Annotated in this window: 37 protein-coding genes and 2 tRNA genes (2 of these 39 running past the window's edge); 21 read left to right on the top strand and 18 right to left on the bottom strand. The window is 70.4% G+C overall.

From position 1 onward, the window contains the following. Window positions 1–2,074: the start of an SDR family NAD(P)-dependent oxidoreductase gene (locus ACGFX9_RS35150; protein WP_393482798.1), read on the bottom strand. It extends 3,422 nt beyond the left edge of the window; only the first 2,074 of its 5,496 coding nucleotides appear in the window; it begins with the start codon at window positions 2,072–2,074; its stop codon lies beyond the left edge, outside the window. Window positions 2,075–2,326: 252 nt separating this feature from the next. Between ACGFX9_RS35150 and ACGFX9_RS35155 the strand changes: the two genes are divergently transcribed. Then, entirely contained in the window at window positions 2,327–7,897 is a 5,571-nt protein-coding gene (locus tag ACGFX9_RS35155) for an SDR family NAD(P)-dependent oxidoreductase (protein ID WP_393482801.1), read from the top strand. A 15-nt stretch (window positions 7,898–7,912) separates the two neighbouring features. After that, window positions 7,913–8,986, top strand: coding sequence for a helix-turn-helix domain-containing protein (locus ACGFX9_RS35160; protein ID WP_393482804.1), 1,074 nt, complete (start codon window positions 7,913–7,915; stop codon window positions 8,984–8,986). Window positions 8,987–9,012: 26 nt separating this feature from the next. Here ACGFX9_RS35160 and ACGFX9_RS35165 read toward each other — a convergent pair whose 3' ends face one another. Next, window positions 9,013–12,801, bottom strand: a complete 3,789-nt coding sequence (locus ACGFX9_RS35165; protein WP_393482806.1) for an SDR family NAD(P)-dependent oxidoreductase — start codon at window positions 12,799–12,801, stop codon at window positions 9,013–9,015. Further along, window positions 12,798–17,579, bottom strand: a complete 4,782-nt coding sequence (locus ACGFX9_RS35170) for an SDR family NAD(P)-dependent oxidoreductase (RefSeq protein WP_393482808.1) — start codon at window positions 17,577–17,579, stop codon at window positions 12,798–12,800. Before ACGFX9_RS35170 ends, ACGFX9_RS35165 begins: the two co-directional genes overlap by 4 nt. Window positions 17,580–17,766: 187 nt before the next feature. Between ACGFX9_RS35170 and ACGFX9_RS35175 the strand changes: the two genes are divergently transcribed. Genes ACGFX9_RS35175 through ACGFX9_RS35195 form a run of 5 tightly spaced genes read left to right on the top strand, consistent with a single transcriptional unit; the run spans window position 17,767 to window position 22,072 of the window. Beyond that, a complete protein-coding gene (locus ACGFX9_RS35175; protein ID WP_393482811.1) occupies window positions 17,767–18,621 on the top strand; it encodes a 3-hydroxyacyl-CoA dehydrogenase family protein in 855 nt (284 codons plus the stop codon). Between the two features lie 2 nt (window positions 18,622–18,623). Continuing rightward, window positions 18,624–18,893 carry an acyl carrier protein gene (locus ACGFX9_RS35180; protein WP_393482813.1) on the top strand — a complete coding sequence of 90 codons (270 nt, stop codon included), beginning with the start codon at window positions 18,624–18,626 and terminating at the stop codon, window positions 18,891–18,893. Then, on the top strand, window positions 18,890–20,056 hold the full coding sequence (locus ACGFX9_RS35185; protein ID WP_393482816.1) for an acyl-CoA dehydrogenase family protein: 1,167 nt from the start codon (window positions 18,890–18,892) through the stop codon (window positions 20,054–20,056). The genes ACGFX9_RS35180 and ACGFX9_RS35185 overlap by 4 nt, the downstream gene beginning before the upstream one ends. A gap of 4 nt (window positions 20,057–20,060) precedes the next feature. Beyond that, complete coding sequence (locus ACGFX9_RS35190) at window positions 20,061–21,158, top strand: HAD-IIIC family phosphatase (RefSeq protein WP_393482819.1); 1,098 nt, start codon at window positions 20,061–20,063, stop codon at window positions 21,156–21,158. After that, on the top strand, window positions 21,155–22,072 hold the full coding sequence (locus ACGFX9_RS35195) for an LLM class flavin-dependent oxidoreductase (RefSeq protein ID WP_393482821.1): 918 nt from the start codon (window positions 21,155–21,157) through the stop codon (window positions 22,070–22,072). Before ACGFX9_RS35190 ends, ACGFX9_RS35195 begins: the two co-directional genes overlap by 4 nt. Before the next feature lie 64 nt (window positions 22,073–22,136). Here ACGFX9_RS35195 and ACGFX9_RS35200 read toward each other — a convergent pair whose 3' ends face one another. Together ACGFX9_RS35200 and ACGFX9_RS35205 are read right to left on the bottom strand one after the other, a co-directional pair. After that, window positions 22,137–27,200 carry an amino acid adenylation domain-containing protein gene (locus tag ACGFX9_RS35200; protein WP_393482825.1) on the bottom strand — a complete coding sequence of 1,688 codons (5,064 nt, stop codon included), beginning with the start codon at window positions 27,198–27,200 and terminating at the stop codon, window positions 22,137–22,139. Window positions 27,201–27,255: 55 nt separating this feature from the next. Beyond that, window positions 27,256–29,514: a lantibiotic dehydratase gene (locus tag ACGFX9_RS35205; protein WP_393482828.1), complete on the bottom strand. Its 2,259-nt coding sequence runs from the start codon at window positions 29,512–29,514 to the stop codon at window positions 27,256–27,258. A 188-nt stretch (window positions 29,515–29,702) separates the two neighbouring features. Between ACGFX9_RS35205 and ACGFX9_RS35210 the strand changes: the two genes are divergently transcribed. The 3 genes from ACGFX9_RS35210 (at window position 29,703) to ACGFX9_RS35220 (ending at window position 33,369) form a co-directional block, all read left to right on the top strand. After that, window positions 29,703–30,356: a DNA-binding response regulator gene (locus ACGFX9_RS35210; RefSeq protein WP_393482831.1), complete on the top strand. Its 654-nt coding sequence runs from the start codon at window positions 29,703–29,705 to the stop codon at window positions 30,354–30,356. 278 nt (window positions 30,357–30,634) lie between these two features. After that, window positions 30,635–32,005, top strand: a complete 1,371-nt coding sequence (locus ACGFX9_RS35215) for a condensation domain-containing protein (RefSeq protein ID WP_393482834.1) — start codon at window positions 30,635–30,637, stop codon at window positions 32,003–32,005. Further along, the gene (locus ACGFX9_RS35220; RefSeq protein ID WP_393482837.1) at window positions 32,002–33,369 is read left to right on the top strand and encodes a hypothetical protein; all 1,368 of its coding nucleotides are present in this window, start codon (window positions 32,002–32,004) and stop codon (window positions 33,367–33,369) included. The genes ACGFX9_RS35215 and ACGFX9_RS35220 overlap by 4 nt, the downstream gene beginning before the upstream one ends. Before the next feature lie 46 nt (window positions 33,370–33,415). On the opposite strand, the gene ACGFX9_RS35225 is transcribed toward ACGFX9_RS35220, so the two are convergent. Together ACGFX9_RS35225 and ACGFX9_RS35230 are read right to left on the bottom strand one after the other, a co-directional pair. Continuing rightward, window positions 33,416–33,784, bottom strand: a complete 369-nt coding sequence (locus ACGFX9_RS35225; RefSeq protein WP_393482840.1) for a hypothetical protein — start codon at window positions 33,782–33,784, stop codon at window positions 33,416–33,418. A 209-nt stretch (window positions 33,785–33,993) separates the two neighbouring features. Further along, window positions 33,994–34,066: transfer RNA gene (locus ACGFX9_RS35230), tRNA-Ala, on the bottom strand. Window positions 34,067–34,248: 182 nt separating this feature from the next. On the opposite strand from ACGFX9_RS35230, the gene ACGFX9_RS35235 reads away from it, so the two are divergent. Together ACGFX9_RS35235 and ACGFX9_RS35240 are read left to right on the top strand one after the other, a co-directional pair. Continuing rightward, the gene (locus tag ACGFX9_RS35235; protein WP_160506124.1) at window positions 34,249–34,797 is read left to right on the top strand and encodes a DNA-binding protein; all 549 of its coding nucleotides are present in this window, start codon (window positions 34,249–34,251) and stop codon (window positions 34,795–34,797) included. A gap of 49 nt (window positions 34,798–34,846) precedes the next feature. After that, window positions 34,847–36,343 carry a protein kinase gene (locus ACGFX9_RS35240; protein WP_393482843.1) on the top strand — a complete coding sequence of 499 codons (1,497 nt, stop codon included), beginning with the start codon at window positions 34,847–34,849 and terminating at the stop codon, window positions 36,341–36,343. A 1-nt stretch (window position 36,344) separates the two neighbouring features. Here the strand turns inward: ACGFX9_RS35240 and ACGFX9_RS35245 are convergent, their stop codons facing one another. Both ACGFX9_RS35245 and ACGFX9_RS35250 read right to left on the bottom strand, forming a co-directional pair. Next, a complete protein-coding gene (locus ACGFX9_RS35245) occupies window positions 36,345–37,589 on the bottom strand; it encodes a hypothetical protein (protein WP_393482846.1) in 1,245 nt (414 codons plus the stop codon). A 233-nt stretch (window positions 37,590–37,822) separates the two neighbouring features. After that, on the bottom strand, window positions 37,823–37,951 hold the full coding sequence (locus ACGFX9_RS35250; protein ID WP_003999697.1) for a DLW-39 family protein: 129 nt from the start codon (window positions 37,949–37,951) through the stop codon (window positions 37,823–37,825). Between the two features lie 336 nt (window positions 37,952–38,287). Between ACGFX9_RS35250 and ACGFX9_RS35255 the strand changes: the two genes are divergently transcribed. Then, a complete protein-coding gene (locus ACGFX9_RS35255) occupies window positions 38,288–38,617 on the top strand; it encodes a DUF6344 domain-containing protein (protein WP_393482849.1) in 330 nt (109 codons plus the stop codon). A gap of 497 nt (window positions 38,618–39,114) precedes the next feature. Here the strand turns inward: ACGFX9_RS35255 and ACGFX9_RS35260 are convergent. The 9 genes from ACGFX9_RS35260 to dnaA form a co-directional block, all read right to left on the bottom strand. Beyond that, window positions 39,115–39,191, bottom strand: a tRNA-Ile gene (locus ACGFX9_RS35260). Between the two features lie 129 nt (window positions 39,192–39,320). Continuing rightward, window positions 39,321–40,049 (bottom strand): DUF3566 domain-containing protein, encoded by a 729-nt coding sequence (locus tag ACGFX9_RS35265; RefSeq protein ID WP_393482852.1) that lies wholly within the window; start codon window positions 40,047–40,049, stop codon window positions 39,321–39,323. Window positions 40,050–40,067: 18 nt separating this feature from the next. After that, on the bottom strand, window positions 40,068–42,668 hold the full coding sequence (gene gyrA / locus ACGFX9_RS35270) for a DNA gyrase subunit A (protein ID WP_393482855.1): 2,601 nt from the start codon (window positions 42,666–42,668) through the stop codon (window positions 40,068–40,070). Window positions 42,669–42,710: 42 nt separating this feature from the next. Then, complete coding sequence (gyrB, locus tag ACGFX9_RS35275) at window positions 42,711–44,780, bottom strand: DNA topoisomerase (ATP-hydrolyzing) subunit B (protein WP_393482858.1); 2,070 nt, start codon at window positions 44,778–44,780, stop codon at window positions 42,711–42,713. Window positions 44,781–45,045: 265 nt separating this feature from the next. After that, complete coding sequence (locus ACGFX9_RS35280) at window positions 45,046–45,651, bottom strand: DUF721 domain-containing protein (protein WP_393482861.1); 606 nt, start codon at window positions 45,649–45,651, stop codon at window positions 45,046–45,048. After that, window positions 45,648–46,769 carry a DNA replication/repair protein RecF gene (gene recF, locus ACGFX9_RS35285; protein ID WP_393482864.1) on the bottom strand — a complete coding sequence of 374 codons (1,122 nt, stop codon included), beginning with the start codon at window positions 46,767–46,769 and terminating at the stop codon, window positions 45,648–45,650. The genes ACGFX9_RS35280 and recF overlap by 4 nt, the downstream gene beginning before the upstream one ends. Window positions 46,770–46,842: 73 nt before the next feature. Continuing rightward, window positions 46,843–47,727 (bottom strand): phosphogluconate dehydrogenase (NAD(+)-dependent, decarboxylating), encoded by an 885-nt coding sequence (gnd, locus tag ACGFX9_RS35290; RefSeq protein ID WP_393482868.1) that lies wholly within the window; start codon window positions 47,725–47,727, stop codon window positions 46,843–46,845. Window positions 47,728–47,816: 89 nt separating this feature from the next. Then, window positions 47,817–48,947 carry a DNA polymerase III subunit beta gene (gene dnaN, locus ACGFX9_RS35295; RefSeq protein WP_393482871.1) on the bottom strand — a complete coding sequence of 377 codons (1,131 nt, stop codon included), beginning with the start codon at window positions 48,945–48,947 and terminating at the stop codon, window positions 47,817–47,819. 851 nt (window positions 48,948–49,798) lie between these two features. Next, complete coding sequence (dnaA, locus tag ACGFX9_RS35300) at window positions 49,799–51,697, bottom strand: chromosomal replication initiator protein DnaA (protein ID WP_393482874.1); 1,899 nt, start codon at window positions 51,695–51,697, stop codon at window positions 49,799–49,801. Window positions 51,698–52,064: 367 nt separating this feature from the next. Between dnaA and rpmH the strand changes: the two genes are divergently transcribed. The 8 genes from rpmH to ACGFX9_RS35340 form a co-directional block, all read left to right on the top strand. Further along, complete coding sequence (gene rpmH, locus ACGFX9_RS35305; protein ID WP_100597229.1) at window positions 52,065–52,202, top strand: 50S ribosomal protein L34; 138 nt, start codon at window positions 52,065–52,067, stop codon at window positions 52,200–52,202. Between the two features lie 21 nt (window positions 52,203–52,223). Further along, on the top strand, window positions 52,224–52,595 hold the full coding sequence (gene rnpA, locus ACGFX9_RS35310) for a ribonuclease P protein component (RefSeq protein ID WP_393482877.1): 372 nt from the start codon (window positions 52,224–52,226) through the stop codon (window positions 52,593–52,595). Continuing rightward, the gene (yidD, locus tag ACGFX9_RS35315) at window positions 52,592–52,951 is read left to right on the top strand and encodes a membrane protein insertion efficiency factor YidD (RefSeq protein WP_393482880.1); all 360 of its coding nucleotides are present in this window, start codon (window positions 52,592–52,594) and stop codon (window positions 52,949–52,951) included. Before rnpA ends, yidD begins: the two co-directional genes overlap by 4 nt. Before the next feature lie 3 nt (window positions 52,952–52,954). Next, window positions 52,955–54,247, top strand: coding sequence for a membrane protein insertase YidC (gene yidC / locus ACGFX9_RS35320; RefSeq protein WP_393482883.1), 1,293 nt, complete (start codon window positions 52,955–52,957; stop codon window positions 54,245–54,247). A 14-nt stretch (window positions 54,248–54,261) separates the two neighbouring features. Further along, window positions 54,262–54,783, top strand: coding sequence for a protein jag (locus ACGFX9_RS35325; protein ID WP_393482886.1), 522 nt, complete (start codon window positions 54,262–54,264; stop codon window positions 54,781–54,783). Window positions 54,784–54,882: 99 nt separating this feature from the next. Continuing rightward, a complete protein-coding gene (gene rsmG, locus ACGFX9_RS35330; protein WP_393482889.1) occupies window positions 54,883–55,599 on the top strand; it encodes a 16S rRNA (guanine(527)-N(7))-methyltransferase RsmG in 717 nt (238 codons plus the stop codon). 285 nt (window positions 55,600–55,884) lie between these two features. Then, window positions 55,885–56,961: a ParA family protein gene (locus ACGFX9_RS35335; RefSeq protein WP_393482955.1), complete on the top strand. Its 1,077-nt coding sequence runs from the start codon at window positions 55,885–55,887 to the stop codon at window positions 56,959–56,961. Further along, window positions 56,958–57,671 carry the 5' portion of a ParB/RepB/Spo0J family partition protein gene (locus ACGFX9_RS35340; protein WP_393482892.1) on the top strand. The gene runs 399 nt beyond the window's last position, so the window shows 714 of its 1,113 coding nt (coding positions 1–714); the start codon lies at window positions 56,958–56,960; its stop codon lies off the right edge, out of view. Before ACGFX9_RS35335 ends, ACGFX9_RS35340 begins: the two co-directional genes overlap by 4 nt.

Raw genomic sequence — 57,671 nt, forward strand, 5'->3', positions numbered from 1 at the left:
TGACCGCGGCGATCTCCACCGTGCCGGGCAGCAGGTCTCTGACCTGCCCCTCCGGTGCGGCGACGGCGATCATCCCGCCGGGCTCCATCGCGTTCATCAGGCGGCCCCGCGTGGCGACGGCGGCGAGCGCGTCGGCGAGGGTGAAGACGCCCGCGAGGTGCGCCGCGACGTACTCACCGACCGAGTGCCCGATCATCGCCGCGGGCCGGACCCCCGCGGCCTCCAGCAACTTGGCCTGCGCGTAGGAGACGGCGAACAGCGCCGGCTGGCTGTACCGGGTCTCGCGGAGCAGCGCCGCCGCCTCCCCCTCGTCCCCGTCCGTCGGGTACAGAAGGTCGCGCAGGTCGTGGTCGAGCCGGGGGCGGAGCAGGTCGGCGCACGTATCGAGCGCCGACTGGAAGACCGGCTCGGTCGTGTAGAGATCGCGTCCCATGCCGACGTACTGCGCACCCTGGCCGGGGAACATCATCACCGGCTGGCGGGCGGTCGCGGCGGCCGGGGCGGTGATCTGTCTGCTCGAACGGATGGCCTGGAGCGCCGCCGCGGCCGCGGCTGTGGAGTCGGCCACCACCGCCCGCCGTTGCGGATGGGCGGTCCTTCCGTTCTGCAGGGTGAAGGCCACGTCCGCGGGCGCGGCCCCGGGGTGCTCGCCGAGGAAGGCACCGTACCTGCGGGCCGCTTCCTCCGCCGCCGCGGCCGTGCGCGCGGAGACGGGCAGTGTGAACCAGCGGCGCCGCCCGGGGGAGACGGGTACGGGCGGGGCGGGTGCCTCCTCGATCACCACATGGGCGTTGGTCCCGCCGATCCCGAACGAGCTGACGCCCGCGCGGCGGGGGTCCTCTCCCGCCTTCCAGGGGGTGAGTTCGGTGGGGACGTAGAAGGGGCTGGACTCCAGCTGCAGGCTCGGGTTGGGCGTCTCGAAGTTGATGTTCGGCGGAATGGCCTCGTGCTGCAGGGCCATGCAGACCTTGATCAGGCCCGCGACCCCGGCCGCCGGGCCGAGATGGCCGACATTGGCCTTGACGGAGCCGATCAGGCAGCTCCGGAGGCCACCCGCTCCCGCGGCACGGAACGCCTGGGTGAGCCCCGCGACCTCGATCGGATCGCCCACCAGGGTCCCGGTCGCGTGGGCCTCGACGAAGCCGATGGTGTCCGGGTGCACCTCGGCGACGGCCAGCGCCTCGGCGACGAGCTGGATCTGTCCCTGGACGCCCGGGGCCGTGAAGCCCGCGCGGTCGCCGCCGTCGTTGTTGACGGCGGACCCCCTGATCACGCCGTAGATGTGGTCGCGGTCGCGCATCGCGTCGTCGAGCCGCTTCAGCACGACGGTCCCCGAACCCGTCCCGAACATGGTCCCGTCGGCGGCGGCGTCGAACGGCCTGATGTGCCCGCTGCGCGAGTAGATGTCGCCCTCGGACCACGTGTAGCCGGTGGCGTAGGGGAGTTCGACCTCGACCCCGCCTGCCAGGGCGTAGTCGCATTCGCCGTCGCGCAGGGACTGGGCCGCCAGGTGGACGGCGACCAGCGCGGTGGAGCACGCGGTCTGGATGTTGATGCTCGGGCCGCGCAGGCCGAGCCGGTAGGAGACCGTGGTGGCGAGGTAGTCGGGGCTGTTGCTGACCTCGATGGCCATGTTGCCCACGGCGGCCTTCATCGCGGCGTTGCGGGCCACGTTCCGTTCGCCGTAGTAATTGTTCGCCATCCCCCCGAAGACGCCCACCTGGCCCTTGATGCGGGTGACGTCGTAACCGCTGTCCTCGATGGCGGCGTGGCAGGTCTCCAGGAACAGCCGCCCCTGCGGGTCGCGCACCTCGGCCTCACGCGGCGTGTAGCCGAAGAATCGTGCGTCGAACCCCGCCACGTCGTCGACGAGGGGTGCGGCGTTGACGAAACGCGGATGCCGGAACTCACGGGGTTCGACCCCGGCCGCGAGCAGGTCGTCCTCGGAGAGACGGGTGATCGACTCGGTACCGGCGGCGAGGTTCGCCCAGAACTCCTCCGGGGTGTTCGCCCCTGGAAAGCGGCAAGCCATTCCCACGATCGCGATGTGGTCCGCTCGTGGCTCTTCCGCCATGTGTTCCCCCTGCACCGCTGTGTCAACTGGGCCTGCTGGGTGGCTCAGCCTAGAAGTGGCGCCTGGGCCGAACAACGTCACATTTGTCTGACCCTCAGGCCGTACGTCGGGGGGTCCCCTTTCCCCTGGTCGGCGGCCGCCGGCACCGGGCGGGCGGGCGTCCAAACGCCGTCACTCAAATCTGACGTGGTTCGCGATCACGTCCAGGAAGTAGGTTCAGCCACCCCAGCCGAGCTTCGTAGGGGGAAGTACATGAGTGAGGCACACCCAGGCGGACAGCCGGCGGTGCGGCGCATCGCGGTCATCGGACTCGCCGGCCGGTTCCCCGGTGCCCAGGACGTCGACCAGCTGTGGACGAATCTGGTGGACGGCGTGGAGTCCCTCACGGAGCTCACCGACGAGCAACTGCGCCGCAGCGACATCTCCGAAGAGTCCATCGCCAGCCCGCACTACATACGACGGCGCCCGCTGATGGATGACGTCGAGGGCTTCGACGCCGGCTTCTTCGGCTACCGCCCGCGTGAGGCCGACATCACCGACCCGCAGCAGCGGGTCTTCCTAGAGGTCTGCCACACGGCGCTCCAGCACGCCGGGTACGACCCCGCACGCCACGAGGGCGCGATCGGCGTATACGGGGGCAGCGGCCCAGTGGCGTACCACTTCAGGAACGTCTACGAGAACAGCCGGGTCCGTGCCGCGGTCGGCGACATGGCCATCGAGACCAACAACAACCTCGACTACCTCGCCACCCACGTCGCGCACGCCCTCGGCCTCGAGGGCCCGGCCGTCTCCATGGTCACCGCGTGCTCCACATCGCTCGTCGCCATCCACTCCGCGTGCCAGGCACTGGCGAGCGGCGACTGCGACATGGCCGTCGCCGGGGGTGTCAACATCCTCCTCCCCTACTACGGCGGGCAGAAGTGGGCGGAGAACAGCATCTACGCCCTCGACGGCCATGTGCGGGTCTTCGACGCCGAGGCGGCCGGGACGAACTTCGGCACCGGCGCCGGAGCCGTCGTCCTCAAGCGGTACGAGGACGCCGTCGCCGACGGCGACCACATCGAGGCCGTGCTGATCGGCACCGCCGTCAACAACGACGGGGCGCGCAGGAACGGCTTCGCCGCGCCGAGCCACGACGGTCAGGCCGAGGTCATCACCCAGGCGCTCGCCGCCGCGGGCGGCCTCTCCCCCGACACCATCGGCTACGTCGAGGCGCACGGCACGGCGACCGCCGTCGGCGACCCCATCGAGGTCTCGGCACTGTCGACCGCCTACCGCCGGGCGGGCGCGACACGGAACCAGGCGTGCCCCATCGGGTCCCTCAAGGCCAACATCGGGCACCTGGGCCCCGCGGCAGGAGTGGCGGGACTGATCAAGACGGTGCTGTCGATGCAGCACGACGTGATCCCGCCCGCCATCAACTTCACGACCCCCAACCCCCGCATCGGCTTCCCCGAGACGCCGTTCTACGTCAACGCCGAACTCTCCCCCTGGCCCGAGCGCGGCAACCCGAAGCGGGCGGGAGTGAGTTCCTTCGGCATCGGCGGCACCAACGCGCACGTCATCGTGGAGGAGGCGCCCCGGCCCCACCCCCGGGCGGCGGAGCGCGACTTGACCCCGCAGGTCCTGCCGCTGTCGGCGAGGACGGAGACGGCCCTGGCCACTCTCCGCACCGAGCTGGCCGCTCATCTGCGCGACCATCCCGAACTCGCCCTCGAAGACGTCGCCCACACCCTGCAGACGGGCCGCAGGGAGATGACGCACCGGGCAGCCTTCGCCTGTCGGGACACCGAGAGGGCGATCGCCGCTCTGGAGCGGGAGAACCACCCCCGCGCACAATCCGCGCAGCACGCGAGGCCTGCCTTCCTCTTCCCCGGACAGGGAAGCCAGCAGGTCGGCATGGCGGCCGGACTGTACGAGGCGGAACCGCTGTTCCGCGCGATCGTCGATGAGTGCGCCGAGATCCTGCGCGAGCACCTCGGCCAGGACCTTCGCCCCCTGCTGTGCGGTACGGGCGAGGAAGGCACCGCCGAGGACGCGGCCGAGCGGCTGAACCGGACCGAACTCGCCCAACCCGCCCTGTTCGTCACCGAATACGCGCTGGCCCGGCTGTGGATGGACCGGGGCGTCGAACCAGCCGCGCTGGTCGGCCACAGCATCGGCGAGTACACCGCCGCCTGCCTCGCGGGCGTCTTCACCCTCCACGACGCACTGCACCTGGTAGCCGAGCGCGGACGCCTCATCGGGTCCATGCCGCGCGGCGCCATGCTGGCCGTGCCGCTCCCCGAGGACGACCTCGCCCCGCTGCTCACCGACGAACTGAGCCTGGCAGCGGTCAACAGCCCCAAGAGCTGCGTGGTCTCGGGACCCGAGGACGCCCTGGAGGTGCTGGGCGACTGGCTGGCCTCCCACGGGATACGCGGCCAGCGGCTCCAGACCTCGCACGCCTTCCACTCCGCCATGCTCGATCCGGTGCTGGAACCGTTCCGCGAGGCGGTGGCCGCGGCTGACCTGCGGCCACCGCGCATCCCCTTCGTCTCCACCCTCACCGGCACCTGGATCACCGACGAGGAGGCGACCGACCCCGACTACTGGGCCACGCAGCTGCGCGGCACCGTCCGTTTCGCGCAGGCATGCGGCACCGTCACCGAGAAGGCGACGGCCCTGCTGGAGACTGGCCCCGGCCAGAGCCTCACCACGTTGGCACGCCAGACCCTGTCCCGCGACACCGCCGTGGTGCCCTCCATGCGCCGGGCGAACTCCGAGCGCTCGGACGAGGACTGCGTCGCGGAGGCCGTCGCCGCCCTGTGGTCGCACGGCGTCGGCGTCGACTGGGCGCGGCTGCGCTCGGACGCCCCGCGCCGCCGGGTCGTCCTGCCCACCTATCCGTACGAGCGGGTACGGCACTGGATCGACCCGGACCCGGACCCCGAGGTAACGGCTCCGGCCGCCGCCGAGCCCCTGGTCCTGCCCGCCGACGAGTCCACCTTCCTGCCGACCTGGCGCAGGCGTCCGCTGAACCGGGCCGCCCCCGCGTCCGAGTGGGCAGACGGCGGGTACTGGCTGGTCCTCGAGGACTCGGCCGGGACTGCCGACACCCTCATCGACGGGCTGGCCGGGCGCGGCGTCCCCCTGGTCCGTGTGGTGGCGGGCGAGGCCTTCGCCGACCTGGGCGGGGGCCGCTACACGATGGACCCCGCACGACGCGCTGACCACGACGCGCTCCTCAGCGCGCTCGACGCGGGACCCGGGCGTCCCACGCACGTGCTCCACGGCTGGAGCGCCGCCCCCGCGGCCGCCGGGGCCTTCGGCACGGACGAGACCGACCGGGTACGCGACACGGGCTTCCTCGGTCTGCTCCACCTCTCGCAGGCCTTGCTGGAACGGTGGCCGGACGGGGAGACGGACGTACGAGTCCTGACGACCGGTTCCTCCGACGTCTCGGGCAGCGACCCCGTGGAACCGGCGAAGGCCCTGCTGCTCGGGCCCTGCCTGGTCATCCCCCACGAGTCGCCGACGCTCACGTTCCAGCTGATCGACGCCGACGCGGCTGCCCTGGCGGACGCCGGACAGCTGGCCGAGGAGCTGGGCACCCCCGTCCGCGATCCGCTGGTCGCCTACCGGGCGGGCCGCAGGTGGGTCTCGGAGCACGAGGCGGTCGCCCTGCCCCAGCGGTCGGTGCTCCCCAGGACGCTGCGGCGCCGCGGGGTCTACCTCATCACCGGCGGCATGGGCGGTATCGGTCTCGAAACCGCCAAGGAGCTCGCGCGCACGGCAGGCGCCAGGCTGGTCCTGGTCAACCGGGCCGTTCTGCCCGAACGGTCCGAGTGGGACGCCCACTTGGCCGCGCACGGGCCCGACGAGCGGACGAGCCGGCGGATCCTCGGGGTCCGGGAGGTGGAGGAGCTCGGCGGTGAGGTGCTCGTCGCCTGCGCCGACGTCACCGACGAGGCGGCGATGCGGAAGGTCGTCGATATCGCGAAGGAGCGCTTCGGCCGCATCCACGGCGTGTTCCACGCGGCCGGTGTGCCGGGCGGCGGACTCGCCGCGCTGCGGACGGAGGAGCAGGCCCGCGAGGTCCTCGCCCCCAAGGTCGATGGCACCCTGGTGCTCGACCGGCTGCTCGGCGACGAGCTGGAACTGCTGGTGCTCTTCTCCTCGATCGTCTCCGTCTCCGGCGACTACGGAATGGTCGACTACTGCTCGGCCAACGCCTTCCTGGACGCCTACGCCCAGGCGCGGCGCACTCGGGGCCGCTGCCGCACCATCGCGGTCAACTGGTGCGGCTGGACCGAGGTCGGCATGATCGGCGACACCCACACCAACGCGCCGAGGGCCTTCCGCGAGCTGGAACAGGGGATCACCTCCACCCAGGCCGCGCACCCGCTGCTCGGCCGCCGGCAGGACACCGGAGACGACTCGGAGGTGGTGTACTCCGCCCTGGTCGACCCGGACTTCCACTGGGTGCTCACCGACCACCGGATGGGTGGTTCGGCGGTCTTCCCCGGCACCTCGTTCATCGAGCTGATGTCCGCCGCGTACAAGGACGGTGTGGACGACGGTCCCGTCGAGGTGCGGGACGTGCTCTTCAGCCGCCCACTCGCCGTCGACCAGCGGCGCGAGGTCCAGGTACGCGGGCAGCGCGCCGGGTCAGGGGCCTACGACTTCACCGTCCGCAGCCGGGCCGTGGACACCCCCGAGGCGCCCTGGCACCACCACGCCCGCGCCACGGTCGCCCGGTACGCCGGGTCTGCCGAGCCGGAGCAGCGCGATCTGGCGGGCATCAGGGCCCGCTGCGACGAACTGTCCTGGTCCCCTCAGCCGGACACCGACGAACACCTGGTCCAGTTCGGGCCGCACTGGCCCGCCATGGAGGTCTTCGACGTCGGCAGGGGCGAGCACCTCGTCACCCTGGGACTGCGCGAGGGCCAGGGCGACGACGACCTCGGCGACTTCGTCGTCCACCCTTCCCTGCTCGACGGGGCCACCTCGCTCAGCCTGTTCATCCCGGGCCTGGTGGGCGGGGGCACGAGCTTCCTGCCCGTCGGGTTCGACCGGCTGGTCGTGCGCGAGCCGCTACCCGCCCGCCTGTACAGCCACGTCCGGTCCTTCGAGGTCGCGCAGGACCGGTCGAGCGCCACCCACGACATCGGCATCCTGGACGAGCGGGGCCGCGAGGTCGTCACCGTCGAAGGGTTCAAGGTGCGCATCCTCCAGGTGGAGGAACTCGGTGGCGGCCACGGACCGGCGGCGTCACCGGGATCGGACCGGGAGACCCTCCGGGCCGATCCCGCCGCGTCCACCGTGTCCACCGCGGCGGCAGCGGCCGCCGCGGAGCCGGATGGCACCCCATCCGGCGAGCTGCTGATCACCCCGGACGAGGGGATCTCCCTGCTGTGGCGGGTGCTCGACACCCGTGATGAGGCGCAGTACGTCGTCAGCCGGGAGCCTCTGGCCCAGCGGCTGCGGCGCGTCTCCCGCATGGCCGAGTCCATCGGGGCCGCGGGGAGCGGAGCGCTCGCCGGAGCCGCCAGGCGCACCGAACAGGCTTCCGTGGCCGTCACGGAGACCGCGACGACCACGCAGGGGCGACTCGTGGAGCTGTGGCAGGACGCCTTCGGGCTGCCCCGCATCGGCCTCGACGAGGACTTCTTCGACCTCGGTGGGAACTCGCTGGTGGCAGTGCAACTGGCCGTACGCATCCGGGAGTCGCTCGGCGTCAGCCTGCCCGGGGTCGCCGTGCTGGAATACCCGACCGTCAGGGACCTCGCACGCCGTGTCGAGGAGGCGCTCCAGCAGCTCGACGGGGCGCAGAAGCGGTAGCGGAAGGACGGGCGTATGCAAAGAACACCGATATCACTGTCAGACGGATTCGCCGGTCTCGGCACGGCAGACGCGGACGTGCCCGGTTCCGAGCCGGCGCGCGTGTACGCACACGCGCTCCGCCGCGGCAGCATCGTCGAGGACGACGAGCTGTTCGCGGCGGAGCTGGGGCTGGGCACCGACCGGGTCCGTGCCGCGGTGGCGCACCTCAAGGAGCTCCATCTGCTGCGCGAGGAGCGGGGAACGGGCGGGGCGACCGTCCTGTTTCCCGTCGACCCGGACGTCGCCCAGGCGTCACTGATCCTGCCGATCGACGAGGAGGTGCACCGCCGCAGGGCCACGATCAGCCGGCTCCGACAGCGCCTCAACGACTTCCGGCCGCACTATCTGGAGACCCGCAGGAGTGCGAGTGACGGCGATGCCTCCCTGGTGGAGCTGAGGGACGCCGACGAACTCGCCGGGCACCTGTACCTGGCGGCGGAGCACTGCTCGGGCGAGTACGTCGCCCTCCTGCCCAACGGACTCCTGTCCACGGGGGACGAGACCTCGGCCCGGGTGGCGGACGGGGCACTGGGTCTCCTGGCCCGCGGGGTCCGCGTCCGCCTGCTCCTCCAGCACGCCGTACGCTCCGACATACGCGCCCGCAAGGTCCTCACCCGCCTGCACATCGGCGGGGCGGAGATCCGGACCACAGGTGAACTGGGCCGTCAGCTCGTGGCCTTCGACGAGGAGACCGCCTTCCTCCTGAACGAGGGCGGCGGTGCCGACGAGTCGGCGGGCGTGATGATCCACAGCCGCTCGGCCGTGGGCCTCCTCCTGGACCTCGTCGAGTGCACCTGGTCGGGCGCGCAGCAGTACTCGGCCGAGGAGAGCGGCTACCGGACGGTGGCTGACAGCCTCCACCTCACCATCGTCCAGCTACTGGCCGACGGCCTCACCGACGAGGCGGTGGCCCGCAGGCTCGGCATTTCCGTACGCACCTGCCGTCGGCACATCGCGGCGGTGCTGCGCGACCTCGACGCCGTCAGCAGGTTCCAGGCCGGGGTGCGGGTGGGGGCGGCGCGGCAGTCCGCGCCGCCCGTGGCCTGACACCCGCTCCCCGGCCTTCCCCGCGGCTACGCCCTGTCCCGTGCCTCGTCGATCTGCTCGGCCAGACCACGCACCGTGGGATATCCGAGCAGCGCGGTGGCGGGGACGGGGATGCCCAGCTGTTCGCGTACCCGGGCGATCAGCTGGATGGCCACCACCGACGTACCGCCCAGGCGGAAGAAATCGTCGTCGGCGCCGACCCGGTCCAGCCGCAGGACCGCGGCCCAGAGGTCCGCCAACTCCTGCTCGGTGCCCGGTTCGGGTGCCAGGTAGGGGGTGGACAGGTCGGGACGGGGGTCGCGCTCGTCCTCGTCCGGCCCGGCGTCCTCGTCCCGGCCGTTCCGCACGACCCACCGGTCGTGGCGGGCCGTCAGCGAACCGGTTGAGATCACCAGGTGGTCCGTGTGGTCGAGGGCGCCGACGGCGCGCTCGAAGACCTCGACGGCCTCCTGCGGTGACATGTCGAACTCGGCGCTGTGCGTGGGGTCCTGTGTGTCGGGACGCCAGGTGTCCCAGTTCACCGTGAGCCACGTCCTGCCGCCGGAGGCCCGCTCGCCCAGCGCGCAGGCGTCCAGCGCGGCGTTGGCCGCGCCGTAGGGGCCCAGCGCCAGTCCGCCGAGCACCGCGGAGAGCGAAGACATGGTGATCCCCGGGACGGGCCGGTCACCCAGGGCCTCCTGGAGGCTGTGGAATCCGCCGACCTTCGCGGTGAAGTGGGCACTGCTCCCCGCCTCGTCCACCATGTGCGCGGGCCCGAAGGCGGCGGGGTCGGAGACACCGGCCCCGTGCACCACCAGGTCGATGCCGCCGAAGTGCGCTTCGGCGCTCTCCACCACCGCGCGCATCCGTGCCGCGTCGGACACGTCGGCCGCAGCCACCAGGACCCGGCCGCCCGCGTCCTCGATCTCCACCAGCGCCTTGACGCACCGGTGGGCCCTGGACTCCGGATCGTCGCCCTGCGCGAGGAAGTCCCGCCACCGCTCGGGCGCCGGCAGGGCGGTACGTCCGGTGAGTACCACCCGGCAGCCGCGCACCACGGCCAGGTGCCGGGCCAGGATCAGCCCGACGTGGCCCAGCCCGCCGGTGATCAGCACGGTCGAGCCCGGCGCGAGCGGGCCCTCCGGCCCGGACACGGCGGCGAGCGGCAGCGGTTCGTGGCCGCGGACCCAGCGTCCGGTGCCCCGCAGGGCGACCGGTCCCTCGTACGCGGTGCCCGCCTCGCCGAGGACGGCCGCCACCTGCCTCCCGGCCGACAGACCTCCGGCCACGCGGCCGAGGTCGACGTGCCGGCACGTCCAGCCAGGGTTCTCCTGCGCGAGTACCGGCAGCAGGGCGGCCAGAGCGGCCTGCGCCGGGTCACGCGGTTCCGAGCCGGCGATCTGCACGCCCTCCCGCGTCAGGCAGAGGATGTCGAGCGCCTGCGAGGGTGCGTGCTGTGCGAGCGCACCCGCCAGCACCCGGACCGCGTCGAACCCGGCGGTCTGCTGATCCTCGAAGGGCCTGCCGAGGGCGCCGAGGGAGAGCGTGTGGACCACGGTCCGGGGCGGGGTGCCGAGGGCGCCCAGGAGTCGGTGTGCGTCCTCGGCGTCGGCCGGCCTGAAGGTGAAGCCCTCATCCGGGCTGCCGCCGAAGGCCGGACCCGGCCGGGCCACGACGACGTCGCCCCCGGCCGACCGCACCGCCGCGGCGAGCGACTCGCCCCACTCCTCCGAGGCGAGAACCAGCCAGGGGCCCGCGTCGGCAACCGGTGCGGGCAGGGGGACCTGCACGGCGGGCCTGCGGTGCCAGGTGGGCGCGTACGTCCACCGGCCGACGTCGTCGGTCCGGCCCTCGTCCTCGGCCTCGCCCGGCAGGTACGGCGTCTCCGGCGGGTCGACCCAGTAACTGCGGCGCTGGAAGGGGTAAGTGGGCAGAGCGACGCGCCGGGCGCCGGCGCGGTCGATGGCCGCCCACTCCACGGCGGCCCCGCCCGTCCACAGTCGCCCGACGCTCTCCAGCAGCCACTGCTCGGCGGGGATCAGGGCCGAGCCTTCCAGGCGGACGCGGACGGCGCCGGGGGCGTCCGCGGCGCCGTCGTCCGTCGGTGCGGCGACCCGGCAACCCAGCCGACGCAGACCGCGCACGAGCGCGTCGTCCGCCACGTTCGCCGTCGCGTCGTCGCCGAGCAGGCGTGTGAGCGCCTCGAGTAGTTCCTCTCGCCACGCGTCCGGCACGTCCCAGGTGCCCGCGTCCGTCGGCTCGGCCACCGGCTCGTGCTGCCCTGAAACGGCTTCGGGCCACCGCGCGGGATCCGAGAGGACCGCGAGCGCCTCGGCGGTGTCCGCGCAGACGAGGGCCCGCCGGACAGGGAACTGCGCCCGCGAGCGCTGGAGCGTGAACGCCACGTCGGCCAGGTCCACCTCCGGGTGCGCGTCGAGGTGGACGGCCAGGGCACGGGTCGCCTCGTCCAGGGCGGTCGCGTCCCGCGCGGAAAGCACCAGCAGCTGGGGTCCCTCGCGGCGCGGCCCGCGCGGACGCGGCGACGGCTCTTCGAGTACGACGTGGGCGTTGGTGCCGCCGAGCCCGAAGGAGCTGACACCGGCGCGCCGCGGCTGCGGCTCCTCGGGCCAGTCCTGGTGCTTGTCCAGGACGGTGAAGCGGTCCCGCTCGGTGGCGAGCACCGGGTTGGGGTCCTCGTAGCCCTCCACAGCGGGGAGCACTCGCCGGGACAGCGCCAACGCGGCCTTGATCAGACCGGTGGTGCCCGAGGCCCGGTCGAGGTGGCCGATGCTCGGCTTGAGCGAGCCGAGAACGACCTTGCGGCCCATGTCCTCGGGGAAGGCCCGTGCCAGCGCGGCCAGTTCGATGGAGTCGCCCAACTGGGTGCCGGTCGCGTGACACTCCACGTACCCGATGGTCTCCGGCCGTACGCCCGCGAAGGAGATCGCCTGCTCCATCACCTCCGCCTGCCCGTCCACCCCCGGAGCGGTGTAACCAGCGCAAGCCCTCCCGTCGTTGTTGACGGCCGAGCCCAGGATCACCGCCTCGATGTGGTCGCCATCCTCGATCGCGTCGGCGAGCCGCTTCAGGGCGACCACGGAAACCCCGCTGCCGATGACGCTGCCGCGGGCGCCCGCCCCGAAGGCGTGGATCTGCCCGTCGGGGGAGAGGATCCCGCCCTCCTCGTACACGTACCCGGCCTTCTGCGGCAGGGGGATGAAGGCGCCGCCTGCGAGGGCAGCGTCGCACTCGAAGTTCAGCAGGCTCTGCGCGGCCATGTGCACGGCCACCAGCGAGGTGGAACAGAACGTCTGCACAGTGATGCTGGGGCCGGTCAGGCCAAGCTTGTAGGAGACCAGGGAGCCCAGCGAGTCGCGTTCGTTGCCGATCGCCATCAGCAGCGAGCCGCCGGGCTGGGCCATCGCCTTCTGCCCCACGTGGTACAGGTAGTCGGGGTGACCGCAGCCCGCGAAGACACCGACCCGTCCCGGCACCGCGGTGGGCTGGTATCCGGCGTGCTCCAGCGCCTCCCAGGAGCACTCGAGCAGCAGCCGGTGCTGCGGGTCCATCAGTTCCGCCTCGTGCCGGCTGAAGCCGAACATCCCCGCGTCGAACAGGTCCGTCCCCTCCAGCGGGGCGCCGGTACGCACGTACGACGGGTTCGCCAACTGCGCCGGGCCGACACCGGCGGCGACGAGCTCCTCCTCGTCCAGTTCACGCAGCCCCGGCCGACCCTCTATCAGCGCGGACCAGAAATCCTCCACGTTCGTGGAGCCGGGGAAACGCCCGGCCATGCCGATGACGGCGACAGCGGCGTCGTAGTCGACGTCGGTCATGACTCGGAACCTCCCCGTTGTCCGGCGCGCCTGCGGGCCAGACGCTCCTGCCGCTGCACCGAGCGGCCCTTCACCTGCTCCGAGCGGTCGTTCTCCGCCCCCTCCGGCGTCTTCGCCGCGGGGACGGCCACCGCTGCGAGCGTGGCGACCGTGGGTGCCTGGTAGATGACGTGGGCCGCGAGCCGGTCCAGCTCCAGCCCCCTGCGGATGGCCGCCACGATCCCCACACCGAGGAGCGAATTGCCGCCCAGGTCGAAGAAGTTGTCGTGGATGCCGACCTGCTCCATGCCCAGCGCGTCCGCCCAGACCTCCGCGATCAGGGTCTCGGTCGCGTCACGGGGCGGCACGAAGAGCGTGGAGAGCTCGGGCCGCGGGTGGCGCTTCTCTCCCCGCCCGCGCCGGGCGTTCTCCTGGATGTCCTCCATGGTGTGACTCCGGCTGCCCAGCACCAGCGTGGCGAAGTCCTGGGTGGAGACGAACACATGGGGCTCGGGACGGGCCAGGGCCCGCAGCAGATAACGCCAACCGGCGTCGAAATCGATGCCGAACAGGTCCCGGTGCTGTTCGTAGAACTCACGCAGCACCGGCTCGTAGCCGTCGAGGCCCGACTTCCAGCCGTTCCACTCCCACTCGCCCCAACCGATGGAGACGACCCTGGCCTGTGGCAGCGCCCCACTGCTCGCGAAGGCGTCGAGGAAGGCATTGGCCGCCGAGTAGTCGGCCTGCCCCAGGGCGCCGGTGACCGAGGAGACCGAGGAGAACAGCGCCACGAAGTCGAGCGGCACGTCCTTGAGCGCCTGGGCGAGCGCCAGGGTTCCCGCCACCTTGGGGGCGAGCACCCGGTCGACGTCCTCGGCCGACTTGAACTGCATCATGCCGACGCCCGGCACGCCCGCCGCGTGCAGGACGCCGTGCAGCGCCCCGAACCGCTCCCGCGCCGCGGCCACCGCGCGCTCCACGTCAGCGGGCACCGACACATCGGCCTGCACCACGATGAACTCGGCTCCCTTGTCGGAGAGTTCACGCAGCGCCTCGATGCGCCGGCGTACCTCCTCGGTCGCCGAGGGGTCGGCGAGGACCGCGTCCCACTGCTCCCGGGGCGGCACCGGGGTGCGCCCCATCAGCACCAGTCGGGCCCGGTATTCCCCGGCCAGGCGCGAGGCCATGGCAAGGCCGATCCCGCCGAGACCACCGGTGATCAGATACACCCCTTCCGGGCGTATCTCGGCGGCGGGTTCGGAGGGCTCTCGCACTTCGGCGAGGTCGAGCGCCTCGTAACCGAGCGTCCAGACCTTCCCGCCCCGCAGCGCCACCACCTGGTTCCCGGGCTCGGAGCAGAGCTCCTCCACGACCCGCGCCGCCGGGGCGGGTACGCCATCCACCAGGTCGAGGGTGCGCAGGGTGACCCCCGGGCACTCCACCGGGATGATCGTGCAGGGGCCGATCACCGTCGCCCGTTCGGGACTGACGACCTCGTCGCCCGTGACCTGGTGGACACCCGAGGTGACCACGTCGAGCTTCCACGGCCCGAAGCCGGTCTCGTGCGCGGCGCGGGCCAGCGCGATCAGGGTGTGGGCGCCGCGACGCACCGTGTCCCCGGTCTCGGAGTCCCCCATGGCCCACAGATGCAGGACGCGGTCCGGCAGTTGCCCGCGCTCTCTCAGTGCGGCGAACAGTTCCAGCGTGTCCTGTGTGTTGCCCGGCCGGATCCGGTAGCCTTCGCCGTCGACGGCGAAGGCGTCACCGGGGCGCACCTCGACGATCCCGCACCCCTCGGCGCTCCGCCTGCGCAGTTCCGCGACGATCCGGTCACCTTCGTCGCCGTCCGTGAAGACGGTCCACTCGCTTCCCTGGTCGCTCATGCGGGGCTGCGGGAGGCGCTGCCGCCAGACAGGGAGGTGCATCCACCGCGACTCGGGCAGCAGGGGCAGCTCCTCGTAGCCGCCGGTCTGATCGGCGTTCTCCGGCAGGCCGCCGACCACCTGGGACGGCGGTGTCCACCCGGATTCGTACCAGTACTCCTGCCGCTGGAACGGGTACGTCGGCAGCTGCACGCGGCCCGGCGTGAAGTCACGTCCGGCCCGGTGGTAGGCGTCCCAGTCGACGTCGACCCCACACAGCCACAGCTCACCGAGGCACTCGGCAAGGGAACGGTCGTCCCCCCGGTCTTCGCTCGCGGCGGGCAGGGTGGAGACGATCAGCGGCCAGCGGGAGCGCTCGCAGGCGTCGTGCGCCCGCGCCATCGCGCCCAGCGACCGGCCAGGCCCGATCTCGATCAGCGTCATGTCCTCCCGGCCCAGCATCGCGCCAAGCCCTTCCTCGAACCGCACCGGGGAGCACATGTGGCGGGCCCAGTACGCGGGATCCGTGACGAGAGCGGCGTCCATCTCCGCGCCCGTCACGTTCGACATGCACGGCAGGACTGGCGCGGAAAGAGTGATGTGCTCGGCGATCCACCGGGTGAGTTCGTCCGCCTTCGGGGCGAGCATCCGGGAGTGGAAGGCGTGTGTGGTCTGCAGTTCGCGGCAGACGATGTCCTCGGCCCGCATGGACGCAGCCAGTTCGCGTACGGCGTCCACGGGCCCGGCCACCACGGCCTGCCCCGGCACGACCGCGCCGAGGTCCAGCCCCCGCGCTTCGAGGTCGGGAACCCTGGCGGACAGCTCCTCGCGGGTGAGCCCCACGGCCAGCATCGCCCCCGGGGGCAGCTCCGCGATCAGCTCGGCCCGGTGGGCCACAAGACGCAGCGCGTCGGGGAGCGAGAGCACCCCCGCCAGGGTGGCCGCCACGTACTCGCCGACGCTGTACCCGAGCACGGCAGCGGGCTTGAGTCCCCATTCCATGAGCGTCGCCGCGAGCGCGTACTCGGCCAGGAACACCGCTGGCTGCGCGATCCGTGTGTCGGCGAACGGGTCGTCCGCGGGCCCCGAGCCGCGCCCCATCAGGGCGGCCAGGTCTCCGCCCCGCGCGGAACGCTCTGCGACGAGCGGTGTCACGACGTCGATCGCGGAGTACGAGGCGAGGATGTCCCTGCCGTGGTCGAGGTGCTTGCGGAAGACCGGTTCCGTCCGGTACAACTCGCCGACCATCCCGGCGTAGTGCTCGCCCACACCGGCGAAGACCAGCCCCACCCGGCGGCCGCGCGTGGCGTCCTGCCGGACCAGCAGCGACGCGTCGGCCGCCGTCCCGCCGGACAGGACCTCGGCGGCGCCTGCCGCCGAACCGGCGACGCACACCTGACGGTGCGAGAACAGCGAACGCCCCATGTGCAAGGTGAAGCCGATGTCCCCGAGCGACACGTCGGGCTGCGCCGTCAGGTGCTGCGCCAGGTCGGCGCGCTGCTCCTCGCAGGCCCCTTCGGCCTGGGCCGAGAGCGGGAGGACGTGCCAGCGCCGAGAGTCGGCGGGGCGGTTCCGAGGTGCGGGCGCCTCCTGCACGATCATGTGTACGTTGGTGCCGCCCATGCCGAGGCCGTTGAGCCCCGCGAGCCGCGGCCGGCCCGGCTGCCGACTCCAGCGCTCGGGCTTACCGGCCACGTAGAACGGGCTGCGCGCGAAGTCGATCTCCGGGTTGGGATTCTCGAAGTGCAACGACTGCGGGATGTGCTCGTGGCGCAGGGCCTCGACCACCTTGATCATCCCGGTCACCGTGGCGGCACGGTCGAGATGGCCGACGTTGGTCTTCACCGAGCCGATCGCGCAGTAGCCGCGCTCGTCCAACTCCTCGCCGCTACGGGTGCGTTCGGCGGCCTTGAAGGCCCGAGAAAGGGCCGCGACCTCGATCGGGTCGCCCAGCTCGGTGGCGGTGCCGTGCGCCTCGACGTAGGAGATGTCCCTCGGCGAGACGTCCGCGTCCCGCAGCGCATCCTCCACCGCGCGGGCCTGCCCGACGACGCTGGGCGCGGTGTAACTGAACTTGGAGGCACCGTCGTTGTTCATGGCGCTGCCCCGGATCACCGCGAGCACCGTGTCACGGTCGGCGACCGCCTGCCGCATCGACTTGAGGGCGACGACACCCGCTCCGTCGCCGAAGACACCCCCTCGCGCCTCCGCGTCGAACGTGCGGATGTGGCCGTCGGGCGACTCCATTCCGCCCTCGAAGTGCAGATGCCCCACTCGGTCGGGAACGCGCACGCAGACACCGCCGGCCAGGGCGATGTCGCTCTCCCCGCGCCTGATGCTCTGGCAGGCCAGGTGCATCGCGGTCGCCGAGGTCGAGCAGAAGGTCTGCACGGAGACCGCCGGCCCCGTCAGGTCGAGGCGGTAGGCGATGACGGTGGCGAGCGCGTCCTTGTCGTTGCCGATCATCAGCTCGTACGGGTCCATGTGGGCGATACCCGCCGGACCCGCGAACCGGTTGATCATGTACATACTGAAGTTGGCGCCGGCGAAGAGGCCGACCCGTCCGCGGGTGTCGGCCCTGCCGTAGCCCGCGCCCTCCAGTGCCTCCCACACGCATTCCAGGAAAATTCGCTGCTGCGGGTCGGCTATTTCGGCCTCGCGCGGGCTGTATCCGAAGAACCGCGCGTCGAAACCGCGGATGTCATCGAGCACCGGGCGCACTTTGACGTAGTCGGGATTCGCGATCAGACGTTCGTCGACCAGCGCGTCACGCAATTCGTCGTCGGTGAGCTGCGCGAACGATTCAACCCCGTTCGCGAGATTCTCCCACAAGCCAGCAACATTCGATGCACCGGGAAAACGGCCCGACATGCCGATCACCGCGATGTCGTGGTCACGTATCGGTTGTTCCAGCTTCAAGGTTCCCCTCCACCGCACCCCGTCAACAAGCGTGATTGCCCCTCAGTGTGGGCGTGGGCGCCACAAGGGTGTCCAGACGTGCGCGGTGGCAGGTTGCTGCTGTCCACAAACTGTCACCGCCTCCGGAACCCTCCCGCCAGAGGGTCACTTGACCTGAGTACGGCGACCGGCCAAGGCTGATCGCGATGACAGGACGGAGTGGGTTATGGCTGTGATCGGTGTCGTGGGCGCGGGGGTCATGGGAGTCGGGGTGGCACAGTCGGCCGCCCAGTCGGGACACCGCGTCGTACTCAACGATCTGAATGACACAATTCTTCGGCAGGCGAGGAATCGGATCGAGCAGAACTGCAGGACGAGCCGCCTTCTGGGCGGCCCAGCTGTGGACGCGGACAGCGTTCTTGAGGCGATCACCTTCGAAACGGACATCGCCTCCCTGGCACCGGCCGATTTCCTGGTGGAGAACATCACGGAGAGCTGGGAACTCAAGCGGTCGCTGTATCCGCGACTGGATGCCGCGTGCGATCCGGAATGCGTTTTCATCGCGAACACATCGGCCATTCCCATCACGCGGATCGCCTCCGCGACGGACCGGGCCGACCGCGTCGTCGGCGTGCACTTCATGAATCCGGTGCCGCTCAAGCGCGTGGTGGAACTCATCCCCGGCCATCACACGTCCGAGAAGACGCTCGCACGTACCAGGGAGCTCCTCGCCACCCTGGACAAGAAGCCCATACAGGTCAGGGACGCGAGCGGATTCGTCTCCAACCGCGTGCTCATGTTGACCATCAACGAGGCCGCCTTCCTCGTCCATGAGGGCGTCGCGTCCGCCCAGGCGGTGGACGAGGTGTTCCGCGGCTGCTTCGACCACCCCATGGGCCCGCTGGAGACCGCCGACCTCATCGGTGTCGACACCATCCTGCAGAGCATCGAGGTCCTCCACGAGAGCTTCGCCGACAGCAAGTACCGCCCGTGCCCCCTCCTCAAGCAGATGACCGAGGCGGGGCTCCACGGCCGGAAGACCGGGCACGGGTTCTACTCCTACGCCCCGACGGAGGTATGACCATGGCGGACGACACCCGCGAGCAGATCCACCGGTTCATCAGGGGACGCTTCCCCGACATCGACATCACCCACGACGACGACATCTTCGCCCTCGGGTTCATCAACTCCCTCTTCGCGATGGAGCTGGTGATGTTCATCGAGAAGACGTTCGCCTTCACCATCCCCAACGAGGAACTGCGGTTCGACAACTTCCGGACCGTCGCCTCCATCGCCAAGCTCGTCGACGGCAACCGGCCCGCCACCGCGGGCGCACCGCAGGCACACCGATGACGAGCCCGCAGCCGCGGGCCGCGGAACCGCCCGTCACCGGCGCACCGGCGGCGGTCACCGATCGGGACTCGGCGAGGGGTTTTACCGACACCCACATCCGTCCCGTCGCCGACGCCTACGACAGAGCGGGCCGGGTGCCCGCCGACCTGCTCAAGACGGCGTCGGAAGCGGGCCTGTGGGCCCCCTTCCTGCCCGTGGAGTCGGGTGGGGCGGGCGTGTCGTTCACCGCGCTGGCCCAGATCCACGAAGAGGTCGGACGCGGCTGCTCCTCGATGCGCAGCCTGCTGACCGTGCACAGCATGGTCTCCTTCGCGGTGCACCGCTGGGGTACCGCCGAGCAACGCGCGCGCTGGCTGCCGGAGCTCGCCACCGGCTCGGCGCCGGGCTCGCTGTGCGTCAGCGAACCCGGGAGCGGCAGCGACGCCACCGGGCTCACCACGACCGCGGAGCGCGACGGCACCGGATGGGTCCTGCGGGGGACCAAGACCTGGATCACGGGTGGGCAGCACGCCCGCCTCTTCCTCGTCTTCGCCCGCGCACCGGGCGGGGTGGCGGCCTTCCTCGTCCCGTCGGAAGCGGACGGCGTCGAGGTGGTGCCGATCGAGGACATGCTCGGCACCCGGGCGAGCCTGATGGCCACCGTGCGGCTGCACGATGTCGCCCTGGGCGCCGAGGCGCTGCTGGGGCCGGAGGCCTTCGCATCGGGAATGCTGCTCACCGGCGTCCTCGACATCGGCCGGCTCAGCGTCGCGGCGGGCTCGGTCGGCATCCTCCAGGCCTGCCTGGACGCCTGCGCCTCCTACACCACCGAGCGCCGCGTAGGCAGTGCCCCGCTGCGCGACCTCCCCCTGATCCGGGCCAAGGTCTCCGACATGGTCACGGACACCGCCGCCGCCCGGCTGCTCTACGAGGAGGCCGGTCGACTCAAGGACGCGAACGACTCCGGCACCATCATGGCGACCATGATCGCGAAGTACTTCGCATCGACCCGCGCGGCCCGCCACGCCAACGAGGCCGTCCAGATCCACGGGGCGAACGGCTGCGCCCCCGGCAGCTCCGTCGCCCGCTACTACCGTGACGCGAAGGTCATGGAGATCATCGAGGGAAGCTCCGAGATCCAGCAGCTGACCATCGCAGACGCGGCCTACCGGATTGCTGCCTGAGGACATGACGACAACATCCACCGAAGAAGCAGAAGCGCGCCGCGGGCGCGTCAAGTGCGTGGTCTGGGACCTCGACAACACCCTCTGGGACGGCGTGCTGCTCGAAGAGGCCGAAGCGGTCGTCCCGCGCCCCGAGGTCGTCGAGTTCATCCGCCGGCTCGACCGGCGGGGCGTCCTCCACTCCGTCGCCAGCCGCAACGACCGGCAGGCCGCCATGGAACGGCTCACCGCCCTCGGCCTCGCCGACATGTTCGTGTACCCGCAGATCAACTGGAACCCGAAGTCGGATTCCCTGCGAGAGGTCGCCCGCGCGCTCAACGTGAGCATCGACGCACTGGCCTTCGTGGACGACCAGCCGTTCGAGCGCGCCGAGGTGGCCCACGCGCTGCCCGAGGTGCTCTGCCTCACGCCGGAGGACCTGGCCGACGCGCTGGACCTGCCCGAGCTCAACCCGCGCTTCGTCACCGACGAGTCCGCCCGGCGCCGGGAGATGTACCGGAGCCAGGCCGTCCGGGAGGACGAGGAACGCGAGTTCACGGGTACGCCCGAGGAGTTCCTCGCCAAGCTGGAGATGGAGTTCACCATCCGACGGGCAGGGGTGGACGACCTCCAGCGCGCCGAGGAACTGACCGTACGCACCAACCAGCTCAACTCCACGGGCCGCACCTACTCCTACGAGGAGCTGGCCGCGCTCAGCAACAGCCCTGACCACGTCCTGCTGGTCGCCGAACTGACCGACCGCTACGGGAGCTACGGCACGATCGGCCTCGCCCTCGCGGAGCGCGGTCGGCCGCACTGGCACCTGCGGCTGCTCCTGATGTCCTGCCGCACGATGTCGCGCGGGGTCGGCACCATCCTGCTCACCCACGTGATGCGCTCCGCGCGGGAGGCGGGCGCCGAGGCACTGCGCGCCGACTTCGTGGAGACGGGCCGCAACCGGATGATGCAGATCACCTACGCCTTCGCCGGGTTCGCCGAAGTGGGCCGCGACGGCGACGCCCTGCTGCTGGAGTCCGACCTCCAGCGCATCCAAGACCCCGCCGACTACATACGGATCACCGTCGGTGACGACACCGCGCCGACCAAAGGAGTGATGTCATGAACCGGGCCCAGCGACCTCTGGTGATCTCACCTCGCTACCAGAGCACCGACGAACTCCTCAAGAGGGTGCGCCTCGCCGAGCGGCTCGGCGTGGACCAGGTCTGGCTCGAACAGCAGCCGGACCAGCGGGACGCGCTGGTCACCGCGGCGGCCTACCTCCAGGCCGCCCCGTCCATCTCGGTCGGCACGGCCGTGCTCCCCGTCTACGCCCGGCACCCCGTCGCCATGGCCCAGGCCGCGGCGTCCCTCGCGGAGCTGTCCGGCGGACGCTTCGTGCTGGGGCTCGGCTACAGCCACAAGTTCGTCAACGAGTACGTGCTCGGCCTGCGTCAGGGCCCGCCCATAGGGGTGATGCGCGAGTACGTGGACATCGTGCGGCGGCTGACGGACACCGGCGAGGTGAACATCGACGGCCGGCACTTCACCGCCCACGCGCAGTACACCGACCCGCCGGGCAAGGTGCCGGTCTACCTCGCGGCGCTCCGCCCCCAGATGATCCGTCTCGCCGTGGAGACCGGCGAGGGCATCGTGATCTGGCTGTCCTCCCTGCGCTACGTCCGCGAGCAGGTGATGCCCGTCGTGCGCGCGGCCTGCGCGGAGTTTGGCAAGGACGAGAAGGACTTCACGGTCGTGACGATCCTGCCCGCGTACACCGGGACGGACGAGACGGAGCAGAAGGCGCGGTGGGCGAAGTCGGCCGCGTCGTACCGGATGCTGCCCTACTACCGGCACGTGCTGGACGCCTACGAGGACACGCGGCCCGAGGAGTTCTCGCTGATCGGCCCGGGGCCCCAGGTGCAAGAACGGCTCGCGGAGTACCGGGAGGCTGGCTGCGTCCCCGTGCCCTCCCCGATGCCGGGGTCCGACGAGGACTTCATCAGCACCGTGGAGGCGGCCTACGGGCCGGTGTCCTGAAACAGCCCATGGGTCGGCCCCGCAGGACGTCTGCCTGCGGGGCCGACCCATGGGCCTGTCCGGATCACTGCCCACCCGGGTCCCGGTCCGGCGGGGTGAGCCGGGACCGCAGGGTGCGGCGCCGGTCCGCCGCGTCGCCCCGCCGCACGGCGGGCCGCGACCTCGGCCGCAGGTTCCGCCGTCCCTCATCGGCCGCCCCGCCGTCCTCGTCCAGGAACCGCGCCAGGGCCCGCAGGGTCGGGTGGGCGAAGAGGGCGGAGACCGCGATCTCCCGCTCCAGCCGCCGGACGAGCATCCGGTGGAACCGCAGCAGGCCGATCGAGTCGAGGCCCTCGTCGAAGAAGTTGCCGTCCACGCCCACGGCCCGGCCGAGCACCTCCTCGGCGACCGCGCCCATCCGGTTTAGCAGGGGCGACGTCGTCACCGGTGCCGGGGAGCGTGGTGCGGGCGCGTACGTGCCTCCGGCAGCCTTGTGGTTGTGGTCGGTGCCCAGCCGGCCCACCACATCGATGCGCGGCGGTACCGCGTACCCGGGCAGGAGAGCGGAGAGGTGGGTGCGCAGTTCAGGCACTCCCGGCGGTCGTCCCGCCGCCTCGGGCACCACCCGCAGCGTCAGGCGGTCGCCGAGTCCGGTCATCGTCATCTCCGCGCGCGCCTGCCGGACGCGCCTGTGCCGCAGCGCGGCCGCCTCCACGTTCTCCAGCGACACCCGGAAGCCGTTGACCAGCACCTGCCGGTCTCGGCGGCCGTCCAGAAGGATCCCGCCACAGGGGTCCGGCCTGCCCAGGTCGCCGGTGCGGAAGGTCCGCGCGCCTCCCGGCGTCCCGGGCCCGGAGAAGGCACCGTCGACCCGGTCCGTCCCGAGGTAGCCGGTAGCCAGGTGGTGGCCGCGCACGACGATCTCGCCGCGCTGCCCCACGGCACAGGGCCTGCCCTGCCCGTCCACGACCAGGAGTTCCGCCCCGGCGACACCCCTCCCGAACGGCAGCGCCGCGTCCTCGGGAAGCGCGGCGTCCACCGGCTCGCCCTCCTCCGCGATGACCTGGCAGGACGCGATCTGGGGGGTCTCGGTGGTGCCGTACGCGTTGACGAGGACGGCGTCGGTGAACGCACGGACGCGGCGTGCCAGTCCGGCGGTGAGCGGGGCGCCGCCGGACATCACCAGGCGCAGGCGCGTGAGCCGCCGTTCCGGTGCGTCGTCGTGGCCCGCCGCGGCCATCTCCAGGAGGGCCGGGGTGGCGTGCAGGAGAGTGATCCCCTCGTCGTACAGGAAGTCGAACAGGGCGCCCGGCGTGCGGAGGACGTCGTCCTGCGGGACCACCAGGGTGCCGCCCGCGCCGAGGGGTGCCAGCAGGTCACGCAGGACCGGGTCGTGCCCCAGGCCGCCGAGGAGCGCGGTCCGGTCCCTGGAGGTGGGCCGGAACCGGGCGTGGTACCAGTCCATGGCGTGGTCGAGCGCCGTGTGCGGGGCGAGGACGGCCGCGGGCACACCTCCGGTCCCGGAGGTGAACAGGATGTGGCCCCGCACCGGCAGAGCGCCCCCGGCCCCGGCCGTGCCGGACACCTCCACCTCACCGGAGGCTGTGAGGGTCACGTCGGCAACCGGTCTCACCAGTTCCCTGTGGTGCGCCAGCAGTTCGCGCGGCAGCCCCGCGTCCACGAGGGCCGGGACAGCACCGGCCGCCCAGGTGCCGAGCACGGCCTCGGCCCACCCGGCCCGGCGCCTGCCGTGGACCTGCACCGGGGCGCCCGCCGTCACCCCGGCACCGGCCAGCCGGGCCGCCACGCCATCCGAGCGGGCGAGCAGTTCCGCATACGTGAGGCTGCGCCCGGCCTCCCGCACGGCGACGGCCGACGGGGTGCGCGCGGCGACGGCCCTGATCCGGTCCAGTACCCCGGCGGGCGGGGCCACCGGGGGACCGGGGGGCGCGGGCGGAGCCGCCTCCTCGGCACCCGGCACGATTTCGCTCACCGGCCGGGCGGGGTCGTCGAGGACGCGGCGGATCACATCGCGGACCTGGTCCAGCAAGTGCCCGGCCGCCTCGAACGGCACCCGGTCCTTCGCGACGGTCAGTTGCAGGGTGTAGTGCTCCTCCCTGCGCACGTACAGGTTGACGTCGAAGAGTGCCGCGTGCCCCGGTGTGTGGAAGGCGGAGTCGAGCCCGCGGAACTCCGGGGCCCGGGCGGCGTGCGAGACGTCGTTCACCCATATCCCGAACAGCGGGTTCCCGTTCGGCCGAGTGGGCAGCTCCAGCGCACGGACGATGGACTCGAAGTCCGGTTCCCCGTGGACCACCGCCTCGGCACACCGGTCACGGACGTGCCTCAGCACCGCGGCCGCGTCGGCGGCCGGGTCCACGTCGACGCGCAGGGGCAGCGTGCCCAGCATGAAGCCCGCCATGTCCTCGTGCCCGGCGTTACGGCGCCGGGAGACCGGGACGCCGAGGACCAGGGTGTCGCGCCCGAGCCAGCCGCGCAGGACGAGGCTCAGACCGGTGAGGAACAGGGTGAAGGGTGTGACGGCGAGCGCGCGGCAGACGTCTTCGATGCGTCGCGTCTCCTCGGCACCGTACCGGGCCAGAACGCTACGGCCCTCGAAGCCCGGCGGCCCCTGCGCCGCGTACCGGAAGGGCAGGGCCGTCTCCGTCGGCGCGTCGGCGAGCAGACCGGTCCAGTAACGCAGGTCTCGGCTCCGGCGCGGGGAGCCGGCGGACGCGTCGGTCTCCCGGGCGTGGGTGAGGAAGTCCGGGGCAGGGGCGAGACCCGGGTCCCGTCCGGCGGCCCGCGCAGAGTAGGCGGCGGCCAGGTCCGAGAGGACCACGTCCATCGTGTGCTGATCCGCGATCACGTGGTGCAGGGAGAGGACCAGGCACGCCTCGCCCGCCGCGGGGCCCCGCAGCAGCGCGGCCCCCGCCAACGGCGCCTCTGACATCGGGTGCGGCCGCCGGGCGAACTCCTGGACGAACTCGCCGACCGCGTCCTCGAACAGGGCCCGGTCGGTGACCGGCAGTTCCAGGACGACGCGGGCGCCGGGCACCTCCTCGAAGCAGGGCCGATCGTCCTCCCGCTCGGTGATCCGGAGCCGCAGGGCCTGATGGCGCTCCACCACGTCGTCGAGCGCCGCGGCGAGCAGCGCGGGCTCCACCCGGCCGCGCAGTATCAGCGCGGCCACCACGTTGTACGCCGCCGCGGCCGGATCGTACAGTCGGCTCAGGAGCCACACCGCGCGCGGTTCGGGTGGGAGCGGGACCGGGTCCCCGGGTGCGGCCGGGACGGCGGGCAGTGCTCCGGGCCCGGCCGACGGCGTCGAGTCGCGCAGGGCCGCACGGACGCCGGCCAGCGAGGCGTCCTCCTTGAGGAGCAGCGACAGAGGCAGCTCGGCCCCCAACTCCGCGTGGACACGTCCGAGTACCCGCACGGCGAGCAGCGAGTGCCCGCCCGCGCTGAGGAATCCCAGTTCCTCGGTGCGTCCGCCCGCCGGGGCGGGCAGCGTCTCCCACCAGATGCGGCTCAGCGGGTCGGTGCCGTCGTCAGCCTCGACGGGCCGTGTCCTGCGGGCCCACCAAGCGGCCGTCGTCGCGCGGACGGCGTTGCGGTCGGCCTTGCCCGAGGTGAGTGTGGGCAGCACGGACAGCCAGTGGTACCCGCCGGGTGCGTAAGCGGGTGGCAGCAGTCGGCGCAGGTGGGCTCGGAGTTCGCCGTCGCCGGGGGGTTCCGCGGAGGCGGCCGGGGTGAGTGCGGCCAGGAGTTCGGTGCTGCCCTGCCCGTCGTCCACGGCGACGACGACCGCCTCCTCTACCGCCGGGTGCCGGGTGAGGGCACGCTCCACCTCCGCCGCCTCGATCCGCACGCCGCGGATCTTGACCTGGTCGTCGGCGCGCCCGAGGAACTCCAGCTCCCCGCCGCTGATCCGTACGAGGTCGCCGGTCCGGTAGAAACGGCTGCCCCCGACCTCCGGGAACGCCCGCGCGGTCAGGTCCGGCCGACCGACGTACCCCAGCGCGACCTGTACGCCCCCGATCCACAGCTCCCCCACACGTCCGGCGGGCAGGGGCCGGCCCGCGTCGTCCATGACGTGCAGGGTGGTGTTGTCGACGGGGCGTCCGATGAGGACGCGGTCGGTGGCCGCGACCGACTTCGGGACGGGCCAGTACGACACCTCGATGGCCGCCTCGGTGGGCCCGTACAGATTGGTCAGACCGGCCGAGAAGACCTGGTGGAACGCGACGCAGAGCGGGGCGGGCAGCGCTTCGCCGGTGGTGAACACCAGGCGTACGGAGGCCACGTCGGCGGGCGTCACCGTGCGCAGGAACTCCGTCAGCATCGACGGCACGAAGTGGCAGGCGGTGATGCGGTGTTCGCGCACGAAGCGGGCCAGCCGGACCGGCTCGCGGTGCCAGCCCTCGGGCAGGAACACGAGGCGGGCGCCGACGGTGAGCGGGCAGTAGAACTCCCACCCGGACACGTCGAAGGTGTAAGGCGTCTTCTGCACGATCCGGTCCTCGGGGGTCAGCCCGAACGTGCGGTTCTGCCACAGGATGCGGTTGACCACTCCGGCGCTGCCCTGCAGGACGCCCTTGGGCTTTCCGCTCGACCCCGAGGTGAACATCAGGTACATCGGCTGGTCGGGACCGGTGCTCGGCAGCGGCCGCTCGGACGGGGACGGCGGCAGGTGACGGCGGACGGACAGCCGGGGGATCCCCGCGAAGGCATCCCCCACCTGTGCGGGCCCGCCGAGCACGGCCAGCGGGCGGGCGGTCTCCAGCATCGCCCGGAGGCGTTCGTCCGGCTCGTCCAGCGCGACGGGCAGGTACCAGCAGCCCGCTTTGAGCACGCCCAGCATGGCCACCATCATGTCGATGCCACGGGGCAGGACCATGGCGACGACGCCCCGCACGCCTCCCGTCGCCGCCAGCACGTCGTCCGCGAAGGCGTCGCTGAGCGCGTCGAGTTCGGCGTACGTGATCACTCGCCGTTCGCTCTCGCAGGCGACCGCGTCCGGCTGCCGGAGCCGGACGGCGCGCACCAGTCCGGGGATGCCCCACGGCGCTTCCCGGACGACTTCGGCCCCCGCGAGGTACGCCTCTTCCCTTTCAGCGGACTCCACGCCGAACGACGACACCGTCATTTTCCCGATCCCCCTACACGCCCCGCACGGGCCGCTTCATCCGATTCGACGGCGCTCAGCCGTCCGAGACAGTGATCCGCAGTTCGCTGGTGTACCGCCTGTCCTCCTCGTCCGGGAGCCAGAGTTCGTCAGGGGCGGGCAGCATCTCCGTGAAGGCGACGGTCCGTTCGGGCCTGCCCTCCGCCAGGGTGTGGACCAGGACGTGGACGAGCAGGGGACTGTGCAGGTCGAGGTAGAGCGGCTTCTGGCCGCGGGTCGCCCGCCAGAAGCAGTGCCGGGGCAGTCCCCGCTCGGCAGCCACCGCGCGCACCCGCTCGTACACCTCCTCCTGGGTCATGTCCGGACGGGGCAGGAACTCCTCCACAGGTATCCGCCAGCACTCCCGCGCGATCACGAGCCGGTCCACGGTCACGCGCGGCGTGTGCGGCCGGGCCGGCAGCACACCGAACCCTGTGCCTGTCTGGTAGACGAGAAACTCCCCCACCACCGTCAGGAGCGGCAGCACGGTGCCGTCCGGGAACCGCGCGACCAGCCCGTCCGCCGTCCGCGCCACCCTGACCGAGGACGCCGCGACGGGCTGCGAGGGCACCCGCCGCGCGCCCGCCCGCTCCCCGAGTGACAGGTAGGTGTAGCGGGGTGAACCGGTGTCGGGGGGCGGGTAGTCGAAGCCCGTCGGCCCACCGGCCGTACGGGGGTGGAGAGGGACGATCCGGGGCGGTCCTCCGGCGAGCGCGGCCTCCGCCGGGCGCCGCACCATCGCGTCCGGATCGGCGGCACAGCAGAGCATGCTGTCGCAGTCGAACGTGGTCATGCCAGCGTGCAGTTCGCCCATCACCGCCTGGTAGTCACCGCGGTTGACCGCTTCGACGCTCTCGGCGGCGATCATCACGTCCGGGCTGTGCTGCCGGCCGCCGTACCAGGCGGGTGCGGGCGAGGCGAACGTCTCGGCGACCGCCGCGGCCAGCCCGGCCGATGTGTGGACGACGCGCCGGGCCGCCGGGTCGGGGGCGAGGACCGCCTCCCACCGTGCGACGAGCTCGTCCCGTACGTGGGCGCAGCTCGCGGCGTCCCACAGCCTGGCGTCCACCCGGCCGATCAATGCGTCGAGCGGTACGTCGTCCATCCCGTACAGGGCGGCGAGTTCATGGTGCGCCGTGGTCAGCCAGTCCGTGACCTCCTCCCCGATCCGTCGGCAGAACCACCGGGCGCTGTCGAGGAGCAGCCCGAGTGCAGGTGCCAGATCGTCCAGCAGGGCGGTCCCGACGGTCAGGTCCACGGCGCGGCGCTCGGCGCTGACCAAGAGACCGAAGCCTTTGCCGGCGTCCTGCCGGGGGCGGTCGGCCGGTCGGCCGGTCAGCTCGGAGTAGCGGCGTCCGGCCTCCGCGAGGGTGCGGGCGAGCGCGTCGGCCGTCTCCGCCCGCGCCACGGCGTCCCGCGCGTCGGTCAGCCGCGCCAGGTCGGCCAGGGCTGTGGCGGCGGCAGGCGTCCGCTCCAGCGCTTCGAGCTGCTCCCGCAGTGCCTGCTCGGGCCGCAGGTCCAGGGGGATATCGAAGGTCCAGTTGACGTAGCCCTCGTCCTCCAGCGCCTGGAGCATGCCGAGCGCGGCCGCCTCGTCTCCCAGCGCTCTGCCGATGTCCGCCGCCGTGCGCCGGCCGTCGACCAGACCGGTCAGGGTGGCCTCCGGCCGGGTCAGCCGTCTCGGGCGCTCACCCGCGCGCAAGAGCGACCGGCCCATCCTGGAGACGCCCACGGCGAGGGCGGGCGGCAGCCCGCGGCGTATCTCCAGGGGCCGGGACAGACGTAGCCCCAGCTCGTGGACCGCCCAGTCCTCGAACAGGACGTGCCGCTCATCGGTGAGTCCGGGCCCTGCCTTCAGGGTCATCAAGGGCCCGTCCTGGAACGTTCCCCAGGCCACCGGGCCGAAGAAGCCGACGCTCTCGTTCCGCGTGTAGTAGCGCTGGAGGTACTGGCCGAGCATGCGCGTCTTGAACCGGCGCCCCCGCTCCGCGCGCCGGGCCGCCCGCCCAGTGGCGCCCGCCGACGACGACTCGCCTGTGGTGTGCCGCAGCAGGGAGCCGACGACCTCGTCGACGGCGCGCGGGTTCTGCCACAGCAGGGCCCTGGTGAAGGTGTCCGTGCGGGCCAGCTCCACGGCCGGGGCGAGCGTCCGAGGGCTGGGGGGCCCGGTGGCGGCACGCTCCGCGCCGACCGCCGCGGTCAGTTCCGCCAGCGGCAGGGCGGTGCTGCGGAGGACGAATCCGCGCCACACCTTCCACCCCGTACCGCCGAGCGGCAGTCGTCCGTCGTCGGGCATGTTTCCCTCGTCACTGTTTGGACCACATGGCGTAAATGTATGATGAAAACATTTTCAAGTTCCGCGCATTTCACCTACTGTTGAGTCACAAGTCTCACTTGGGGCGCAGTAATCACACTGGCCGCATCGGGCATGGCGGACGGGCGACATCCGTTGATGCCAGGTCGGCAGGACGGGGGGATGCGGGGATGCCGGTCCATGTCAGAGTTGTGGAAGATGGATCACTCGCCATGCTGGGAGCGGTCTCGATACTGCGAAACGCCTCCGGCTGTCGGTACGCAGGCAGCCTGACGGGCATCGACGACCTGGCATGGGGCCAGGAACCACGGGACGAGAGCGTGCTCGTGCTCGATCCCTACCTCGACCACGACTCGTTTCCGGACGCGCTCTCCGAAGTAGCTGACCAGCACCCGGTCCTGGTGATGTCGGCGCGGATGGGCTATCAGAACGTGCGCCGCGCCCTGCAGTCCGGGGCCCACGGATACGTCAGCAAGGACATCGACGCCTCGATCCTCGTCACCGCGGTCCAGGCGGTGGGGGCCGGGGGGGTCTACCTCGGCCTGTCGGTCGCCGAAGTACTGATGCAGGACTGGGACGGCGGGAGACAACCGCCCCGCTTCGACAATCCGGTGCAGTGCGTCGAGCTGACCCCCAGGGAGCAGGACGTCCTCACCATGGTGGCGGGGGGCCTGACCCACAAACAGATCGGCACCCGGCTGACCCTGTCCAAGGCCACGGTGGACACCTACGTCCATCGCATCCGGCAGAAGGTGGGCGCCTTCAACAAAGCGGGACTGACCCGGGTGGCCATGGACATGGGACTGCTGAGCAGTCAGAGTTGAGCCCGGCTCCTGGGCCACTCCCACACGTGACGGTCTCACCTGTACTCCATCCCGCCGTACGCACCGGGACGGCGGGACGAGTATCGCGCTGTCCCGGCGGCCCGGGACAGTCGCCGAAAGCACGGTCGTCCGGGTGGTGACCGCGGTGTCACCACTCTGATGGTCAGCCAAGGGCTGACGCACAGATGAGACGTTGCCCGCCGCTCACCGTCTGCGTAGCGTCTGGCCCCCGGTCCGTGCGCCCCCGAGTGGCGGACCCTCTTCACAGGAGCGTGGCCTTGAGTTCGGTACGGCAGGGTGCGGACACTGAGCTCCACAACAGCCCGGCACAGCGGGCCGCGCTCCGCGGTCGGGCCGACGGCAACACGGACTCCGCGTACTGCCTGACCGCCGCTCTGGAGATCGAAGGACCGGCGGACGAGGCCGTGATCCGGGCGCGACTGCACCGCGTTGCACTCCGGCGTCCGGCGCTGCGCGCCCGATTCGAGGACGGTGACAAACACCGGCCGGTCGACTGCGGCGAACCGGAGCTGGTCCGTGTCACCGTCGACGGCCCCACCCCCGCGGACCGGTGGCGGGGGGCCCACGAGCTGGCCCGGCAGGAGGCACACAGGTCGTTCCCTGAAGGCCTGATGCCCCGTATCCGAGGGGTCCTCTTCAGCGCGTCCGTCGACCGCCACCTGCTGGTGGTCGGCGTCGACCCGCTCGTCTGCGACGCCTGGTCGGCCAACTTGGTGGTGGAACAGCTCCTGGCGGAGGAGGACGAGCCGGGCCCAGACGGCTACGAGACCGTCTGGCGGGCCAGGGAGGAATGGCTCGACAGCACCGAAGGGGAGCAGGCGACGGCCAGTCGGCGCGACGACGTGGCGGGCGCCCTGCGTCACTGGCCGGTGGCCAGGAACGCGTCCGCACCACGCCCCTCGGTCATCGAGCAGGTGACCGACCTGGACGACGACGTGGTAGCCGCCCTGCGTGACCGCATCCGCCAGGTGCGCGGCACGATGCTGGCCGTGGGGGCCCAGGCCCTCGCCCTGAGCGCCGCCACCGCCCGGCCGGACGTCCCGCTGGCCCTCACCACGACGCTCGCGGCGCGTCTCCCCAAGGAGGAGGCAGTGGTGGGCCGGCTGGCCAACGACGCGGTGATCGTCGTCCCGGCCCGAACCGGCACCGTCAAGGAACATCTGACGGCGATCAGGGCTCAGATCTTCGCGGCCCTCCTCGAACAGCGCACCCCCTACGAGCGGATCGAGGACGCGCTGGACGGCTCGGCCGCCCCGACCGGCGTCTCCTTCTCCCTGCTCTTCCTGCCCGGCACGCTGAGCGGCGGCACCCAGCGTGACGCGTACCTGGGCGGTGCGCGGGCGACCAGGGCCGCGGTGTCAGTCTGCTCGACCGGGGCCGACGTCGACCTGTTCATGGTGGAGCGGCCCCCACCGCGCGGTGACGGCACCCGGCCGCTCCTGCGCGTCGGAGCGACGGCGCGGCGCGGGAGAGTGGCCGAGGAGGACGTCCACCGCATCCTCACGGCCTGGACGGGCACCCTGGCCCGGCTGGCCCGGCTGGACTGGGCGTCGGCGCCGGTCGGAGAAGCGGGCGGCGCTCCCGGCACGCATGGACCCAGCACGCACGGACCCGGCCCGGCGCGATGAACGACCGGGTCACGGAGGCCTACCTCCGGGAGTCCGCCGCCCCCGGCAGCAGACTGCCGATGCTGCTGGGCGAGGCCCGGCTTCCCGCCATCCTGACCGCCGCCTACGGGGCGCGTTTCCTGGCGCGGCCGCTGTTCGTCCAGGACGATCACGTGACACGCCTCGCCGACGATCTTGCCCGGTTGTACGGCCTGATCGCCGCCCTGCCCGACCTCATGTTCGACGGCGATCTCGACCGGTACTGCGCGGCCCTGGGCATCGGCGAGCGCAAGAGGAGACTGGTAACCCGCCTCGGCGGCGGGGCCCCGCCGCTCTACGGACGGGCCGACCTGTCGTACGACGGCCAGAGGTTCCGGCTGCTGGAGTTCAACATCACCAGTGAGATCGGCGGCGTGGAGCGAGGCGGGGAGCTCCCACGGGCGCTGGCTCAGTCGGAGTGCTTCGCGCCGTTCGCCGCGGTCCACGGCCTGCGCCACGTCGATACGGGGCAGCGCGTCGCCGACACGCTGAGGACCGCGGCGAAGGCTGTAGGCCGGGGCGAGTCCCCCGTCGTCGCGATCATCGAAGCCCCTGGCGGGCTCGCCGCGAACGGCCCGGGCTGGCGCGCGGTGGCGGCGGTCCTGCGCCGCAGCGGGCTCGATTGCGTCGTCGGAGAGGTCCAGGAGATCCGGCAGCGCGGCAACCTCCTCGTACTCGACGGCCGCACGGTGGACGTGGTGCTGCGCAGTTTCACGATCGAGGAGCTGCTCGCCCACGAGGACGGGGAGATCCTGGCCGAACCCCTCTTCCGTGCCCACGAGGACGGCACCGCGGTGCTGTGGACCCCCATGGAGTCCGGCCTCGTCGACAACAAGGCCTGCCTGGCCATGCTCTGCCACCCGCGCCTGCGCGCGTCCGTCTCGGCCGATGAACGGGAGCTGATCGACCGGGTGCTCCCGTGGACGCGAGCGGTACCCCCCAGCCCCGCTACCACGGACTCCGCCCTCTTTGACAGGTGCATGGCCGACCGGACGGAACTGATCCTCAAGCCGAACGCGGAGTACGGCGGCGAGGGCGTCGTCGCGGGGTGGGAGGCCACGGAAGAGCAGTGGCGACACGTCCTCGGCTCGGTGGGCCCCGAGGGTGCCGTCGTCCAGCGCCGCGCCTTGCCCCGGCCGGAGCCGGTCGTCGACCCCTTCACCGGGCGCATCCGCGACTGGCGGACGGTCTGGGGCTTGTTCCTGACGCCCACAGGCCACGCGGGCCTGGAGGCCCGCGCCGTCCCCGCCGACGACGGCGCCGTCGTCGGTCTGAGGACCAACGCCCAGGCGTGCATCGCCGGGGTATTCACCTACCCCGCCACCGCCACGGCCCCCGCGGCATGACGGGGCCGGTCCGGCAGGACGGGCGCCCCTCAGTCGGACCGCCCACTCAGGCCCGGTCCGTCAGCTCCTCGGCGAACACCTGCGACAGGGGCTGCGGACCCACGTACTGCTGGCAGTTGCACTGAGCGGCCTCGTACCTCAGCGGCTTCTTGTTCTCGTCCCACTCCGTCGGCGCCTCGACCCGCTCATGGCACCGCCCATGCTTGTCGTGCTTGGCGAGGTGGTGCGTGCACCCGCACACCGGCTCCGGCGGCCGCTGCGCCGCTTCGAGGGCCAGCCGCTCCTGCTTCGCGGCGTCCAGGACCTCCATCTTGCGCTCGTGCCGGTTACGCAGAGCGGTACGGACGTTGTCGGCTACCCAGGCGAAGCCACCCGTCCAGAAGATGATGAGTAGCACCCATATCCAGCCGTCCACCGGTTTCTCCTTCCCCCTGCACCACCGAAGTTCAGAGTAGACCCCAGGGCGCCTCCTGTGCCCGGAGTGGTTCCCGTACAAGGTCACGCGGGAGAGTCCAGAGCGGTGCACCCCCCTGCAGGGCAGGCAAGCGGGCACAGAATGCCCACCGCGGACATAAGAAATGCCCTCTGGCCTGCGTTTCCGCAGGCCAGAGGGCATTTATTGAGTGGAGCCTAGGAGATTCGAACTCCTGACATCTGCCTTGCAAAGGCAGCGCTCTACCAACTGAGCTAAGGCCCCGAAAAGGGTGCGCCAACCGGAAGGAACCCGCTCCGGTGAGCAACGCAGACCAGAGTACCGGGTCACCCCCCAGATCTCGCAAAAGGATTGGGGGTCCCCGTGGACGACCACGCTCCGTAAGATGCTCGGCGTGGTTCGCGGCAGCGAACCACGGTTTTTTGGGGAAGCGATGGGGAGACGCAATGGACGCCGCACAACAAGAGACAACCGCGAGAGCACGAGAGCTCCAGCGGAACTGGTACGGGGAGCCGCTGGGGGCGCTCTTCCGTCGTCTCATAGATGATCTGGGCCTCAACCAGGCACGCCTCGCGGGCGTCCTCGGTCTGTCCGCGCCCATGCTGTCCCAGCTGATGAGCGGCCAGCGCGCCAAGATCGGCAACCCCGCCGTCGTCCAGCGCGTCCAGTTGCTCCAGGAGCTGGCGGGCCAGGTCGCCGACGGCAGTGTGAGCGCCGCCGAGGCCACCGACCGCATGGACGAGATCAAGAAGTCCCAGGGCGGCTCCGTCCTGACCAACACCTCGCAGTCGACGACCAGCTCGGGTGCGCCCACAGTGAAGCGTGTGGTGCGTGAGATCCAGTCGCTGCTGCGCTCCGTGGCGGCGGCGGGCGACATCATCGATGCCGCGGACTCCCTCGCCCCGACCCACCCGGAACTGGCAGAGTTCCTCCGGGTGTACGGCGCCGGACGCACCGCGGACGCGGTCGCCCATTACGAGGCACACCAGAACTGAGCCGTCGGCCGGGCCACCGGGCGGCCCGGAGGGGGAGCGATGCGCGACCATGGGTGAGGTCTTCGCCGGGCGGTACGAACTGGTCGATCCGATCGGACGCGGGGGAGTCGGTGCGGTCTGGCGCGCCTGGGACCACCGGCGGCGCAGGTATGTGGCCGCGAAGGTCCTGCAACAGAGCGACGCGCACGCACTGCTGCGCTTCGTGCGGGAACAGGCCCTCCGGATCGACCACCCCCATGTGCTCGCGCCCGCGAGCTGGGCCGCCGACGACGACAAGGTCCTGTTCACCATGGCCTTGGTCGCCGGCGGCTCACTGGCCCATGTGGTCGGCGACTACGGCCCGTTGCCGCCCGGCCTGACCTGCACGCTTCTGGACCAGCTGCTGTCCGGCCTGGCCGCGGTGCACGCGGAGGGGGTCGTGCACCGTGACATCAAGCCCGCCAACATCCTGCTCGAAGCCACCGGCATCGCCCGTCCGCACCTTCGGCTCTCCGACTTCGGCATCTCGATGCGGATGGGCGAGCCACGACTGACGGAGACCAACTACGTGGTGGGCACGCCCGGTTACTTCGCTCCCGAGCAGATGATGGGGGCCGAGCCGGACTTCACCGCAGACCTCTTCGCGGTCGGCCTCGTGGCCCTGTATCTCCTTCAGGGCGCGAAACCGGACGCCAAGGCCCTGATCGAACACTTCGCCGCGCACGGCACGCCCAGGGCGCCGCGGGGCGTGCCGGAGCCGCTGTGGCAGGTAGTCGCCACGCTCCTCCAGCCGGACCCACAGGCACGGTTCCGCACCGCCACAGGCGCACGCAAGGCGTTGACGTCGGCTGCCGAGCTACTGCCGGAGCCGGGCCCCGACGACGAACTCGTCGAAATCTTCGACCAACTGGGCCCACTCCCAGGAGGCTTCACCCCCGAGGGCCCCTCCCCAAGCACCCCCCACCCAGGCCCACACGACTTCCGCCCCAACGGCCACCCTGCGAGCACTCCGCAACCGGGCCCGCTCCCACAGGGATCCGACCCCGGCAGCCACCCCGCGAGCACCCAGCAACCGGCCCCGCCCCCGCAGAGGCCCAGCCCCGAGGCCCCCTTCTCCAGCACTCCGCCCCCACAGGACTTCCGCCCCAACAGCCACCCCGCCAGCACCCCGCAACCACGCCTCGCCCCGGCCTCCGTGCCGCCGCCGCCCCGCTTCTCCCCTCAGACGGGCAGCTTCCCTCTCGCGCCGCCCCCGCAGGCGACACCGCAGGCGACACCGCCGGCAACGCAGCCATCCACCCCGCCGCCCACGCCACCGCCGGTCATGCCCCCGCCCACACCACCGGCCCAGCGGCCGCAGGCAGCGCCACCCGCCGCCCCCGCCGCGTCCCCGTACGCCCACTCCCCCCACCGCACTCCGCTCCAGAGCCGCCCGGCTCCGCCAGCTCCGCAGCGGAGGCGGCGGACTGAACCGCGGCCGGGGCCGCCCCCGAAGGTGGCGATCCCGATGCTGCTGGCCGCGCTCGCGTGCTTCGCGGTAGGTATCTGGGCCCTGACCCAGAGCTGATTCAGACCGGCGGCCCGAACCGCCCCGCCGAAACAGCCGCCGCCCGCCGCCGCCCCACCAGCGTCCACACCCCAAGGATCCCCAGCAGCAACGACCCTGCCCCGAACCCCCCGGCGGCGACCACCTTCATGACGCCCCCGTCCCCACCGCCGCCCCCGGCAGCCCCCTCGTCCCGCCCGGTGACGCTGAACTCGTCCGCCGGCCGCGCCGACCCGACGTACGCGGGCCCCGCCTTCGCTGCGCCGTCGACGTTCACCCGCAGCGTCAGATCCAGCGGCCCCTTGCCGAACTGCTGCGCGACGTCCGGGTTGAGGTGGACCGAGAGGTAGTACCAACCGGCGAACCGGGTCGCGGCCACGCCGTCGTTCGGGGAGTAGCGGTTCTCGTACGCGACCGGAGCCATCGGTTCCAGCGTGGCCGACTTCGGCTTGCCGTCGTACACCGTGTCCGCGTCGTCGACGCGAGCCCGCACCGGATTGGACAGCGACATGACGAGCGCCGACATCACGAACTCGCCCCTGCCCCCGCTCGCACCGCCCAGCTCGGCACTGGCCGAGATCTGCTGCCCCCAGTCGACCGGCACGCGGTAGAAGAGCGTCCGGCCCGGCCTGATCCGGTCACCCCAGACGCCCGCCTTCAGCGCCCGGGCGTCGTTGAAGCTCGTGCCGCCCGCGCGTTCCTCGCGCCGGGCGTCGGGCGCGGGGGGCGTGGCGGAGTTCCAGGAGCCGGGCGGCGTGGTGGAGACGCTCTTCGTCACGCCGGGCTCCGAGACGACGCGAAGCTCCGTGTCCCACGTCTCCGTACTGGAGCCGGTGTCGCTGTTCCGCTCGACCACCACGTAGTACGTTCCTGCCACCTTGCACCGGTGCTCGGCGGGGCCCACCGACCGTGCCGCCAAGGCGGTGATGGGCCGCGGGCTCTGCGACGTACCGAACCGCGCGTTCCCGGAGTTGCAGTCGTTGCCGTCCGTGTCCTGCAAAGACACTTCGACGCCGTCCCCATAGGCGACCTTGGCGCCCGGCCCGGGGACCGCGGTGGCCGAGACGTACACCGTCTCCCTGGCATCGAGCCGCAACCGGTAGTAGAGCCTCCCGCCACGCGCGATGCTGCTCCTGTACGTCGACCCGGGGCTGAGCTGCACGCCGTCCGCACCAGTCGTCGCACCGTCGACCGCCACGGCCCGGTCATCGAAGGCGTACGAACCCGGCGTGCCCGGGGCGCCCGCCGCCACCCCCGGAAGAGCCACCCCCGCACATAACACCGCCCCCGCGGCCGCTCCCGCCCAGCCTCTGCGCAGCCGCCCCATCACGTGCCACCCCTCCCGAAGACACCACGCCACTGAAGACACTGAAGAAGACACTGAAAACGACTTGCTCCGGCAAATTCAACCGGCAGGCGAAAACCGGCCACCGACCCGGACAGCACAAGGCCCCGGTCGCAGAAGCGACCGGGGCCTTGTAAAGAGACTGTTGTCGGTACTCACGAACCCGTGGGCACGGAGTCAGTCGCCTCCGTCCACAGATCCTGCTCGGCGCGATCCGCCTGGATCTGGCGGTACACGAGGAGTCCGCCGATGGCGGCCAGGGCGACCAGGAGAAGCTTCTTCACCGCGCGACCTCGTCTTTCTTGACGTAAGGGACCTCTGGCGCCCGACTATACACACCGACCGATACCGATCGGTGACCTGGATCCACCCCAACTCCCGCCCCGGACACAGCAGTCGAATCGGCCATCGCCGCTCCTGGCGCCGCACGGCCCCGCCGCGCCACTCGCCGCTCTCGACCTCACCCGACCCTCTCTCAGGCCCCTCAGCGGCCGTTTACGGCCATACGGGTGGTGTTCATCTGAACATCGCCGCGCCACGAGCGTCGGTCCCCCACCTTCGAGCCCACATACACATCATGAGGAAAGTACGCAAATCGCCCAACCCGAAAGTGAGAAGCCATGACCGGCTCCAAGGCCCTGAAGCTGTGGACCACGCTCATCACCGCCTTCCTCGCGCTCTTCGCCGCGATGGGATTCACCACGACGGCAGCGGCGGCCACGCCGGTTCAGCAGGCCACGGAAACGTGCGAGAGCGCGCCGGTCATGACGGCACCATTGGCGGCCTACTGGGCAGCGGCGTACGAACGGTCCTTGCCGCCCACGATGAAGCAACGCATCCGCGCCGAGGCCCACGGATCGTCCCCCAGTTGCCGCCACCTCCCGACGGACGACACGGAGACGGCCGTTGAGGCCGAGGCCCATCCGGGCGGGCTCGCCGCAGAACCGTAGTCACGCGGACACGAGGCACACGCAGACACAGACACAGACGCAAGGAAGACCCCCAGCCGCCACGGGCTGGGGGTCTTCTTCGTATGAAGACGCCGTCCGCACGCCATCCCGTGTGACCGCCCGGTTCCTATCAGGTCCTCGTCGTTCTACTCTGTTGGACAGAGGAACGGCGAGACCGCGGCCCTTCGTGCCGCGTCAGCCGGATTCCTCTCACGGCTCCCAGCCCCCGGGTCGCGTGCAAGACCGCACCGGGAACGACCCGCTGGAGCCGTCTCGCCGACCTTGGCGGCTTCAGCACCTGTCCTCTGCTGCGTTCGGACAGGGCACTCCCGCGTCCTATCCACCACAGGGGACACCCGCGCGAGGAGGACATGGAGGGGAGCTCTGCCCCTCTCGCGCACTGGACGGCCGCCGTCGCCACTCAGTCGACGGCGGCCGTCTTCCTTGACCCACAACGCCAAAGACCCCCAACCGTGAACGGCTGGGGGTCTTCGTGCTGGTGGGGCTAACAGGATTTGAACCTGTGGCCTCATCCTTATCAGGGATGCGCTCTAACCAACTGAGCTATAGCCCCGCCGCGCTGCGGTGTGTCCCGCGCGCTGACCTCTGAAGATTAGCGCACGTGCGGGCCAGTCCCAAAATCGATACCTCCGCGGGCACCGGACAGGCCGCCGCGCGCTCCAGAACCCCGCCCTGAGCTGGACTACTCGTCCTCGGCCAGCGTCAGCTCGACGCCGCCCACAAAGCCCGCGGAGAGGTTGTAGATGAAGGCGCCGAGCGTCGCGAGGGCCGTGGCGAGGACCACGTCGATGACCGCGATGATCGTCGTGAACGTCAGGACGCGCGGAAGCGACAGGAACGACTGCAGATCGAAGCCGTTGGACTCGTTCGAGCCCGTCGCCTCGGAGATCGTGCCGCCCACCGTGGAGAAGACACCCATGGCGTCCATGACCATCCACAGCACGGCGGCCGCGACGATCGTGCAGATGCCGAGCGCGATGGAGAGCAGGAAACTGACCTTCATCACCGACCACGGGTCGGCCTTGGCCACCCGCAGCCGCGCCTTGCGCGTACGCGGCGTCGTGCGCGCCCCGGTCCGCGGCCGGCGCACGGAACCCGTCTGGGAACCCTGCTGGTACGCCTGCGGCGGGTGATACGGCTGGGACGCCTGCTGCTGGGACTGCTGGGGCTGTCGCTCCCCCGGCAGGGCGCCCGCGGCGCCCTGTGAACCCTGGGCCCCTTGGGACCCGGCCGCGTACGACGCGTCGTACTGCGCTGACTGAGCGGGCTGCGGCCCTCGGGTGTCGGTCACGGTTCCCCCCTGGGATCCACGAGACTCATGCGAGTCATCAGAATCAGTGGCGGAGCCACGGACACCGTCTGTACCGGCTTGGCCGGTTCCACTCGCTCCGGCGCCCGTGGCTCCACTCACGATGACTCTCTCCTCGCGCTACTCGGCCGTGGACTCCGTGCCCTCGTCCGTACCGACGGCCGGCTCGTCCTCGGCCGATTCGACGACGATGTCACCGTCGACTTCCTCAGCCTCGCGCCCGGCCTCGGCGTTACGAGCGATACCGACCACGGCATCGCGCTTGCCCAGGTTGATCAGTTGGACGCCCATGGTGTCACGGCCCGTCTCCCTGACCTCGTTGACTCGCGTACGAATCACACCGCCGCCGAGGGTGATGGCGAGGATCTCGTCGGTCTCCTCGGTCACCAGCGCGCCCACGAGTTCGCCGCGGTCCTCCACGATCTTGGCGGCCTTGATGCCGAGGCCGCCACGGCCCTGGACGCGGTACTCGTCGACGTTGGTCCGCTTCGCGTACCCACCGTCGGTTGCGGTGAACACGAACGTACCCGGCCTGACGACATTCATCGAGAGGAGCTCGTCGCCGCCACGGAAACTCATTCCCTTGACGCCCGACGTCGCACGCCCCATGGGACGCAGCGCGTCGTCGGTCGCGGTGAACCTGATCGACTGGGCCTTCTTGCTGATGAGCAGCAGGTCGTCCTCGGCCGATACGAGCTCGGCGCCGATCAGCTCGTCGTCCTTGCCGTCGTCCGTCTCGCGGAGGTTGATGGCGATGACGCCACCGGCGCGAGGCGAGTCGTAATCCTTGAGCGGGGTCTTCTTGACCAAGCCGCCCTTGGTGGCGAGCACCAGGTAGGGCACCGCTTCATAGTCACGGATCGCGAGGATCTCGGCGATCTTCTCGTCCGGCTGGAAGGCGAGCAGGTTCGCGACGTGCTGGCCACGGGCATCGCGTCCGGCGTCAGGCAGTTCGTACGCCTTGGCGCGGTACACACGGCCCTTGTTGGTGAAGAACAGCAGCCAGTGGTGGGTCGTGGACACGAAGAAGTGGTCGACGATGTCGTCTTCCTTCAGCTTCGTGCCGCGAACGCCCTTGCCGCCACGCTTCTGTGAGCGGTAATCAACCGTCTTCGTACGCTTGACGTAACCGCCGCGCGTGATCGTGACGACGATGTCGTCCTCGGCGATCAGGTCCTCCATGGACATGTCGCCGTCGAAGGGCACGAGCGCCGAGCGACGGTCCTCGCCGAACTTGTCGACGATCGCCGCGAGCTCATCGCTGATGATCTGGCGCTGCCGCTCGGGCGAGGCCAGGATCGCGTTGTACTCGTTGATCTTCGTCTGGAGGTCGTCGTGCTCGGCGACGATCTTCTGGCGCTCCAGGGCGGCGAGCCGGCGCAGCTGCATCTCGAGGATGGCGTTGGCCTGGATCTCGTCGATCGAGAGCAGCCCCATCAGGCCCTCACGCGCGACGTCCACGGTCTGGCTGGCCCGGATGAGCGCGATGACCTCGTCGATCGCGTCCAGGGCCTTCAGCAGGCCGCGCAGGATGTGCGCCCGCTCCTCGGCCTTGCGAAGCCGGAACTTCGTACGCCGGACGATGACCTCGACCTGGTGCGTCACCCAGTGCCGGATGAAGGCGTCCAGGGAGAGGGTGCGCGGCACACCGTCGACCAGGGCCAGCATGTTGGCGCTGAAGTTCGACTGCAAGTCGGTGTGCTTGTAGAGGTTGTTCAGTACGACCTTGGCGACCGCGTCCCGCTTCAGGACGACGACCAGGCGCTGGCCCGTACGCGAGGACGTCTCGTCGCGGACGTCGGCGATGCCGCCGACCCTGCCGTCCTTGACCAGGTCGGCGATCTTCTGCGCGAGGTTGTCGGGGTTGGTCTGGTAGGGGAGCTCGGTGACCACCAGGCACTGGCGGTTCTGGATCTCCTCGACCGCGACGACCGCGCGCATCGTGATGGAGCCACGGCCCGTGCGGTACGCCTCCTCGATGCCCTTTCGGCCCACTACTAGTGCGCCGGTCGGGAAATCGGGGCCCTTGATGCGCTCGATAAGAGCGTCGAGCAGCTCCTCGTGCGAGGCGTCCGGGTGCTCAAGGGCCCACTGCGCGCCCGCCGCGACCTCGCGGAGGTTGTGCGGCGGGATGTTGGTGGCCATGCCGACCGCGATGCCCGCCGAACCGTTGATCAGCAGGTTCGGGAAGCGGGCCGGCAGAACCGTGGGTTCCTTGTTGCGGCCGTCGTAGTTGTCCGTGAAGTCGACGGTCTCCTCGTCGATGTCACGGACCATCTCCATGGCCAGCGGCGCCATCTTGCACTCGGTGTACCGCATGGCGGCCGCCGGGTCGTTGCCCGGAGAGCCGAAGTTTCCGTTGGAGTCCACCAGGGGCATCCGCATCGACCACGGCTGGGCCAGGCGGACCAGGGCGTCGTAGATCGAGGAGTCGCCGTGCGGGTGGTAGGTGCCCATGACGTCGCCGACGACGCGGGCGCACTTGTAGAAGCCCTTCTCGGGGCGGTATCCGCCGTCGTACATCGCGTACAGCACGCGACGGTGGACGGGCTTCAGACCGTCCCGGACGTCGGGCAGCGCACGCGACACGATGACGGACATCGCGTAGTCGAGATACGAACGCTGCATCTCGGTCTCGAGCCCGACGGGCTCGACACGCATGCCCACGCCGGGGACGGCGGGCTCCTCTTCGGGCATCACAGGGGTGTTCTCGTCGGCCATTGCTGGTCAAAGTCCTTTCGAGGTGCGGCTCGTACGGCCGACTCAGATGTCGAGGAAGCGGACGTCCTTGGCGTTGCGCTGGATGAACGAGCGCCTCGCCTCGACGTCCTCGCCCATCAGCACAGAGAACAGGTCGTCGGCCTGCGCCGCGTCGTCCAGGGTGACCTGGCCGAGAACGCGGTGGTCCTGGTCCATCGTCGTGATGCGCAGTTCCTCTGCGTTCATCTCACCGAGACCCTTGAATCGCTGGACCGAGTCGTCCTTGATGCGCTTGCCCGCCTGGCGGCCGAGCTCGACCAGCGCGTCGCGCTCGCGGTCCGAGTACGCGTACTGGAAGTCGTCGCGGGACCACTTGATCTTGTACAGCGGCGGGCGCGAGAGGTACACGTGGCCGGACTCGACGAGCGGCCGCATGAAGCGGAACAGGAACGTCAGGAGCAGGGTGTTGATGTGCTGACCGTCGACGTCGGCGTCCGCCATCAGGATGATCTTGTGATAGCGGAGCTTCGCGATGTCGAAGTCCTCGTGCACGCCCGTGCCGAAGGCCGAGATGAGGGCCTGGACTTCCTGGTTCTGCAGGATCTTGTCGATCCGCGCCTTCTCGACGTTCAGGATCTTGCCTCGGATGGGCAGGATCGCCTGGTACATCGGGTTACGGCCGGACTTCGCCGAACCACCGGCGGAGTCACCCTCGACGATGAAGATCTCGCACTTCGTCGGGTCGTTCGACTGGCAGTCGGAGAGCTTGCCGGGCAGGGACGCCGACTCCAGGAGGCCCTTGCGGCGGGTCAGGTCGCGTGCCTTGCGGGCGGCGACGCGGGCCGTGGCGGCCTGGATGCTCTTGCGGATGATGTCCGCGGCCTCGTTCGGATGGCGGTCGAACCAGTCCGTGAGGTGCTCGTGCACGACCTTCTGTACGAAGGTCTTCGCCTCCGTGTTGCCCAGCTTGGTCTTGGTCTGGCCCTCGAACTGGGGCTCGCCGAGCTTCACCGAGATGATCGCCGTCAGACCCTCGCGGATGTCCTCGCCCGTGAGGTTGTCGTCCTTCTCGCGCAGCAGCTTCTTCTCGCGCGCGTACCGGTTGACCAGGCCCGTCAGAGCGGCCCTGAAGCCCTCTTCGTGCGTACCGCCCTCATGCGTGTGGATCGTGTTCGCGAAGGAGTAGACACCTTCGGTGTACTGCGAGTTCCACTGCATGGCGATCTCGGCCGAGAGCATGCGCTCCTTGTCCTCGGCCTCGACGTCGATGACGGTCGGGTGAATGACCTCGCCCTTGCGGGAGTTGAGGTACTTCACGAAGTCGACGATGCCGCCCTCGTAGTAGTACGTCACCGTGCGGGCCTCGGCGGCCTCGTCGTCGGTCGCCTCGACGGAGTCGGCACCGGCGGTCGCCTTCGCCGACTCGCGCTCATCAGTGAGTTTGATCGTCAAACCCTTGTTGAGGAACGCCATCTCCTGGAAGCGCCGCGCGAGCGTCTCGAAGGAGTAGTCGGTGGTCTCGAAGACATCGCCGTCGGCCCAGAAGGTGACCGACGTGCCGGTCTCCTCGGTGGCCTCGTGCTGGGCCAGCGGGGCCGTGGGGACGCCCAACTTGTAGTCCTGCGTCCAGCGGTACCCGTCGGTCCTGATCTCGACGGCGACCTTCGAGGACAGCGCGTTCACGACGGAGACGCCCACGCCGTGCAGACCGCCGGAGACCGCGTAGCCGCCGCCGCCGAACTTGCCGCCCGCGTGCAGCACGGTGAGCACGACCTCGACGGCCGGCTTGCCTTCGGACGCGACGATGCCCACCGGGATGCCGCGGCCGTTGTCGATGACGCGCACGCCGCCGTCGGGCAGGATCGTGACGTCGATCGTGTCCGCGTGGCCGGCCAGCGCCTCGTCGACGGAGTTGTCCACAACTTCCTGCACCATGTGATGCAGGCCACGCTCACCGGTCGAACCGATGTACATGCCGGGTCGCTTGCGGACCGCGTCCAGACCCTCGAGGACGGTGATCGCGCTGGCGTCGTACGAGGTTGTGACCTCGCCGTTCTCGCCAACGACGGTGGACGGGATGTTCTCGTTGGGGTTGCCGGAATCGGCCACGAAGCGCCCTTTCTGGCACAGCACAAGCCAAGCACCCGGCGGTGGCCGGAGCGGCTGCGTCGTTCAGCGATAGTCAGCGTTGTTCGGTGCGTCCCACAAGTGGGGCGGGATTAGCTTCCAGTCTACCGGTAGCGCCGACAGTGATGGGGCTTTGCCGGTACCTGAGTCCGCATGTGCCGTCCTGAACCGGCCTCATCCGACTCCCCATATGCGGCCCGGGGCTCTAAGAGGCTCACAGCGGCACTCAGCGCTTCGGGGTGTCAACCCCGAGCTACCACCCGGTACGGCCTCAGCCGTAGGTGTCGCCGGGGCCCGTGCTGCCCGGGGCGCGCAGGGGTCCGAAGCGGCGCGCGGGGCCGCCGGGACCGAGGACTTTGATGAGCCGGACGGTGCCGTGGCCGAGGTCCTCGTTGAGGCGCGCGACCAGCTGCGGGGCCATGAGCCGCAGCTGAGTCGCCCACGCCGTGGAGTCGCACTGCACGGTCAGGATCCGCTCGCTCTCGTCGTAGCGCTGCGGGACACAGTGGTTGGCCAGGTCGTCGCCGACGATCTGCGGCCAGCGGCCCATCACCCCGCCGACCGCGGCCGGCGTCTCCCAGCCGCGCTCGGTGATCAGGCGGTTGATCGCGGACCCGAGCGGCAGCGGATCACGCCCGTCGGAACGCGCGCCGGAGCGCAGGCCGCCCCTGCGGGCCTGCTTCTTCTGCTGCGCGGCGTCGCCACGCGCGCGTGCCTGCTCCTTGGCGGCGCGCAGGGCGACCCTGGCGAGGTCGACGCCGGAGGGCTCGGGCGTCTTCGGCGTCTCCTTGGGAGCGCCCTGCGGGGCGTCCCTGTCGTTGGCGTTCTTGGCGTTCTCGGCGTTCTTGGCGTTGTCGGCGAGCTCTTCGGCGCTCATACGCGGTCCACCGCGCCGTCCGCCACCGCGAACCGCGTCCCGGCGAGCACGCCGGGCACGTCGTCGTCCACCGCGGCCGTGACCAGGACCTGCTCGCCCGGCGCCACCAGCTCCGCGAGGCGCTCCCTGCGGCGCGTGTCGAGCTCCGCGAACACGTCGTCCAGGACGAGCACCGGTTCGTTGCCCTCGGCGCGCAGGAGGTCGTACGAGGCCAGGCGCAGCGCAAGGGCGTACGACCAGGACTCGCCATGGCTCGCGTACCCCTTCGCGGGGAGCTGGCCCAGCTTCAGGAGCAGATCGTCGCGGTGCGGCCCGACCAAGGTCACGCCCCGCTCGACCTCCTGCTTGCGCGCCTCTTCGAGCGCGGACATGAGCTGCTCGTACAGCACCTCGCGGGTGTGGCCTTCGCCGGGCGCCGATGGCTTGTACTCCAGCGCGACGGGGCCGCCGCCGGGCGCCAGCTGCTCGTACGCCTTGTCGGCGAGCGGCTGCAGCGCGGCGATCAGGTCGAGCCGCTGAGCGAGCAGTTCAGCGCCCACGCGCGCGAGGTGCTGGTCCCAGACGTCGAGCGTGGACAGGTCCATGGAACGCCCGCCGTGCCGCCGCGCGAGGGCCGCCGACTTCAGGAGGGTGTTGCGCTGCTTCAGTACGCGGTCGTAGTCGGACCGGACACCCGCCATACGCGGTGAGCGCGCCGTGATCAGCTCGTCGAGGAAACGCCTGCGCTCACCGGGGTCGCCCTTGATCAGCGCAAGATCCTCGGGGGCGAACAGCACGGTGCGTACGATTCCGAGCACGTCGCGCGGTCTGACCTGCGAGGACCTGTTGATACGGGCGCGATTGGCCTTGCCGGGGTTGAGTTCGAGCTCGATGAGCTGCTGACGCTCGCCCTGCCGGACCGCGGCCCGGACGACGGCACGCTCGGCGCCCATGCGCACCAGGGGCGCGTCCGATGAGACCCGGTGGCTGCCGAGGGTGGCGAGATAGCCGACGGCCTCGACGAGGTTGGTCTTGCCCTGGCCGTTGGGGCCCACAAACGCGGTGACGCCCGGATCGAGAGGGACCTCGACCCGGGCGTACGACCGGAAGTCGGCCAGCGACAGATGCGTGACGTGCATGGTGTGCGCGGACCTCCCCCGGACTACTTCGCTTGGCGCTACAGCCCTGCACCCTGCACAGGCTGTGGATGGATCAGTGCTCGCTCTTGGACTCGACGGCGTGACCACCGAACTGATTGCGCAGCGCCGCGATCATCTTCATCTGCGGCGAGTCGTCCTGCCGCGAGGCGAACCGGGCGAAGAGCGATGCGGTGATGGCGGGCAGCGGCACGGCGTTGTCGATGGCGGCTTCCACCGTCCACCGGCCCTCTCCGGAGTCCTGCGCGAAGCCGCGCAGCTTGGCCAGGTGCTCGTCGTCGTCCAGGGCGTTGACCGCGAGGTCGAGCAGCCAGGAACGGATGACCGTGCCCTCCTGCCAGGAGCGGAAGACCTCGCGCACGTCCGTGACGGAGTCGACCTTCTCCAGGAGCTCCCAGCCCTCGGCGTAGGCCTGCATCATGGCGTACTCGATGCCGTTGTGAACCATCTTCGAGAAGTGCCCCGCGCCGACCTTGCCCGCGTGGACCGAGCCGAAGTCACCCTCCGGCTTGAGGGCGTCGAAGACCGGCTGGACCTTCGCGATGTCCTCGGAGGCGCCGCCGTACATCAGGGCGTAGCCGTTCTGCAGGCCCCAGACGCCACCGGAGACGCCGCAGTCGACGAAGCCGATGCCCTTGGCCGCGAGCTCCTCGGCGTGCTTCTCGTCGTCCGTCCAGCGGGAGTTTCCGCCGTCCACCACGACGTCACCGGGCTCGAGCAGCTCGGCGAGCTCGTCGACGGTGGACTGGGTCGCGGCTCCGGCCGGAACCATCACCCATACGACGCGCGGGCCCTTCAGTTTGCTCACAAGCTCTTCGAGGCTGTGGACATCCGCGACGTCCGCGTTGCGGTCGTATCCGATGACGGTGTGGCCTGCGCGGCGGATGCGCTCACGCATATTGCCGCCCATCTTGCCGAGGCCGACGAGACCGAGCTCCATCAGTGGTTCCTTAAGTAGCGATGTGGCGTGGTGGCACTTTCGTACCCGCGTCCGAGCCTACGCCCGGACGCACGCTCACACCTGTGGGCTCAGCCGCTCAGACGTACGGGCATGATCAGGTACTTGTACGCGTCGTCATGCTCGGCATCCAGGGCCGGCTTTCCGCTCAGGAGCGCGGGCTTCGTCGACGTCGTGAACGACAGCTGGGCGACCGGCGAGTCGATCGCGCTCAGGCCGTCGAGCAGGAACGTCGGGTTGAACGCGATCGAGACGTCGTCGCCGTCGAGCTGGGCGTCGACCCTCTCCACAGCCTGTGCGTCGTCGCTGGAACCCGCCTCGAGGATCAGCACGCCCTGCTCGAAGCTGAGCCGCACCGGAGTGTTGCGCTCGGCCACCAGGGCCACGCGCTTCACGGCCTCGACGAACGGGGCGGTCTCGATGACCGCGATCGAGTTGAACTCCGTGGGGAAGAGCGTCTTGTACTTCGGCAGGTCGCCCTCGAGCAGACGCGTCGTCGTACGCCGGCCCGCGCCCTCGAAGCCGATCAGGCCCTCACCGGCGCCGGTGCCCGAGAGCGCGATGGTGACCGTGTCGCCACTGGTCAGCGCCTTGGCGGTGTCCTGGAGCGTCTTGGCGGGCACCAGGGCGACCGCGGAGGCCTCCGGGTCCTCCGGCTTCCACATGAACTCACGGACCGCGAAGCGGTAGCGGTCGGTCGAGGCGAGGGTGACCGTGTCGCCCTCGATCTCGATGCGTACGCCGGTCAGCACGGGGAGCGTGTCGTCGCGGCCGGCGGCGATGGCCACCTGGTTGGCCGCGGCGGCGAAGACCTCACCGGGGACGGTGCCCGTGGCGGTCGGCATCTGCGGCAGCGCGGGGTACTCCTCCACAGGAAGCGTGTGGAGTGTGAATCGCGAGGAGCCACAGACCACCGTGGCCCGCACACCGTCTGTGGAGATCTCCACCGGACGGTTGGGCAGGGCGCGGCAGATGTCGGCGAGCAGCCGGCCGGAGACGAGGACCGTGCCCTCGTCGTCGATCTCGGCGTCGACGGAGACACGGGCCGAGACCTCGTAGTCGAAGCTGGAGAGGCTCAGCGCGCCTTCCTCGGCCTTCAGCAGCAGGCCCGCGAGGACTGGCGCCGGTGGCCGGGCCGGGAGACTGCGCGCCGCCCACGCCACCGCCTCTGCGAGTACGTCGCGTTCCACCCGGATCTTCACTTAGCCGCCCTCCTGCTGTTGCTGGCACTGGGGACCAGTCTGACGCACAGCACTGACAGTGGGTGCCCGTCGGGGTCAAGTCGTGACGAGGGGCGCCGGAGTCCCGGAGCGCGAGTTGTGCACAGGCCCCTCTTCGAAGCCAATTCCCCGGTGACTCTAGGGGGTAGTAGTAGTAGGGCCTGTGGAAACCGTGGATAACCCCGTTTGCGCAGGTCAGAGCCGGTTTTTTATCCACCGCGCCTGTGGGCGGGACCGGTGGACAACCGGTGGTTTCTGTGGACAGGCGAAAGTTCTGCACACCCGATGCACAGGCAGGGGGTACTTCTCCCCAACGCTGTCCCCAGTTTTACCCACCTTCCCCACAGGCCAACCGACCACATTGGTGTGACGCCTTTCACTCGGCACGGTGACAGGGCGCGTTGCGTTGCCGAACAGTGGACAGCGATGTGGAGAAGCTGGGGAAAGCTGGGGACAACCCGCCCGAGCCTGTGGGTTGCCGGTGGACAACTTCATGCACACCCTGTGGACAAGATTTTCATCCACACCCTGTGGAGGGTCGTCGTCCACGAATCCACAACCACCTGACCTGGCTTGATGATCCTTCAGCAGGGTCCCCTGTGGACAGCATCTGGACAACTTCTCAGTCCCCAGGGTGTGGAGGGAAGAAAGTGCGCACATCTGTGGAGAACAGGCCTCTCAGCTGGGGAAATCGAACAGCTGGAGGGCGCTGACGGGCCTCACGCGCGCGTACGCGACAGCAAAAGGCGCCCCGGAAGGTGTCCCGGGGCGCCTTTCAGGTGGAGCTCTCAGTGCGTCTGGCAGAAGTAGCGGAGAAGCGGCAGAGAGGCCCGTCAGCCGTTCTTGATGCGGTTGGTGAGCTCGGTGACCTGGTTGTAGATCGAGCGCCTCTCGGCCATCAGCGCGCGGATCTTGCGGTCCGCGTGCATGACGGTCGTGTGGTCGCGCCCGCCGAACTGCGCGCCGATCTTGGGCAGGGACAGGTCCGTCAGCTCGCGGCAGAGGTACATCGCGATCTGGCGTGCCGTCACCAGGACGCGGCTGCGGGAGGATCCGCAGAGGTCGTCCACGGTCAGCCCGAAGTAGTCCGCGGTGGCGGCCATGATGGCCGGCGCCGTGATCTCCGGAGCCGCGTCCTCGCCGCCCGGGATCAAGTCCTTGAGGACGATCTCCGTCAGACCCAGGTCCACCGGCTGCCGATTGAGCGAGGCGAAGGCCGTGACCCGGATCAGTGCGCCCTCGAGCTCACGGATGTTGCGTGAGATACGGGACGCGATGAACTCCAGGACCTCCGGCGGGGCGTTGAGCTGCTCCTGCACCGCCTTCTTACGAAGGATGGCGATACGCGTCTCCAGCTCCGGCGGCTGGACGTCGGTGATCAGTCCCCACTCGAAGCGGTTGCGCAGCCGGTCCTCCAGGGTGACCAGCTGCTTGGGCGGCCGGTCACTGGAGAGCACGATCTGCTTGTTCGCGTTGTGGAGCGTATTGAAGGTGTGGAAGAACTCCTCCTGCGTCGACTCCTTGCTCGCGAGGAACTGGATGTCGTCGACGAGCAGGATGTCCATCTCGCGGTACCGCTTGCGGAAGGTGTCGCCCTTGCCGTCGCGGATGGAGTTGATGAACTCGTTCGTGAACTCCTCGGAGCTCACGTAGCGCACGCGCGTGCCGGGGTAGAGGCTGCGGGCGTAGTGCCCGATCGCGTGCAGCAGATGCGTTTTTCCGAGCCCGGACTCCCCATAGATGAACAGGGGGTTGTAGGCCTTGGCGGGAGCCTCGGCGACAGCGACCGCGGCCGCGTGCGCGAAGCGGTTCGAGGCGCCGATGACGAAGGTGTCGAAGAGGTACTTGGGGTTGAGGCGCGCGGTGGGCTCGCCGGGAGCCGAAGCCGGGGCGGGCTGCGCGGCGAGCGGGCCGGGGGCGCCGCTGCCGTGGACGCCGTGGCCGTTGCCGTGGCCGCCGCCCCTGGGGTCGGAGTGCCCGCCGGAGCCGGGGGACTGCTCGTGCCGCTCCCGCCGGTCGTGGCGGTCCTGCTGGTGGTCCTGCCGCTCCTGGCGGTGCTGTTCGTACGGTGAGCGGTTCTGCGGCGGCTGCGAACGGTAGTCGTGCTGGGGCTGCTGCGGGCTCGCGTACGGGTCCCGGTCGGGGAAGCCGAGCCGCTGCTGCTGCCAGCCGTAGTCGTCCTGCTGCTGGGGCTGCTGCTGCGGCCAGGCGCCGGGTCCGGGGCGCTGGTAGTCGGGGTACGCGGGGCGGGCGCTGGGCAGCTGGTCGGGCCGGGGGCCCGAGGAGTGCTCGTCCGAGGTGCGGCGGCCGTAAGCGTCGTACGACTCATGTCCCTGGCCGGGGCCCTGGTGCTGATCGGGGTCTTCGTAGCGCTGCTGCTGCGGGCCGGGCTGTTGCTGGTGGGGCTGCTGCTGGTGGGGCTGCGCCGACGGGGAGGGCCGGTCCATGGGGTCGCCGACCGAGTCGTCCACCGTGATGGCGATGCGGATCGGGCGACCGCACTCGCGGCTCAGCGATTCGCTGACGATGGGCGCGAGCCGCCCTTCCAGTACGCCTTTGGCGAATTCGTTCGGCACGGCGAGCAGTGCGGTGTCGGCGACCAGCGCCAGCGGCTGGCAGCGCTTGATCCAGCGCTCGTCCTTCGCCTCGACCCCGTGCCCCCGCCCCTCACCCAGCAGCTGCTCCAGCACTCGTGGCCACACTGCGGCAAGATCGGCAGGTACGTCAGCCACAAGGCACGCTCTCTCACGGGGTCCCACGAAGGTGTGGTTCTTGGGACGGAAATCGGGATGGGGAGGGAGAAGGGAATGAATCGGAGTTTGGCCACGGTAGTCAGGGCAACGGCTGCGGTTCAAGTTGTTGTCCACAGGCTGTGCACAGTGTCCCTCCCTGACGGCTGGTTTGACCGGATGGCGTAGCCCCGCGTACCGTGACCAGGTCGAGTTGTCGATGGCTGCTGCCGCCTGCCTCCGATGGGCAAAGATCACGATCTGTGATTGTGAAGCGGTGCACTCGGTGCGTATTCGCGAGTTCCTCGTGGGCGCACGGTGACAGCCAGGCGATGTCCCGCCACCACACAATCATTTCTGGAGCCCCCGAGTGAGCAAGCGCACCTTCCAGCCGAACAACCGTCGTCGCGCCAAGACCCACGGCTTCCGCCTGCGGATGCGCACCCGTGCCGGTCGCGCGATTCTCGCGAACCGTCGTGGCAAGGGTCGCGCCGAGCTTTCCGCCTAAACGTATTTAGGTCATGACGTCGTGCTGCCTACCGAGCATCGGCTGAGGCGGCGCGAAGACTTCGCGACCGCTGTACGCCGAGGACGACGGGCCGGACGCCCGCTTCTCGTCGTCCATCTTCGTAGCGGTGCAACGGACCCGCACGCGCCTGGGGAGAGCGTTCCCCAGACGCGTGCGGGTTTCGTCGTGAGCAAGGCCGTCGGCGGAGCAGTCGTACGCAACAAGGTGAAGCGCAGGCTTCGCCATCTGATGCGTGACCGGGTGGCCCTGCTGCCCCCCGGTAGCCTGGTAGTCGTACGAGCGTTGCCCGGTGCGGGCGACGCCGACCATGCACAGCTGGCCCAAGACCTGGATGCCGCTCTTCAGCGGCTGCTGGGAGGGGGCGCTCGATGAAGTACCCACTGCTGGCTCTGATCAAGCTGTACCAATGGACGATCAGTCCGCTGCTTGGCCCGGTGTGCAAGTACTACCCGTCGTGTTCCCGCTACGGCTACCTGGCCATCGACCGGCACGGTGCGATCAAGGGAACGGCGCTCACTGCCTGGCGCATCCTTCGGTGCAATCCGTGGTCGCTCGGTGGTGTCGACCATGTCCCGCCGCGCAAGCGACCGCGGTGGCACGAGATGCTGCGCACCATGTGGCGCGAACGCAAGGGCGGGCCCTCCGCCGCTGGCGTGCCGTCCGGGGAGAGCGCCCCGGATACCCCTGGCCCGGCCGCCGAGACCCCGTCCCATGCTCAAGGAGCCTGATTAGTGGACACGATTGCCAGTCTGTTCAGCTTCATCACGACACCCGTTTCCTGGGTCATCGTCCAGTTCCACTCGCTGTACGGGGCCATTTTCGGCCCTGACACGGGCTGGGCCTGGGGCTTGTCCATCGTGTCCCTGGTGATCCTGATCCGTATCTGCCTGATCCCGCTCTTCGTGAAGCAGATCAAGGCGACCCGGGCGATGCAGACGCTGCAGCCCGAGATGAAGAAGATCCAGGAACGCTACAAGAGCGACAAGCAGCGTCAGTCCGAAGAGATGATGAAGCTGTACAAGGAGTCGGGTACCAACCCGCTCTCCTCGTGCCTTCCCATCCTGGCGCAGTCGCCGTTCTTCTTCGCGCTGTACCACGTGCTCTCGGGCATCGCGTCGAACGACACCATCGGCGTCATCGACAAGCCGCTCCTCGAGAGCGCGCAGAAGGCGCACATCTTCGGCGCCCCGCTGGCCGCGAAGTTCATGGACAGCGAGGAAAAGGTCGCGGCGCTGCACGCCTCGCTGACCGACGTCCGCGTCGTCACCGCGATCATGATCTGCCTGATGTCGTTCTCGCAGTTCTACACACAGCGCCAGCTGATGACGAAGAACGTGGACACGACGGTCAAGACGCCGTTCATGCAGCAGCAGAAGATGCTGATGTATGTCTTCCCGGTCATGTTCGCCGTGTTCGGCATCAACTTCCCCGTCGGTGTCCTCGTCTACTGGCTGACCACCAACGTGTGGACCATGGGCCAGCAGATGTTCGTGATCCGCCGGAACCCGACTCCGGGCTCCAAGGCCCAGGCCGCGTTCCTGGAGCGCCTGCAGAAGCAGCTCTCGCACACCAAGAAGGTGCGGGGCCGTGGCAACACGAACATCATCAAGGCGATCGTCGCCAAGGGCCGGGACCGCAACGAGTTCGAGCGGAAGTTCATCAACGGTCTGAGCAAGGAAGGCCTCGTGGCCCAGGCCGACGGCTCCGTCGTCCAGAGCGACACCACGGACGCCGCCGAGACCGAGGACGGCGCTACGGCGGCCGGCACTCCGAAGCGGCAGCAGCCCAAGCGCCAGAGCAAGTCGCAGCGTCAGTCCGCAGCCGCGCAGAGCGCCGCCAAGGCCGAGAGTGACACGGACGCGGCCCCTGCGAAGACGTCGCTGGAGAAGGCTCAGGACGAGCCTGAGGACGCCGCTCCGAAGGGCAAGCCCGCAGGCGGCAAGACCGGGTCAGGTAACGCACGCCAAGCCAAGTCGGGGCAGCGCAAGGGTCAGCAGCGGCCCAAGCACCCGTCGAAGAAGTAGAAGGAGTCCATCCCGTGACGGAAGGCACCACTGCCCCCGCCGAGGCCGACGTCGAGCCCGGCGACACCCTCACCCGTCTTGAGCAGGAGGGTGAGATCGCGGCGGACTACCTCGAGGGTCTGCTGGACATTGCGGATCTCGACGGTGACATCGACATGGACGTCGAGGCCGACCGCGCCGCTGTCTCGATCATCAGCGACTCGAACAGCCGTGACCTGCAGAAGCTCGTCGGCCGTGACGGTGAGGTTCTGGAGGCGCTCCAAGAGCTGACGCGCCTCGCGGTGCACCGCGAGACCGGTGACCGCAGCCGTCTGATGCTGGACGTCGCGGGCTACCGCGCCAAGAAGCGTGAGGAGCTCTCCGAGCTGGGCGCCAAGGCCGCGGCCGAGGTGAAGAGCTCCGGCGAGCCGGTCAACCTCAAGCCGATGACGCCCTTCGAGCGCAAGGTCGTGCATGATGCGGTCAAGACCGCCGGTCTGCGCAGCGAGTCCGAGGGCGAGGAGCCGCAGCGCTTCGTCGTCGTACTGCCCGCCTGATCGCACATCGCTTACCCGGCCCCGTCTGTTCACAGGCGGGGCCGGTCTTTGTCAGCCTGATAGTCAGCCACCCCAGTGCGGTACGGAAGGACGGTCCCCGTGACGGAGGCAGCGGAGCTCCCCTCGGCGCCCGAGCAGGCCCGGGCGGTATTCGGTGAGCGCTTCTCGGACGCGGTCCGGTACGCGGAGTTGCTGGCCGACGCGGGAGTACAGCGCGGGCTGATCGGTCCCCGCGAAGTGCCCCGGCTGTGGGAGCGGCACCTGCTCAACTGTGCGGTCCTCTCCGAGGTCGTGCCCGAGAACGTGATGGTGTGCGACGTCGGCTCGGGTGCGGGGCTGCCGGGCATTCCGCTGGCCCTCGTCCGCCCGGACCTGAAGATCACTCTGCTTGAACCGCTGCTGCGGCGGACCACGTTTCTGACCGAGGTGGTCGAGCTGCTCGGCCTGGACCACGTGACGGTTGTGCGTGGAAGGGCCGAGGAGGTCCTTGGCAAGCTGCCTCCCGTCCACGTGGTGACCGCGCGGGCTGTGGCGCCGCTGGACCGCCTCGCGGCCTGGGGCGTGCCCCTGCTGCGTCCGTACGGAGAGATGCTGTTGCTCAAGGGCGACACCGCCGAGGAAGAGGTCAAGGGTGCGAGCGCCGCGCTGAGCAAGCTCGGCGCGGTGAACACTTCGGTGCTGCATGTCGGTGAGGGCGTGGTGGACCCGCTGTCCACGGTCGTTCGCGTCGAGGTCGGGGAGAGCCCCGGTGGTGTCCGCTTCGCCGCCAAGCGCGCGAAGGCCGCCCGTACGAGCCGGACCCGTCGCCGCCGCTGAGGTCGTCCCGGCCGCGTCGTTCATCCGTCCTGACGACGAGCCGTACTCCACAAAAGCTGCCAAACGTACGCATACCGGGGTGTCGCACAAGCGGCACCCCGGCTGCCGTGCATCGTGTTTCACGTGAAACGTCGCTCACTGCTGCATGGCATCATCAGTCGCGGCCGCGCTGCGGAACCCCGCGACCGCCGACCACTCGGGTCCCTCGATAGGGGAACCGAGTTGTCCACAGAGGTGGATTCGTCCACAGAAGCCCGGGCCTCGCTGGTTCACGACCCTCAAAGCATGGGAGGCTCTGTTCATTGCGAGCCTGAAGTCGAGGAGAGTGAATCCTTGCGGTCCGACGCCAACATCGCGGGACCGATGACCGATCCGGTCCCCGGTCCCCGTACCGAGTCGGCGGGGGAGGATGTTTCACGTGAAACACCGCCCCCGATGGACGACACCCCTATCGGTCGTGCTGCCCAACTGGCGGTGGAAGCCCTGGGTCGTGCAGGCGAAGGCCTGCCACGACCTGAGCAGACACGCATCATGGTGGTCGCCAACCAGAAGGGTGGAGTGGGCAAGACGACGACAACCGTCAACCTCGCCGCTTCGCTCGCTCTGCATGGCGCGCGTGTCCTGGTCGTCGACCTCGACCCGCAGGGCAACGCCTCCACGGCTCTGGGGATCGATCACCACGCCGAAGTTCCTTCGATCTACGACGTGTTGGTCGAGAGCAAGCCACTGTCGGAAGTCGTACAGCCGGTCGCCGATGTCGAGGGACTCTTCTGCGCCCCGGCCACCATCGATCTCGCCGGTGCGGAGATCGAGCTGGTGTCGCTGGTGGCGCGGGAGAGCCGACTGCAGCGGGCGATCCAGGCGTACGAGCAGCCGCTGGACTACATCCTCATCGACTGCCCTCCGTCGCTCGGGCTGCTGACGGTCAACGCCCTGGTGGCCGGCGCGGAGGTGCTGATCCCCATTCAGTGCGAGTACTACGCACTGGAAGGCCTTGGCCAGCTCCTGCGCAACGTCGACCTGGTGCGGGGGCACCTCAACCCCCATCTGCACGTCTCGACGATCCTGCTCACCATGTACGACGGCCGGACTCGGCTCGCGTCGCAGGTGGCGGACGAGGTGCGGACCCACTTCGGCGAAGAGGTCCTGCGGACGAGCATCCCTCGCTCGGTTCGCATCTCCGAGGCGCCGAGCTACGGGCAGACCGTGCTGACCTACGATCCGGGGTCGAGCGGTGCCCTTTCGTACTTCGAGGCGGCACGGGAGATCGCGCTCCGCGGTGTCGGTATTCGCTACGACGTACAACACGCCCAGCTGGGCGCTCAGAACGATCAGCACAGCACGACGGAGGGGATGCAGTGAGCGAGCGACGGAGAGGGCTGGGGCGTGGCCTCGGCGCCCTGATCCCTGCGGCCCCGACGGAGAAGTCGGCCGCCCAGGCCATGGGCGGAGCTTCGAGCTCGCCCAGTGCTGTGCCGGTACTCACCGCCGAGCGGGGTGTGGCCGCCGCGAAGGTGGCGGCGCTCCCGCAGAGCCCCGTTTCACGTGAAACGGAAGAGCCGACGACCGAAGCGGTGGAGACACCGGAGAGTCCGGTCGGTGCGCACTTCGCCGAGCTGCCTCTCGACTTCATCACGCCCAACCCGAGGCAGCCCCGTGAGGTCTTCGACGAGGACGCCCTCACCGAGCTGGTGACCTCCATCAAGGAGGTCGGCCTTCTCCAGCCTGTCGTCGTGCGGCAGGTGGGAGCCAGCCGCTACGAGCTCATCATGGGCGAGCGGCGCTGGAGGGCCTGCCGGGAGGCAGGACTCGAGCGCATCCCGTCGATCGTCAGGGCGACGGACGACGAGAAGCTCCTCCTGGACGCGCTCCTGGAGAACCTGCACCGCGCGCAGCTGAACCCGCTGGAAGAGGCTGCCGCCTACGACCAGCTACTCAAGGACTTCAACTGCACGCATGACCAGCTGGCGGACCGAATCGGCCGTTCCCGTCCGCAGGTCTCGAACACGCTGCGGCTGCTGAAGCTGTCGCCGGCGGTTCAGCGCAGGGTCGCCGCCGGAGTGCTCTCCGCG

Source organism: Streptomyces sp. NPDC048436 (assembly GCF_043200355.1).
Classification (GTDB): domain Bacteria; phylum Actinomycetota; class Actinomycetes; order Streptomycetales; family Streptomycetaceae; genus Streptomyces.

Bases quoted from the DNA above. Each gene is read 5' to 3' on its own strand.
- ACGFX9_RS35165 (WP_393482806.1), bottom strand. From the start codon at position 12,801: ATGACCGACGTCGACTACGACGCCGCTGTCGCCGTCATCGGCATGGCC.
- ACGFX9_RS35210 (WP_393482831.1), top strand. From the start codon at position 29,703: ATGCCGGTCCATGTCAGAGTTGTGGAAGATGGATCACTCGCCATGCTG.
- ACGFX9_RS35235 (WP_160506124.1), top strand. From the start codon at position 34,249: ATGGACGCCGCACAACAAGAGACAACCGCGAGAGCACGAGAGCTCCAG.
- ACGFX9_RS35160 (WP_393482804.1), top strand. From the start codon at position 7,913: ATGCAAAGAACACCGATATCACTGTCAGACGGATTCGCCGGTCTCGGC.
- ACGFX9_RS35240 (WP_393482843.1), top strand. From the start codon at position 34,847: ATGGGTGAGGTCTTCGCCGGGCGGTACGAACTGGTCGATCCGATCGGA.
- ACGFX9_RS35175 (WP_393482811.1), top strand. From the start codon at position 17,767: ATGGCTGTGATCGGTGTCGTGGGCGCGGGGGTCATGGGAGTCGGGGTG.
- ACGFX9_RS35200 (WP_393482825.1), bottom strand. From the start codon at position 27,200: ATGACGGTGTCGTCGTTCGGCGTGGAGTCCGCTGAAAGGGAAGAGGCG.
- ACGFX9_RS35220 (WP_393482837.1), top strand. From the start codon at position 32,002: ATGAACGACCGGGTCACGGAGGCCTACCTCCGGGAGTCCGCCGCCCCC.
- ACGFX9_RS35155 (WP_393482801.1), top strand. From the start codon at position 2,327: ATGAGTGAGGCACACCCAGGCGGACAGCCGGCGGTGCGGCGCATCGCG.
- ACGFX9_RS35335 (WP_393482955.1), top strand. From the start codon at position 55,885: ATGGGAGGCTCTGTTCATTGCGAGCCTGAAGTCGAGGAGAGTGAATCC.
- ACGFX9_RS35255 (WP_393482849.1), top strand. From the start codon at position 38,288: ATGACCGGCTCCAAGGCCCTGAAGCTGTGGACCACGCTCATCACCGCC.
- gnd (WP_393482868.1), bottom strand. From the start codon at position 47,727: ATGGAGCTCGGTCTCGTCGGCCTCGGCAAGATGGGCGGCAATATGCGT.
- yidD (WP_393482880.1), top strand. From the start codon at position 52,592: ATGAAGTACCCACTGCTGGCTCTGATCAAGCTGTACCAATGGACGATC.
- ACGFX9_RS35205 (WP_393482828.1), bottom strand. From the start codon at position 29,514: ATGCCCGACGACGGACGACTGCCGCTCGGCGGTACGGGGTGGAAGGTG.
- ACGFX9_RS35185 (WP_393482816.1), top strand. From the start codon at position 18,890: ATGACGAGCCCGCAGCCGCGGGCCGCGGAACCGCCCGTCACCGGCGCA.
- gyrA (WP_393482855.1), bottom strand. From the start codon at position 42,668: ATGGCCGACGAGAACACCCCTGTGATGCCCGAAGAGGAGCCCGCCGTC.
- ACGFX9_RS35180 (WP_393482813.1), top strand. From the start codon at position 18,624: ATGGCGGACGACACCCGCGAGCAGATCCACCGGTTCATCAGGGGACGC.
- recF (WP_393482864.1), bottom strand. From the start codon at position 46,769: ATGCACGTCACGCATCTGTCGCTGGCCGACTTCCGGTCGTACGCCCGG.
- ACGFX9_RS35280 (WP_393482861.1), bottom strand. From the start codon at position 45,651: ATGAGCGCCGAAGAGCTCGCCGACAACGCCAAGAACGCCGAGAACGCC.
- ACGFX9_RS35190 (WP_393482819.1), top strand. From the start codon at position 20,061: ATGACGACAACATCCACCGAAGAAGCAGAAGCGCGCCGCGGGCGCGTC.
- ACGFX9_RS35195 (WP_393482821.1), top strand. From the start codon at position 21,155: ATGAACCGGGCCCAGCGACCTCTGGTGATCTCACCTCGCTACCAGAGC.